The organism is Novosphingobium sediminicola (assembly GCF_014196525.1).
In the GTDB taxonomy this organism is placed as follows: domain Bacteria; phylum Pseudomonadota; class Alphaproteobacteria; order Sphingomonadales; family Sphingomonadaceae; genus Novosphingobium; species Novosphingobium sediminicola.
Map to the genome: position 1 here is coordinate 57,672 of NZ_JACIDX010000018.1, position 51,215 is coordinate 108,886.

The 51,215-nt window shown below is 62.2% G+C and carries 41 protein-coding genes and 2 pseudogenes (1 of these 43 only partly in view); 20 read left to right on the top strand and 23 right to left on the bottom strand.

Annotated elements, in window-relative coordinates:
- Positions 1-613, top strand: partial view of a right-handed parallel beta-helix repeat-containing protein gene (locus GGR38_RS19705; RefSeq protein WP_183627940.1) — the 3' portion only. Its footprint begins 332 nt before the window's first position; the window shows 613 of its 945 coding nt (coding positions 333-945); the start codon falls outside the window, past its left edge; it ends in the stop codon at positions 611-613.
- Here the strand turns inward: GGR38_RS19705 and GGR38_RS19710 are convergent.
- The 6 genes from GGR38_RS19710 to GGR38_RS19735 form a co-directional block, all read right to left on the bottom strand.
- Positions 610-1,935, bottom strand: a complete 1,326-nt coding sequence (locus GGR38_RS19710; RefSeq protein WP_183627941.1) for a GntP family permease — start codon at positions 1,933-1,935, stop codon at positions 610-612. The genes GGR38_RS19705 and GGR38_RS19710 overlap by 4 nt on opposite strands.
- Before the next feature lie 20 nt (positions 1,936-1,955).
- A complete protein-coding gene (locus tag GGR38_RS19715) occupies positions 1,956-3,914 on the bottom strand; it encodes a glycoside hydrolase family 3 protein (protein WP_221227166.1) in 1,959 nt (652 codons plus the stop codon).
- Positions 3,915-4,037: 123 nt separating this feature from the next.
- On the bottom strand, positions 4,038-6,329 hold the full coding sequence (locus GGR38_RS19720) for a TonB-dependent receptor (RefSeq protein WP_183627945.1): 2,292 nt from the start codon (positions 6,327-6,329) through the stop codon (positions 4,038-4,040).
- A 286-nt stretch (positions 6,330-6,615) separates the two neighbouring features.
- A complete protein-coding gene (locus GGR38_RS19725) occupies positions 6,616-7,644 on the bottom strand; it encodes a substrate-binding domain-containing protein (RefSeq protein WP_183627947.1) in 1,029 nt (342 codons plus the stop codon).
- 20 nt (positions 7,645-7,664) lie between these two features.
- Complete coding sequence (locus GGR38_RS19730) at positions 7,665-9,350, bottom strand: GMC oxidoreductase (protein ID WP_183627950.1); 1,686 nt, start codon at positions 9,348-9,350, stop codon at positions 7,665-7,667.
- A gap of 21 nt (positions 9,351-9,371) precedes the next feature.
- A complete protein-coding gene (locus GGR38_RS19735) occupies positions 9,372-9,914 on the bottom strand; it encodes a gluconate 2-dehydrogenase subunit 3 family protein (RefSeq protein ID WP_172340200.1) in 543 nt (180 codons plus the stop codon).
- A 92-nt stretch (positions 9,915-10,006) separates the two neighbouring features.
- Here GGR38_RS19735 and GGR38_RS19740 point away from each other — a divergent pair, with 92 nt between their 5' ends.
- The 7 genes from GGR38_RS19740 (at position 10,007) to GGR38_RS19770 (ending at position 17,758) form a co-directional block, all read left to right on the top strand.
- Positions 10,007-11,242 carry an MFS transporter gene (locus GGR38_RS19740; RefSeq protein WP_281379464.1) on the top strand — a complete coding sequence of 412 codons (1,236 nt, stop codon included), beginning with the start codon at positions 10,007-10,009 and terminating at the stop codon, positions 11,240-11,242.
- Positions 11,242-12,207, top strand: coding sequence for a sugar phosphate isomerase/epimerase family protein (locus GGR38_RS19745; RefSeq protein WP_183627953.1), 966 nt, complete (start codon positions 11,242-11,244; stop codon positions 12,205-12,207). Before GGR38_RS19740 ends, GGR38_RS19745 begins: the two co-directional genes overlap by 1 nt.
- Before the next feature lie 137 nt (positions 12,208-12,344).
- Positions 12,345-13,460, top strand: a complete 1,116-nt coding sequence (locus tag GGR38_RS19750; protein WP_183627955.1) for a Gfo/Idh/MocA family protein — start codon at positions 12,345-12,347, stop codon at positions 13,458-13,460.
- Between the two features lie 12 nt (positions 13,461-13,472).
- The gene (locus GGR38_RS19755) at positions 13,473-14,525 is read left to right on the top strand and encodes a sugar phosphate isomerase/epimerase family protein (protein WP_183627957.1); all 1,053 of its coding nucleotides are present in this window, start codon (positions 13,473-13,475) and stop codon (positions 14,523-14,525) included.
- Positions 14,526-14,668: 143 nt separating this feature from the next.
- Positions 14,669-15,664: an aldo/keto reductase gene (locus GGR38_RS19760; protein WP_183627959.1), complete on the top strand. Its 996-nt coding sequence runs from the start codon at positions 14,669-14,671 to the stop codon at positions 15,662-15,664.
- Positions 15,661-16,869, top strand: a complete 1,209-nt coding sequence (locus GGR38_RS19765) for a multidrug effflux MFS transporter (protein WP_343059180.1) — start codon at positions 15,661-15,663, stop codon at positions 16,867-16,869. Before GGR38_RS19760 ends, GGR38_RS19765 begins: the two co-directional genes overlap by 4 nt.
- Entirely contained in the window at positions 16,859-17,758 is a 900-nt protein-coding gene (locus GGR38_RS19770; RefSeq protein WP_183627961.1) for a LysR family transcriptional regulator, read from the top strand. Before GGR38_RS19765 ends, GGR38_RS19770 begins: the two co-directional genes overlap by 11 nt.
- On the opposite strand, the gene GGR38_RS19775 is transcribed toward GGR38_RS19770, so the two are convergent.
- From GGR38_RS19775 to GGR38_RS19815, 9 genes are all read right to left on the bottom strand, one after another.
- Positions 17,755-20,073, bottom strand: a complete 2,319-nt coding sequence (locus GGR38_RS19775; protein WP_183627962.1) for a molybdopterin cofactor-binding domain-containing protein — start codon at positions 20,071-20,073, stop codon at positions 17,755-17,757. The genes GGR38_RS19770 and GGR38_RS19775 overlap by 4 nt on opposite strands.
- Position 20,074: 1 nt before the next feature.
- Positions 20,075-20,590, bottom strand: a complete 516-nt coding sequence (locus GGR38_RS19780) for a (2Fe-2S)-binding protein (protein ID WP_183627964.1) — start codon at positions 20,588-20,590, stop codon at positions 20,075-20,077.
- A gap of 95 nt (positions 20,591-20,685) precedes the next feature.
- Positions 20,686-21,735 (bottom strand): GTP cyclohydrolase II, encoded by a 1,050-nt coding sequence (gene ribA, locus GGR38_RS19785; RefSeq protein ID WP_183627966.1) that lies wholly within the window; start codon positions 21,733-21,735, stop codon positions 20,686-20,688.
- Complete coding sequence (locus tag GGR38_RS19790; RefSeq protein WP_183627968.1) at positions 21,735-22,523, bottom strand: exodeoxyribonuclease III; 789 nt, start codon at positions 22,521-22,523, stop codon at positions 21,735-21,737. The genes ribA and GGR38_RS19790 overlap by 1 nt, the downstream gene beginning before the upstream one ends.
- Positions 22,524-22,806: 283 nt before the next feature.
- Complete coding sequence (locus GGR38_RS19795; RefSeq protein WP_183627970.1) at positions 22,807-23,448, bottom strand: LolA family protein; 642 nt, start codon at positions 23,446-23,448, stop codon at positions 22,807-22,809.
- A gap of 106 nt (positions 23,449-23,554) precedes the next feature.
- Positions 23,555-23,722: a 50S ribosomal protein L33 gene (gene rpmG / locus GGR38_RS19800; protein WP_168603399.1), complete on the bottom strand. Its 168-nt coding sequence runs from the start codon at positions 23,720-23,722 to the stop codon at positions 23,555-23,557.
- Between the two features lie 159 nt (positions 23,723-23,881).
- Positions 23,882-24,160 carry a hypothetical protein gene (locus GGR38_RS19805; protein WP_172340188.1) on the bottom strand — a complete coding sequence of 93 codons (279 nt, stop codon included), beginning with the start codon at positions 24,158-24,160 and terminating at the stop codon, positions 23,882-23,884.
- A gap of 104 nt (positions 24,161-24,264) precedes the next feature.
- The gene (locus tag GGR38_RS19810) at positions 24,265-25,080 is read right to left on the bottom strand and encodes an undecaprenyl-diphosphate phosphatase (RefSeq protein ID WP_183627972.1); all 816 of its coding nucleotides are present in this window, start codon (positions 25,078-25,080) and stop codon (positions 24,265-24,267) included.
- 34 nt (positions 25,081-25,114) lie between these two features.
- The gene (locus GGR38_RS19815) at positions 25,115-26,977 is read right to left on the bottom strand and encodes an ABC transporter transmembrane domain-containing protein (protein WP_183627980.1); all 1,863 of its coding nucleotides are present in this window, start codon (positions 26,975-26,977) and stop codon (positions 25,115-25,117) included.
- 200 nt (positions 26,978-27,177) lie between these two features.
- On the opposite strand from GGR38_RS19815, the gene GGR38_RS19820 reads away from it, so the two are divergent.
- Positions 27,178-28,404 (top strand): polyhydroxyalkanoate depolymerase, encoded by a 1,227-nt coding sequence (locus tag GGR38_RS19820; protein WP_183627982.1) that lies wholly within the window; start codon positions 27,178-27,180, stop codon positions 28,402-28,404.
- A gap of 130 nt (positions 28,405-28,534) precedes the next feature.
- On the top strand, positions 28,535-29,497 hold the full coding sequence (locus tag GGR38_RS19825) for an FkbM family methyltransferase (protein ID WP_183627984.1): 963 nt from the start codon (positions 28,535-28,537) through the stop codon (positions 29,495-29,497).
- Here the strand turns inward: GGR38_RS19825 and GGR38_RS19830 are convergent.
- From GGR38_RS19830 to GGR38_RS19840, 3 genes are read right to left on the bottom strand one after another with little or no spacing between them, the layout of a single operon-like run.
- A complete protein-coding gene (locus GGR38_RS19830; protein WP_183627986.1) occupies positions 29,486-30,598 on the bottom strand; it encodes an acyltransferase family protein in 1,113 nt (370 codons plus the stop codon). The genes GGR38_RS19825 and GGR38_RS19830 overlap by 12 nt on opposite strands.
- Positions 30,599-30,623: 25 nt before the next feature.
- A complete protein-coding gene (locus tag GGR38_RS19835; RefSeq protein WP_183627988.1) occupies positions 30,624-32,009 on the bottom strand; it encodes a DUF5935 domain-containing protein in 1,386 nt (461 codons plus the stop codon).
- A complete protein-coding gene (locus GGR38_RS19840; RefSeq protein ID WP_172340181.1) occupies positions 32,002-32,166 on the bottom strand; it encodes a hypothetical protein in 165 nt (54 codons plus the stop codon). Before GGR38_RS19840 ends, GGR38_RS19835 begins: the two co-directional genes overlap by 8 nt.
- A gap of 137 nt (positions 32,167-32,303) precedes the next feature.
- Between GGR38_RS19840 and GGR38_RS19845 the strand changes: the two genes are divergently transcribed.
- The 5 genes from GGR38_RS19845 to GGR38_RS19865 all read left to right on the top strand — a co-directional run bounded on the left by GGR38_RS19845 (position 32,304) and on the right by GGR38_RS19865 (position 41,482).
- The gene (locus tag GGR38_RS19845) at positions 32,304-33,533 is read left to right on the top strand and encodes a TIGR04063 family PEP-CTERM/XrtA system glycosyltransferase (protein ID WP_183627990.1); all 1,230 of its coding nucleotides are present in this window, start codon (positions 32,304-32,306) and stop codon (positions 33,531-33,533) included.
- A gap of 75 nt (positions 33,534-33,608) precedes the next feature.
- A complete protein-coding gene (locus tag GGR38_RS19850; protein WP_183627993.1) occupies positions 33,609-34,814 on the top strand; it encodes a hypothetical protein in 1,206 nt (401 codons plus the stop codon).
- Between the two features lie 256 nt (positions 34,815-35,070).
- Complete coding sequence (gltB, locus tag GGR38_RS19855; RefSeq protein ID WP_183627995.1) at positions 35,071-39,711, top strand: glutamate synthase large subunit; 4,641 nt, start codon at positions 35,071-35,073, stop codon at positions 39,709-39,711.
- 23 nt (positions 39,712-39,734) lie between these two features.
- Complete coding sequence (locus GGR38_RS19860; RefSeq protein ID WP_183627997.1) at positions 39,735-41,171, top strand: glutamate synthase subunit beta; 1,437 nt, start codon at positions 39,735-39,737, stop codon at positions 41,169-41,171.
- 119 nt (positions 41,172-41,290) lie between these two features.
- Positions 41,291-41,482 (top strand): hypothetical protein, encoded by a 192-nt coding sequence (locus GGR38_RS19865; protein WP_183627999.1) that lies wholly within the window; start codon positions 41,291-41,293, stop codon positions 41,480-41,482.
- A 10-nt stretch (positions 41,483-41,492) separates the two neighbouring features.
- Here the strand turns inward: GGR38_RS19865 and GGR38_RS19870 are convergent, their stop codons facing one another.
- Positions 41,493-42,146, bottom strand: coding sequence for an N-acetylmuramidase domain-containing protein (locus tag GGR38_RS19870; RefSeq protein ID WP_183628001.1), 654 nt, complete (start codon positions 42,144-42,146; stop codon positions 41,493-41,495).
- An 89-nt stretch (positions 42,147-42,235) separates the two neighbouring features.
- Positions 42,236-42,922 (bottom strand): uracil-DNA glycosylase, encoded by a 687-nt coding sequence (gene ung / locus GGR38_RS19875; RefSeq protein ID WP_183628003.1) that lies wholly within the window; start codon positions 42,920-42,922, stop codon positions 42,236-42,238.
- Positions 42,923-42,988: 66 nt separating this feature from the next.
- Between ung and GGR38_RS19880 the strand changes: the two genes are divergently transcribed.
- The 4 genes from GGR38_RS19880 (at position 42,989) to GGR38_RS19895 (ending at position 46,084) form a co-directional block, all read left to right on the top strand.
- A complete protein-coding gene (locus GGR38_RS19880; protein WP_183628005.1) occupies positions 42,989-43,612 on the top strand; it encodes a ribonuclease D in 624 nt (207 codons plus the stop codon).
- Between the two features lie 8 nt (positions 43,613-43,620).
- The gene (locus GGR38_RS19885; protein ID WP_183628007.1) at positions 43,621-44,268 is read left to right on the top strand and encodes an LPS export ABC transporter periplasmic protein LptC; all 648 of its coding nucleotides are present in this window, start codon (positions 43,621-43,623) and stop codon (positions 44,266-44,268) included.
- 63 nt (positions 44,269-44,331) lie between these two features.
- Positions 44,332-44,898, top strand: a complete 567-nt coding sequence (locus GGR38_RS19890) for an LptA/OstA family protein (RefSeq protein ID WP_183628009.1) — start codon at positions 44,332-44,334, stop codon at positions 44,896-44,898.
- Between the two features lie 106 nt (positions 44,899-45,004).
- Complete coding sequence (locus tag GGR38_RS19895) at positions 45,005-46,084, top strand: IS630 family transposase (RefSeq protein WP_183628011.1); 1,080 nt, start codon at positions 45,005-45,007, stop codon at positions 46,082-46,084.
- A 264-nt stretch (positions 46,085-46,348) separates the two neighbouring features.
- Here the strand turns inward: GGR38_RS19895 and GGR38_RS19900 are convergent, their stop codons facing one another.
- From GGR38_RS19900 to GGR38_RS24280, 3 genes and pseudogenes are all read right to left on the bottom strand, one after another.
- Positions 46,349-48,097, bottom strand: coding sequence for a hypothetical protein (locus tag GGR38_RS19900; protein ID WP_183628013.1), 1,749 nt, complete (start codon positions 48,095-48,097; stop codon positions 46,349-46,351).
- Between the two features lie 52 nt (positions 48,098-48,149).
- A complete protein-coding gene (locus GGR38_RS19905; protein WP_183628015.1) occupies positions 48,150-49,535 on the bottom strand; it encodes an O-antigen ligase family protein in 1,386 nt (461 codons plus the stop codon).
- Positions 49,536-50,115: 580 nt separating this feature from the next.
- Positions 50,116-50,316 (bottom strand): annotated as a pseudogene (locus tag GGR38_RS24280) (IS110 family transposase); the annotation flags it as partial.
- A gap of 136 nt (positions 50,317-50,452) precedes the next feature.
- Here GGR38_RS24280 and GGR38_RS19910 point away from each other — a divergent pair.
- Positions 50,453-51,121 (top strand): annotated as a pseudogene (locus GGR38_RS19910) (IS110 family transposase); the annotation flags it as partial.
- Positions 51,122-51,215 lie beyond the last annotated feature (94 nt).

Genomic DNA, 51,215 nt, shown 5'->3' on the forward strand with positions numbered 1-51,215 from the left:
CAATATGCGCCATCAGGACGGCAATGGTTCGGGCATCCGCCTCGAACATGGCAATCTGGCGGTCACGCAAAGCTGGTTCAAGGACAGCGACGAGGGCATTCTGGCCAACAATGACCCGCGCGGGACGATTGCCATCGACCATTCGACCTTCACCCATCTGGGCCGCTGCGACCGGGGCCTGTCCTGCGCGCATTCGGTCTATCTGAACTTTTACGACCGGGTGACGATCACCAATTCGCGTTTCGAAATGGGCGATGGCGGGCATTACATCAAGGCGCGCGCCCGCGTGGTCGACATCCGCGACAATGTGATCGATGACACGGGCGGGCGCAATTCGAACTATCTGATCGACCTGCCCGCGGGCAGCACCGGGCGGATTTCGGGCAACTGGATGGTGCAAGGGCCACGCAAGGAGAACCCCGGCACGATCATCGCCCTGTCCGCCGAGAGCCGCGACCACCCCACCGATGGGCTGGTGATCGAGGGTAACACGCTGAAAATGGCGCCGGGCGCGCCGCGCGGGCCTGCATTCGTGCGCGATTGGTCGGGCGGACGAATCGTGATCGGCGCGAACCAGATCGATCCGGGCGTGGTGAAATACGCTCGGCCTTAAACCACCTGCGCCAGCAGCAGCACACAGCCCAGCCCCACCACCGAGATCGCGCTTTCCAGCATCGACCATGTGCGGAACGTGTCGCGCGTGCTGGTGCCAAGATAGGCTTTGACCAGCCAGAAGCCCGGATCATTGACGTGGGAGAAGAACACCGATCCCGCGCCGATGGCCATGACGATCAGGCTGGGGTCGATCTGATGCCCGCCCACCACGCCCGCCATGATGGCCGAGGCGGTGATTGTCGCCACCGTGGCTGAACCTGTCGCCACGCGGATCGCGGCGGCCACCAGCCATGCCATCACCACCGGCCCGACGAAATTGGCCTGCGCCAAACGGCCAAACAGCGCGGGCAGGCCGATATCGACCAGCACCTGTTTCAACGCACCGCCCGCGCCGATGCCCAGCAGGATGCCCCCCGCAGGCAGCATCGCCTCGCGCCAGATCATGTCCTGAAGGGTGCGATCTGCCATGCGCGGCCCCAGCAGCAGCGCCAGCCCCGCCCCATTGGCGATCAGCAGCGCCACCACCGGATCGGACACCAGCGCGACGGCGGGCGGCAATTCGCCCCCGCCCATCCGCATCAAGGCCCCCGCCGCGATCAGCCCCACCGGCAGCAGCAGCACGATCAGCGCCCGCCATGCAGGCGTGGCCAGCCCCTCATCCGGCTCGATCAGCGGCAGATTTTCCGTCATCACCCCGCGCGTGGTGATCCGCGCCAGCAAAGGCCCGGCGATCAGCGCGGTGGGCACCGCCGCAATCAGGCCCAGCAGCATCGTGCGCGCCGGGTCCGCGCCCAGTTCGCGCACCGCGATCAACGGCCCCGGATGCGGCGGCATCAGCGCATGAAGTACCGACAGGCCCGCCAGCGTGGAGAGCATCACCCGTAGGCGCAGGCTGCCCGATTGGGCACGGTCGGCCATGCCCGCCGCGATGATCGGCAAGAGCAGCACCGTGCCGGTTTCAAAAAACAGCGGCATGCCGATCAGCAGCGCCGCCACCAATCCACCCAGCGTGGCGTAGCGATCGCCGGTGCGGTCCAGCACCGCCTTGGCCAGCGCCCGCGCCCCGCCCGAAATCTGCAGCATCGCGCCAAGGCCCAGCCCCAGCGCCACCACCATGCCCGTGCCGCGCAGGATGTCGCCAAAGCCCTTCTCGATGGTCTGGGCCAATTTGTCGGGCGGCAATTGCGCGGCAAGGCCCGTGGCCAAAGCCCCCGAGAGCAGGCCCAGAAACGGATGCAGCCCCAGCCGCGCAATCAGCAGGATCGCCAGAGCGATCCCGCCGATGCTGATGCCCAGCAGCCAGATGTCAGCCGCCAGCATGGATCAAAGGCCCGCCAGTATCAAAGACCGGCGCCATGCTTGAACAGCGGCTTCTCGCTGTCATTGGGAACGGCCGGGTCCTGCCTTTCCACCGCCGCCATGCTCGACGGCAGTTCGAAGGGCAGATGGCCCTTGGCCTTGGCCTTGCCCAGCACGATGTCGAGCACGGCCTCGTCGCTGGCGCCGAAATTGGCGAGGATGGCGTCGGCCTTGTCCACCACATTGGTCAGGATCGCCGGGCGGTCGAGGAAGATCGCAAAGACCGTGGGCTTGCCCGCCGCCTTGGCGGATTTCAGCGCGTCATAGGCGGCATCGCCATCGCGGAAGTCCAGGCGCCCTTCCTTCTGGCGGCTGCCGAAGAAATGGTTGGGGTGAAGCATTTCGGACGGGCTTTCGGCGCGCACCACGGCGAAATCGGCCTGCGCCGGATCGCTCACCACGGTCAGGCCGGCGGCCTGCGCGGCCTTGGGCTCAACGCCGAACAGCCAGACCTTCTTGCCTTTCGGCGCGACGGGCAGCAGGCCCTTGTTGGTCAGCAGGACCTGCGCCTCGCGCTGGGTCTGGGCGGCAAGGGCGTGGTTGGCCGGATTGGCGATCATGCGCGCGGCGGCGGCCGGATCGACATAGGGATTGTCGAAAAGCCCCTGCTCGAACTTGGCGACCAGAATGCGACGCACCGATTCGTCGACGCGCGCGGGGGTAATCAGCCCATCCTTGATCGCCGAAAGCAGCGGGGCCACGTCCTGCGTGCCGCCGAACTGGTCGATGCCTGCCTTGATGCCCAATGCATAGCGCTGTTCGACGGTCAGATCGTTCACGCCCCAAGCGGTGGAAATATCCTGCGGGCGCTGGGGGTTTTCGGCGGTGGGGTTGCTGCAACGCTCGTTGCAATCCACCGTGATCGCCCAGTCGGACAGGATGATGCCCTTATAGCCCAGCTTGCCGCGCAGCAGATCGTTGAGCAGCACGCGGCTGTAGCCCGCACCGTAAGGCTCCAGATCCTTGCCCAGCGGCTTAGGGCCGGTGATGATCGGATAGGTCGGCATGATCCCCGCCGAACCCGCCGCCAGCGCGCCCTTGAAGGCGGCAATATGCATGTCGAGCTGGGCAGTGGTCAGCTTGGCGATGCGGCCGTAATAATTGTGGCTGTCAAACCCTTCGGGCAGCGCGCCATAGCCGACCCAGTGCTTGACAACGGTCATCACGCCATTGCGGGCCAGCCCATTGGGGGCACCCTGAAAGCCTTGCACATAGGCCCCGCCCAGCACGCTGGCGACCTGCGGATCAGCGCCGAAAGTGCCGGTGATGCGGCTCCAGCGCGGCTCGCTGGCCAGGTCGACCTGCGGGCTCAGCGCCTCCTGAATGCCGACGGCGCGATATTCCATGCGCGCGATTTGCGCAAAACGCTTGACCCGCGCGGCATCGCCCAGCGCGCCAAGGCCCAGCAGTTCGGGCCATTGCGTCACGCCGGTCGCGCTCTCGCCCGCGCCCAGCACATGGTGGAAATGGTTGCGCGGATCGGCGCTGATGGTGACGGGAATGCCAAGGCGCGTGGCCTCGGCCAGCGCCTGCACCGCGTTCGATTGCTCCGCCATCGCGGCCGGGGCCAGCGGCAAACGGGTGATGAAACTGGAAATATGCTTTTCGCGCAGCATGGGCGCGGCCGCTTCAAGATCATAGCCCTTGTTCGACTGACCGATCGCGCCGCCAAGGCCCGGCAGTGTGCCATGCAGCATCTGGCCCGCCTTTTCCTCGATGCTCATGCGGGCCAGCAGATCGGCGGCGCGCACGGCAGGCGACAGACGCCAGTCCTCATAGGGGGTCAGCTTGCCATCGCCGTCAAGGTCGCGGAAACGCAGACCCTTGATCGTGATGATCGCCTTGCCGCGGCTTTCCACCGCAGGCTGACTGGGAGCGGGCTTTTTCGGCGCGGCGGCATGAACCGCCAGAGGGGCAGCAAGCGCAAGGAGAGATGACATCACAACGGTTTTGCGCAGCATAAGACATTCTCTCCCGAATTGAGCCAATAAAAGGGCTTCAGACATAAAGGTGGCCGAACCGCCCAAAGGACAGCCCGGCCACAGGTCAGGGTTAGGTTACTATCAGAACTTGAAGCCGGCGCGAACGCCATACATCAGAGGGTCCGAAACCTGGAGCGTACCGTTCACGCCCGCGCCAACGGCGGTGACGAGCAGGTTGTTTTCCAGGTTCTTGCCGTAGGCCTGAACGTAATAGACCTTGTTCGGCGAGTTATAGGTCACGTTGACTTCGGTCTGCGTATAGGAAGGCTGAACGAAGCGGCTGTAGATCGAGAGAGCCAGCATGTTGTAGCTCGACGAATACTTCGAACGCACACCGGCAATGATTTCGCCGCCATTGGCCAACGGCACCGTGTGGGTGTAACCAACCGTCAGCGTGGTGGTGGGCGAACGGTCCAGACGGGTGTTGGCCAGGTTCAGCGTCGGATAGGTCGCGGCATTGGGATAGAACGTGCCGTAACGCGCGTCGAGCAGCGAGAGCTGAACGTCGAGCTTGCCGTTCTTGACGATGTTATAAGCGGCTTCAGCTTCGATACCATCCACCTTGGCCGAAGCAGCGTTGGTGGTCTGGGTGCACTGGGTGCCGCCGGCGCAGAACGGACCGACCTGGGTCAGCTGCAGGTTGTTGTAGTTATAGTGGAAGGCCGAGAAGTTCAGACGCAGCTTGTTGTCGAGCAGACGGGCCTTGGCGCCGATTTCATAGGCGGTCAGCGTTTCGGGCTGATAGTACAGCGTGCTGGCGGGCAGCGTGCAACCCGTGCCGGTGCCGGCTTCGCAACCGTCGTTGAAACCGCCGGCCTTGTAGCCGGTCGAGATCGTGCCGAACAGCATGGTGGCCGCGTTCAGGTTGTAATCGACGCCGACCTTCCAGGTGGCCTTTTCATACGAACGCTTGGCAATGTTCGGGGTGACGATGTCGCCCGTGTTGTTGCAGGCGATGGTATAGGCGCACTGGACGGTGGCGCCGGTACGGGCCTTTTCATCCTTGGTGTAGCGACCGCCAGCCGTGATGTGCAGCTTTTCGTTGGGCGAATAGGTCACCTGACCGAAACCGGCCACCGACGAGGACATCACATAGTGCTGCGGGAAGGCGAAGACATAGCCGACATCCGAAGGCGCATAACGCAGGCCAGTGGCCCCGTTGGTGCGATCATAGATGGCCAGCTGGATGTCGGCGCGTTCCTTGAAGTAGTACACACCGGCCTGAGCGCGGAACGGACCCGTGCCGTTGGTCGACAGGCGCAGTTCCTGACTGTTCTGCCAGTACCAGCCGTCGAACTTGTTGGGAGCCAGACCGCCCACGTTGACCGCGCTGGCCGGGCCGTAATAGCTGTAGTTGCCTTCGTGACGCTTGAATTCGCGATACGAACCCAGATAGTTCAGCGTCACCGCGCCGAAGTCATACTTGAAGTCCACATCGACGCCATAGGTGGCGTTGTTGCGGCGCAGGTTGTCGGCCAAGACCCGCTGGGGCAGACCATCGGCGGTCGGCGCGTTCAGCGTCAGGAGCTGGGCGTTCGACTTGCCGTTGGCGGTATAGACCGGCATCACCGTGTTGGTGGTGTAGCCCGAATAGAAGTTGCTGGTGGGCAGCGCGTTCGAGCTGATGCCCTTCATCTGGTTATAGTCGCCGCGAACCAGCAGTTCACCGTGGTCGAACTTGAGCAGCGCCGACAGACGGCCCGAGAACACATCCTTGAACGGCGAGAGGTTCAGATCCGACAGGTTGGCACCGGCCTTGAGGAAGCTGTCGCGATGGTCATAGTTGACCGCCGCGCGGACCGCCAGGTTGTCGGTCACGGGCACGTTGATCGCGCCGCCCGCCTGGGTGTTGTTATAGTTGCCATAGGCGACGTTCACGTCGCCCTTCACCTTGTCGAAGGTGGGACGGTTGGTGATCAGGTTGACCGCGCCGGCCGTGGTGTTGCGGCCATAGAGCGTGCCCTGGGGACCACGCAGAACTTCGACGCGGCTGATGTCGTAGAAGCTGGTTTCCTGCGCCTGCTGACGGGCGATATAAACGCCGTCCATCATGAAGGCGGCCGAGGGATCGCCCTTTTCGGTGCCGTCCGAGCTGGTCACGCCGCGAATGGTGATCTGCAGACCGTTGTTACGGTTGATCATCACGCTGGGGACCTGATCGCCCAGATTGGTCGGGTTGGTGATGCCCGCGGTGCGCAGCGCATCGCCCGAAACGGCGGTCAGCGCGATCGGGGTCTTGGACGCCAGCGTTTCAAAACGGGTGGCGGTCACGATGATGTCGCCGTCGGGGCTGACCTTGGTTTCCTGCGCCATGGCAGGGCCGGCAATGGCCAGCGCGAGCACGGATGCTCCAAGAATGTGTGCGAACTTCATATTGCCTATCCCTCTCCTGTTTAAGCAATTCAATTTGCCGTCCCGCCGCCGCAAATACAGCGTCAGGGACAGCGGCCATCGGTTGAAAACGTTATCAATTGGACAATGACCTGCTGCGGATTGCCCCCTAGCTCTCGTCCGTCGCGACAAGAGTAAGGCTTGGTATCGTTTTCAAAACTTCGGGAAATAAATGCGGCGTAAAGCCGCAAACCCCTTTCCATCCTCTCCATTGGAGCCGGGCCAATCGATTGGCTCCGCGCTTTCTGTTCTGTATCCTCTAACCACTTCACTTATTCGATGCAAGACGCTCCTGGGCCCCGGAAGATCGACGGACGATCAACTGATGCGCCAATACAACACTTTGCTCTGTAAGGGGCTTATCATGCAACATGGCGTCGATCATCCGCATCGCCGTTTCGCCCAATTCATTGGTGGGCTGACGAATAGTCGTCAAAGGCGGCGAAGCATAGGCGCCAAAGCGCAGATCATCAAAGCCGACAATGGCTATATCGTCCGGAATCGTCAGGCCTTTTTCATGAATCGCCTGCTGCGCGCCGATCGCCATTTCGTCATTGGCACAAAACACCGCATCGGGCCGCGATTCCAGTTCGAGCAGGCGCAGCATCGCGGTATGGCCCGATTCGATCGAGAAATCGCCATCGACGATCCACCCGGCCTCCGGAGTCAATCCGGCCTCGACCATCGCCGAATGATAGCCGCGCAAACGGTCCGCACACAGCGAATTGACCATCGGCCCGGTGATCGTAGCGATTCTCTTGCGCTCCATCGCGATCAGATGCTGCACCGCCAGCTTGGCCGCGGCCACATTGTCGATCCCCACATGGGGGCAATTCAACCCGGCATAGCTTTCACATGCCAGCACCAACGGGATCGGCAAAGGCTTGCCCGCCTTGACCGTGGCGCGCACCACCGAGGGCAGCAGCGAGCCGAGCAGAATCAACCCGTCCGCCACCCGTGATGTGACCATTTCGGCATAATAATCAAGGCGTTCCTGCTTACCCTGCGTCTCGCCGATCAAGACTCGATAGCCCAGCTCATGCGCAACATTCTCGATGCTCTGCACGATCTCGGAAAAGAACGGGTTGGCGATTTCGGGCACGATCACAATGATCGCTTCATGACGTGGCCGCCGCAATTGCTGGGCAATTGCGTTGGGCACGTATTTCATTTCCTCAATCGCCTGATTGACCGCATCGCGCTTGGCCGGACGAACCGCCTCCGGCTCTCGCAATGTCCGCGAAACCGTGGCCACCGAAACGCCTGCACGCTTGGCAATATCGCGAATGGTGACCACGCTTTGCTGTATTCCTTCTATCAGATCGTGCCCGCTTTCAGAAGTTCCGAAGCGTAATTGGCGGCCCGAGCCGACATCGCCATATAGGTCAGCGAGGGGTTCTGGCAACCGCTCGACGTCATGGCCGCGCCGTCGGTGATGAACAGGTTGGGCACGTCATGGGCCTGATTGTGCTTGTTGAGCACGCTGGTCTTGGGATCGTGGCCCATACGCGCGGTGCCCATTTCGTGAATGCCAAGGCCCGGCGGGTGCAGCTTGCCGCTTTCCTTGATGATGCGGCCGCCTGCGGCCGTGACCATGGCCTTGGCGTCCTCCAGAATGCGGCGGCCCAGTTCCTTGTCATTCTCGCCATGCTCGCAATGAATGTTGAGCAGCGGCAGGCCCCATTCATCCTTCTTGGTCGCGTTCAGCGTGACGCGGTTTTCCGGATTGGGCAGCATTTCGCCAAAGCCCGACAGACCGACCATCCATGTGCCCGGATGACGAATGCGCTCCTTCAGCTCGGCGCCCACGCCCGGCGCGCCCATGGCTACGCCATGCCACCCCTGACGCATCACCCGGCCTTGATAGCCATAGCCGCGCAGATAGCTCTCGGTCTGACCATCAAGGTTACGATAGCGCGGAATGTAGATGCCATTGGGGCGGCGGCCGCGGTGGAAGGTTTCAGGGCCATCCATCACCGCCATCACGCTCGGACCATAAACGTGGTCCATCAGATTGCGGCCCACCTGATCGGAACTGTTGGCCAGACCGCGCGGGTTGGCTTCATTGCCCGATTGCAGCAGCACCTGCGCGCTGCCGATGGTCGAAGCGCACAGGAACACCACCTTGGCCTCATAGGTCGTGGCCTTCTTGGTGTTCTGGTCGATAACGCGAACACCGGTGGCCTTGCCGGTTTTCGGATCGGTGATGATCGAATGCACGATGGCATCCGTCACCAGCGTCAGATTGCCGGTCCGCGTTGCGGCGGGCAGCGAGGAGGACAGGCTGGAATGATAAGCGCCGAACGAGCAGCCGCGTTCGCACAGCGAGCGATACTGGCACGGATTGCGGCCCAGCTCGATATGGTGCGGCTGGGGCTGGGTCAGGTGGGCGCAGCGGCCCATGATGACCTTGCGGCCCGCAAAGCTCTTTTCCACCGCCGTCTTGAACAGCTTTTCGCCATCGGTCATCGGCATCACGGGCAGGAACTTGCCATCGGGCAATTGGGCCAGACCATCATTTTCGCCCGACACGCCGATGAAGGTTTCCACCTTGTCATACCACGGCGCCAGATCGGCATAACGGATCGGCCAGTCCACGCCGTGCCCGTCGCGCGCGTTCGAGCTGAGGTCCATTTCGGACAGGCGATAGGTCTGACGCCCCCACATGATCGAGCGCCCGCCCAGATGATAGCCGCGAATCCAGCTGAAGGGCTTGTTTTCAGGCGTTTCATAGGGGTGCTGGCTGTCCTTGACCCAATATTGCTGGGTCGCGGTGTTGACCGCATAGCACTGGCGCTGGATCGGATAGTCCTTTTCCAGCACTTCCTCAGGCACGCCCCCGCCATTGGGCAGGTCCCACGGCTGCATCCAGTCATTATAGGATGCGCCATGCTCAATCTTGCGGCCGCGCTCCAGCACGAGCGTCTTCAGGCCCAGTTCGCACAATTCCTTGGCGGCCATCCCGCCGCTCATCCCAGAGCCGATAACAATGGCGTCGAACATTTTACTCTCCCAGAATTCTTATCAGCCGACGTTGTGACCGGCCCATGCACGCGTGTCCTTGGTCAGGGGAATCGAAGGCTCCCACGCGCCGGGCACATGCTCGTAGCGCAATTCGACCGTGGCCCCCGGTTCGCTCATGTAATAGGCGGTGACCAGCAGGTCCTTGAGCTTGTAGTAATCGGGATTGGAGAAGTTCTCCAGATCATAGCCGGTCAGGAACGTCTTGCGCGCCGCCGGGGTCAGCAGGGCAAAGGGCTTGCCCGTCTTGGCGCGCGCGGCCGTGTCGATGGCCTTGAGCGCGGCCAGATGCGCGGCGCGATGGGCCGGATTGGCCCAATCGCGCAGCAGCGCGTCAACCGTGGCGGGCACCTTGACCTGAACCGCGCCGGGCGTGTCGGTGCGCGGGATAAATGTGTCGCTGACCGCGGCCAGCAGCGCGGTGGTGGGGGCGTCCAGCAGAGGAGGCTTTTTCGCAGCAGCCGCAAGGGCATCGGCGGGCAGCGCCGACAGGCCGATAAGCGCCGCAAGACCTTCAAGCATGTGACGGCGATCGAGTTCGATCATCCTCATCTTCTCCTCTTCCCGAAATTTGATTCTTGACCGATGCCATCGCGTTCTGGCAACGTTTACAAAAATATGGGACAGAGGACGAGGCCTTGTCAACAACCACTTCATCGCAGACCCGAAAAATAAGCCTTTTCATCATGATGGCATTGCAGCTTGCCATCTGGGGGGCTTGGGCGCCGAAATTGTTTCCTTACATGGGGATGCTCGGCTTTTCCGCAGGACAACAGGCACTTGTCGGCTCATGCTGGGGCATTGCCTCGGTCGTGGGCATCTTCTTTTCGAATCACTTTGCCGATCGCTACTTCGCCGCTGAACGCTTTCTGGCGGTCAGCCATGTGATCGGCGGCCTTTGCATGCTGGGCGCGGCCTATTCGACCGCCTTCATGCCGTTTTTCGCCTTTTATCTGGCCTATAGCCTTGTTTACGTGCCCACCCTGTCGGTGACCAACACGATCGCCTTCGCCAACCTGAAGGAAGGCAAGGATTTCGGCACGGTCCGCGCAGGCGGCACCGTGGGCTGGGTGATGGCTTCCTGGCCCTTCGTGTTCATTCTGGGCGCGCATTCGGGGCCGGAGGAAGTCCGCTCGATCTTTATCGTGTCGGGCGTGATCTCGCTGGTGCTGGCCGCTTTCTCGCTCACCCTGCCCCATACTCCGCCGAAAAAGGGCGGCGATGATGTCGACGCGCTGGCATGGCGCCGGGCGCTGGGCCTGCTCAAAAAGCCCTTCGTGGCGGTGCTGTTCTTCGTCACCTTCATCGATTCGGTCGTGCATAACGGCTATTTCGTGATGGCCGACGCGTTCCTGACCAACCGCGTGGGCATCGCGGGCAATCTGTCGATGGTCGTCCTCTCGCTGGGCCAGATCGCCGAAGTGCTGACCATGCTGGTGCTGGGCACGGTGCTGGGCAAGCTGGGCTGGCGCAAGACGATGATCGTGGGCATTCTGGGCCACGCGGCGCGTTTCCTCGCCTTCTCCTTCCTGTCGGACAGCGTCGCCTCGATTGTCGCGGTGCAATTGCTGCACGGCATCTGCTACGCCTTCTTTTTCGCAACGGTCTACATCTTCGTGGACGAAGCCTTCCCCAAGGACGTGCGTTCGAGCGCGCAGGGCCTGTTCAACCTGCTGATCCTTGGCGTCGGCAATATGGTGGCCAGTTCCTTCTTCCCCAACCTTGTCGCCAAACTGACCGGGGTTGATGGCGTGGTCGATTACCGCACGCTGTTCCTTGTGCCTGCCGGCCTCGCCACGCTTGGCGCGCTGGTTCTGGCCTTTGCTTTTCACCCGCCAACGGCCGCACCGGCCGGGGCTCTGGAGGACGCCTGATGACCATCAATCTTAATCGCCGCGGCCTGTTGGCCGCCATGGGCGCAACCGGCCTTGCGGCCGCTGTTCCCGCCTTTGGCGCCCCGCGCACGCCGCTGTTCAAGCGCATCAACAAGCCGCTGGGCGTCCAGCTCTATGCGCTGGGCGAGGCCGCGCAAAAGGATTTGGGCGGCACGCTCAAGCGCCTTGCCGCGATGGGCTACACCGACTTTGAACTGCCCGGCCTCTATGGTCGCAGCCCCAAAGACCTGCGCGCCGATGCCGATGCAGCGGGCGTCCGCTTCGGCTCGATCCACATGGGCATGCCCCAGCGCCTGCCCGCAGGCTCGCTCACGCTCATGAGCAGCCCGCAGGAAATCGCCGACGCGCTGGGTACTATGGGCATCCGCAAGGCGGTGCTGCCTATGCCGCTGCTGCCCGACGACTTCAAAATGCCCGCCGCCGGAGGCGACATGCGCGCCGCGCTGGTCGCGGCGGTCGATGCGGGCGGTCTGGACATGTGGAAGCGTCTGGGCGGGCTGCTCAACGAACGCGCCCATGCGCTCAAGCCCTATGGCATTGATCTGGGCTATCACAACCACAACATGGAATTCCGTCCGCAGGGCGGCACCACGGGCTGGAACGTGCTGCTGGGCGAGCTTGACCCCAAGCTTGTGTTCCTCGAACTCGATCTGGGCTGGGCGGCAGCGGGCGGTCTTGACCCGGCGGCCGAAATCCGTCGCCTCAAGGGGCGGATCAAGATGGTCCACCTCAAGGACATCAAGGCCTCGACCAAGACCAATTACGCGCTGAGCCAGGACCCCGCCGAAGTCGGCCTCGGCATGCTAAACTGGCACAAGATCCTGCCTGCCTGCGCGGAATCGGGAGTCGAGAATTTCTACGTCGAACAGGAAGCGCCCTTCACGCGCGACCGGTTCGATTCGATGAAGATCAGCCACGATTATCTGGCCAAATTCGTCGCTTAACAGGTCGATGGCGGCCACGGGCGCTTCATGCCTGCCCGTGGCCGTCGGACTTGACAGATTGGGCGAGGCGAGGAATAAATCAGAATAGCAATTCTGATTATTGACAGGCAGGATAGCCTGTCTCCAAGGAGAGTGAAATGCGCCGCTTGCGGATGGGAATGATCGGTGGTGGGCCGGGGGCGTTTATCGGCCCGGTGCATCGGATAGCGGCGGAAATGGACCGCGAGATCGAGCTGGTGGCGGGCGCCTTCAGCTCCAGCGCGGAAAAGTCGCGTGCGGCGGGGGAAGCGTACCGGATCGATCCGAGCCGCGCCTATGCCGACATCGCCACCATGCTGGCCGAAGAAGCCAAGCGCGCCGATCCGATTGATTTCGTGGCGATCACCACGCCCAACCATATGCACCTGCCCGCCGCCAAGGCCGCGCTGGAGGCCGGTTTCGCGGTGATCTGCGACAAGCCCGCGACCACCACGCTGGCGCAGGCCCATGAACTGGCCGCCATCGTTGAAAAGGCGGGCAAGCCCTTTGCGCTGACCTACACTTATTCCGGCTATCCGCTGGTGCGCGAGGCGCGTGCGCGCATTGCCGCAGGCGCTCTGGGGCCGATCCGCAAGGTCGTGGTCGAATATCCGCAGGGCTGGCTGTCCAAGCCCGACACCGGCAAGCAGGCCGAATGGCGCGGCGATCCGGCGCGCAGCGGCGTTGGCGGCTGCGTGGCCGATATTGGCGTCCATGCCTTCCATCTGGCCGAATTCATCACGGGCCTTCAGGTGAGCGAAATCCTTGCCGACCTTGGCACCGTCGTCCCGGGCCGCCGCGTCGATGACGATTGCCAGATCCTGCTGCGTTTTGCGAACGGTGCGCGCGGCGCGCTGCTGGCCAGCCAGATTTCGGTGGGCGAGCGCAATGGCCTCACCATCCGCATCTATGGCGAAAAAGCGGGCCTGCGCTGGCGTCAGGAAGATCCGAACATGCTCTGGATCTATCACGATGACGGCCGCAGCGAGTTGGTGCAGGCGGGCGATCCCGGCCTTGGCGCCGATGCCGTCCGCGCCAGCCGCACCCCCGGCGGCCACCCCGAAGGCTATCTCGAAGCCTTCGCCAATCTCTATCGCGACTTCGCCCGGCAAATCCGGGGCGAGGAAGGCTCGCTGGTCCCCGGCATCGCCGATGGCCTGCGCGGCATGGCGCTGATCGAACAGTCCGTTGCGCTTTCCAAAGCGGGCGCGGGCTGGACCAAGTTCACGGTTTAAAAGGACCGCTTTATGAAGACCATCAAAGGCCCCGGCATTTTCCTCGCGCAATTCGCGGGCGATGCTGCGCCGTTCAATTCGCTGCCCGCCATTGCCGATTATATGGCGGGGCTGGGCTATAAGGGCATCCAGATCCCGAGCTGGGACGGGCGCCTGTTCGATCTGGCCAAGGCGGCGGAAAGCCAGACCTATTGCGACGACATCAAGGGGATGCTCGCCGACAAGGGGCTGGAGATCACCGAGCTTTCGACCCATTTGCAGGGTCAGTTGGTTGCCGTTCACCCCGCCTATGACGCGCAATTCGACGGTTTCGCCGCCGAGCACGTGCGCGGCAACCCCGCCGCGCGTCAGGCTTGGGCGGTCGAGCAGATGCACTTTGCCGCCAAGGCTTCGCAGCGCCTCGGCCTGACCACCCATGCGTCCTTCCCCGGCGCGCTGGCATGGCCCTATGTGTACCCTTGGCCCCAGCGTCCCGCCGGCCTTGTCGAGGATGCGTTTGACGAACTGGCCCGCCGCTGGAAGCCGATCCTTGACGTGTTCGATGAAAACGGCGTCGATATCGGCTTCGAACTACATCCGGGCGAAGACCTGCACGATGGCGTGACCTTCGAGATGTTCCTTGAGCGCGTGAACAACCACCCGCGCGCCAACATCCTGTATGATCCGTCGCATTTCGTGCTGCAATGTCTGGATTATCTCCAGTTTATCGACATTTACCACGAACGCATCAAGTGCTTCCATGTGAAGGATGCCGAGTTCCGCCCGTCGGGCCGCAGCGGCGTCTATGGCGGCTATCAGAGCTGGGTCAACCGTCCGGGCCGTTTCCGCAGCCTTGGCGATGGTCAGGTCGATTTCGGCCAGATCTTCAGCAAGATGGCGCAGTATGACTATGCCGGCTGGGCCGTGCTGGAATGGGAATGCGCGTTGAAGCACCCCGAAGTGGGCGCGGCCGAAGGCGCTCCCTTCATCGCCAAGCACATCATCCCGGTCACCGAGCATGCCTTCGACGATTTCGCCGCGGGCGGCGAGGATCGCGATCTCAACCGGCGCCTGATGGGCCTTTGATTACCCAAGGCGGCATGTGGGAAAGGTTCCCTCACCTTTCATGAAACTTGTTCATAACCGCATGCCGCCATCCCCTGCTAATCCTCATAAGCCGTTTGGGCTAAATGCCCCGTCATACCCCACCCTTTCGGAGTGACCGGCTTATGAAAATCCGCCAGCTTGGCCTGAACGGCCCGCAAGTTTCCGCCCTTGGCTATGGCTGCATGGGGCTGGATTTCGGCTATGCCAACACGCTCTCACGCACGGACGGCGTCGCCATGATCCGCGCCGCGGTCGAGCGCGGCGTGACCTTCTTCGACACCGCCGAAGTCTATGGTCCATGGACCAATGAGGAAACCGTGGGCGAGGCGCTCGAACCCTTCAAGGGTCAGGTAACCATCGCCACCAAGTTCGGCTTCGACATCGACCCGGAAACCGGCGCAATGCGCGGTGTTTCCAGCCACCCCGACCGCATCCGCGCCGTGGCCGAAGCCTCGCTCAAGCGCCTGCGCGTCGATGCGCTGGATGTGTTTTACCAGCACCGCGTCGATCCCAATGTGCCGATCGAGGATGTCGCCGGAACCGTGCGCGACCTGATCGCGCAGGGAAAGGTCAAGCATTTCGGCATGAGTGAACCCTCTGCCGCTACCCTGCGCCGCGCCCATGCAGTGCAACCTGTCGCCATGCTGCAAAACGAATATTCGCTCTGGACGCGGCAGGTTGAGAGCAATGGCATTCTGGACGCCTGCGACGAACTGGGCATCGGGCTTGTCCCCTATTCGCCGCTGGGTAAAGGCTTCCTGACCGGCGCGATCACCAGCACCTCGGACGTGTCGCAGGGCGATTTCCGCGCCACCCTGCCGCGTTTTCAGGCCGATGCCATGGCCGCCAATCTGGCGCTGGTCGAGGGGCTGAAGGCCATCGCCGCCCAGCATGACGCCACCCCGGCCCAAATCGCGCTGGCATGGCTGCTGGCCCGCCGCCCTTATATCGTCCCCATCCCCGGCACGACCAAGCTGCACCGTCTGGAGGAAAACCTTGGCGCGGCGGACATCACCCTGTCCGACACCGATCTGGCCCAGATCGGCCTGCTGCTTGCCGGGATCGAGGTCCATGGCGCACGCTATACCCCGGCGGCCGAAGCGATGACCGGCCTGTGAGTCAACCGGTCGAGATCGAGCGCCAGAATCCGCTGCGACTGATGGCGGTGCTATGCGCGCTGATGGGCTTTGCCTCGATCTCGACCGATTTCTATCTGCCCGCGATGCCGACGATGGCGCGCGCGTTTCATGTCGGCCCCGGCGCGATGGAATGGACCATCGCGGCCTATCTGGTGGGCTTTTCCTCCGGCCAATTGTTCTGGGGTCCGGCGGGCGACCGCTTTGGCCGCAAGCGGCCGATTGCGATTGGCCTCGTGCTCTTCGTGATCGGCTCGGCGGGCTGCGCCATGGCCGGATCGGCGGCGGCGGTGATTGGCTGGCGCATGGTTCAGGCGGTCGGCGCCTGCGCCGGGGTGGTGCTGTCGCGCGCGATGGTGCGCGATCTTTATGGCCCGGAAAAATCGGGCCAGATGCTCTCCACGCTGATCACGGTGATGGCGATTGCCCCGCTGGTCGGGCCTTTGCTGGGCGGGCAAATCCTGCTCTGGGCGGGCTGGCGGGCGATTTTCTGGCTGCTGGTGGCGGTAGGCATTCTCACCGGGATCGGCCTTGCCACGATCCTCGAAACGCTGCCGGTAGAGCGGCGTTCACAGGCCGGGCTGATGCAGGCCTTTGGCGATTATCGCCGTCTGGCGGTGGACCGGCGGGTGCTGTCCTGCGCGCTGATCGGCGGATTCTATTACGTGGGCGTCTATGCCTATGTCGCGGGCAGCCCGCTGGCCTTCATCACCTATCACCATGTTCCCGCCCAAGGCTTTGGCGTGGTGTTCGGCCTTGGCATCCTGGGCATTATGGCTGCCAATATGGCCAATGTGCGGCTCCTGCCGCTTTATGGCGGCTGGGCGCTGATGCGCTGGGGCGTGGGGCTGGCGGCGGCCTCTGGGCTGGGCATGGCGATTGTGGCGGCCACAGACTGGGGCGGGATGGTCGCTCTGGCGCTATGCTGTTTCGTGTTTGTCGCCGCATCGGGCCTGATCGTCGCCAATTCGATGGCCCGCGCCATGGCCCAGCATCCCCGTCATGCCGGGTCCGTCTCGGCCATGATGGGCGCGGCCCAATATGGCAGCGGCATGGTCGGATCGGCCCTGATCAGCTTTTTCGCCGATGGCACCCCGCGCCCGATGGCCTTGACCATCGCCTTTGGCGGCATCGCGGCCTATGCCTGTCTGGGGTTGAACGGCAAGGAGAGGAAGCATGGCGGTTGATCGCACCGATCTGGCCGATCTGGCAGCCTTTCTGGTGGTGTCCGAGGAACGCAGCTTTACCCGCGCGGCGGCCAAGCTTGCCGTGTCGCAATCCGCGCTCAGCCACACGATGCGACGGCTGGAGGCCAAGATGGGGGTGCGCCTGCTGACGCGCACCACGCGCTCGGTCTCGCCCACCGAGGCGGGCGAGCGGCTGGTGGCTGTGATCGGCCCCGCGCTCGATCAGATCAGCGCCGGGATCGGCGAGATCACCCAGATGCGCGAGCGGCCTGCGGGCAATATCCGCATCACCGCCTCTGAACATGCAGCCAAAACGCTGCTCTGGCCCGCCCTGCGCCGCATCCTGCCGCAATATCCCGACATCCATGTCGAGGTCAGCATCAACAATGGCTTTGTCGATATTGTCGAGGAGCGTTTCGACGCGGGCATCCGCTTGGGCGAGGCGATTGCGCGCGACATGATCGCGGTGCGCATCGGGCCTTCGCTGCGCATGGCCTGTGTGGGGTCGCCCGACTATTTCGCCCGCCATCCCATCCCCCAGACCCCACAGGATCTGGCCCAGCACAATTGCATCAACCTGCGCATGGCCAGCAGCGGGGGCCTCTATGCGTGGGAATTTGAAAAAGAGGGCCGCGTGATGAATGTCCGGGTCGAGGGTCAATTGACCTTTGGCGGATCAAGCATGGTGCTGCAGGCCGCCGAGGCGGGCATGGGGCTGGCCATGACGGTGGACGACATCGTGCATGACAGCGTGGCATCGGGCCGTCTGGTGCGGGTGCTGGAGGACTGGTGCCCGCCCTTTGCCGGATACCACCTCTATTACCCCAGCCGCCGTCAGGCCTCGCCGGCTTTTGCCTTGCTGGTCGAGGCCCTTCGGTATCGGGATTAGGCGAGCATCGCCTTGACGTATTCCGGCCGCAGCGGGATGCGTCGCGCAGGCCGCCCGGTGGCATCCAGAAACGCCCCCGCCATCGCGGGCGCGGCCAGCGCATTGGCGCTTTCCGAACCCTGACCATAGACATCGGCCCCGGCATAGGGCGCAATCACGACTTTCAAATCGGGCATCTCGGCCGCCGTCAGGATCGGATAGGTTGACCAGTCGAGGCTGGTGACGGCGCCCGTGTCAAAGCTGACCTCTTCATGCAGCGCCTCGGAAATGCCCATCAGGCACCCGGCCTGCGCCTGACGCCGCAATTGCAGCGGGTTCACCACAATGCCCGGATCGGCCACCAGCACCATGCGCTCGACCTTGACCTCGCCCGTGGCCGGGGTGACGGCCAGAAACGCCGCGCAGGCCCAATAGCCATTGTCGCGCAGCATCATCGACACGCCGCGTCCGCGCAAAACCTTCGCGCCCTTGGCCTTGGCGGCGGGCGATGGGCGATTGTCCCAGCCTGATTCGACGCGCAGCCGCTCCAGCACGGCCCGGACGCGCGGGTCCTCGGTATGGTCGATGCGGAATTGCAGCGCGTCCTTGCCCGCCAGCATGGCCGCCTCGCTGATTGCCACCTCGCGGGGGAAATTCTGCTGGAACTGAATGGGCGTGCGCATCGAATGGTCGCGCAGGCCGACTTTCAAAGGCGATTCATGCTCGCCGATCTGGAATGTGCCGCGCCCGGTTTCCGACACATGGGGCACCGCGCCATAGATCCAGCGGTCGGCAATCCCCATCTTGGCCGTGTGGATCGGCGAGGGATTGTCGGGCGTGGGCGCCGAAATGGTCGGCAATCCGGCCAGCAGCGCGCCGATCGGGCGGTCATCCTGCATCGGCGGGCCGGAATGGGTGGCCTGATAGGTCAGCATCCGCCCGTCCGGCCCAAGGCCGATGGCGATATCGGCCACCATGGCCGAGCTTTGCGTGGACCAGCCCATATCATCGTGGCGCATCCATTGCACCCGCACCGGCACGCCCAGCGCGCGCGACAGCAGCACCGCCTCATCCTCGGACCCGGCATTGCCGCCATTGGAGCGCCCGAAATGACCCGGCCCCGGATAGGTGCGGATAACGACCTTATCCTCGCCGACAGAGAGCATTTTGGCGATGGCGGCGCGCAGGAACTGGGCGTTCTGCGTATGGGTGTGGAGCATGACCGAGCCATCGGGCCGCACATCGGCCAGCGAGACCGAGGGACCGATGGGGGCATGTTTGAGGAAGGGCATGAAATAGGCGCCGCTGTGGTGCCTGGCTGCCGGGGTCGCCGTGTCGCCCTTGCTGGCGCCCTTGGTGGGGGGCACGATGCTCCAGTCCACCTTGGTGCGCAGATGATTCGCCAGTTTTTCGGAGGTGGGCAATGCGGCCCAGTCGCTCCATTTGGTGTCAGCGGCGACCACCTGCGCGGCCTGCACCGCCTGCCATTCGTCGGGCGAGACGACCGCCAGCAGATTGCCGACCTGAACCAATCGCGCGCCGGGATATTGCGCGGGGTCCAGCTTGCCGGCAGCAACGAGCGTAGAACCAAGCGTGGCGGGATGGATCACGCGGGCGTGGAGCATATTGGGCAGCTTCACATCGCCCACCCATTGCGTCTTGCCCGAAACCTTGGGGGCGATGATCGGGTTGAGAATGGGTTTGCCGACCTCGGTATAATCCTTGGGATTTTTCATCGGCGGATTGCCCGTTACCACCAGCCCGCGAAAATCGGTCAGCGAGCCTTCGACCGGGATCGTCAGGCGCAGGGTCTGGCCGGAGATGAGTTCGCCATAGGTCGCGCTCTTGCCGCCGCCGGAAATCACGCCCTTGCTGATGGATAGAGCGCTGCGCGCCACGCCGAAACGCTGGGCGGCCAGTTCCAGCACCGCCTCGCGCGTATAGGCGGCGGCCTTGCGCATATTGACCGAGGCATTGCGCAACAGGCCGAAGGTGCCGCCGCCATCGGGGGTGCGGTCGGTGTCGCCCGCGATGACGGTTGTGATCGCCTCGACCCCCATGCCCAGTTCCTCGGCCACGATCTGGCGATAGGCGGTGTAGATCGAGCTTTGCCCGAAATCGCATTTGCCGGTGCGCATGGTCACGGTGGAGTCGGCGTGGATCTCGATCCAGCTTGCCGGTTTGGCGGCGTCGAGCGAGTTGGTTTGGGCGTTCGCTCGACCTGCAGGAAGGCCCAGCATGACCAGCAGCACGCCGCCCGCGCCGATAAAGCCACGGCGGGAGAGGGATGCACCGTGAATGTCGAAATCTCCGGGGGTTTCCATAATGTCGGCCATCTTACGCCTCCCCTGCCATGAGTTTGGCCGCGCGATGCGCCCCGTCCAGAATCGCCGCATAGGACGCGCAGCGGCATAGATGCGGCGAAGGGCCGGATGTGGTCAGCGCCGCCTTGATGTCCGCATCGCTGGGCTTGGGGTTATGCTCAAGCAGTTCGGTGACTTTGATCATCATGCCAAACTGGCAGATGCCGCATTGGGGTACCTGTTCATCGACCCATGCCTGCTGCACCGGATGCAGGCGGTCGGGGTTGTGCGCGAGGCCCTTCTGCTTGCTCCACCGCGCGGGCAGGCCATCGACCGTGGTGACTTCCTTGCCATCGAGCGACCCGATGGGCGTGATGCAGGCGCGCATCTCCTCGCCATCGACCAGTACCGAGCAGGCCCCGCATTGCGCCAGCCCGCAGCCGAATTTGGGCGTCATCACCTCCAGCTCGCCGCGCAGCACATAGAGCAGCGGCGTATCGGGTGAGGCCTTCACCTCGCGGCTTTGACCGTTCACGGTGAGCTTGGGCATGACTTATCCTCCCGGCATTGATTGCCCGGAGTTATACGCCATTCAAACCCGTTCGATAATCAGGGGACTTCGATAGAGCCTATGAACCGGCTTCATCAAAGGAAATGGCCCGAACGGTCCCTTTTGGTGGCCAGATAGCGCGCATTATGCGGATTGGCGGGCAAGGCATGGGCCACACGCTCGATCACATTGACGCCCACGGACTTAAGCGTTTCCACCTTGGCCGGATTGTTGGTCATCAACCTTATGCCATGCACGCCCAGCAATTCGAGCATCCGCGCCGCCACGGGAAAATCGCGCGCCTCATTGGGCAGGCCAAGCCGCTGGTTGGCATCCACCGTGTCAAAGCCCTGATCCTGAAGCTGATAGGCGCGCAGCTTGTTGACGAGGCCAATGCCCCGCCCTTCCTGACGCAGATAGAGCAGCACGCCCCAGCCGCCGTCATTGGCCTCATCCGCCATCGCCGCCAGCGCGGCGTCCAGTTGCGGCCCGCAATCGCATTTCAGACTGCCCAGCACATCGCCCGTCAGACATTCGGAATGGAGCCGCACCAGCGGCACCCGATCCGCGCTCTGCCGCCCCAGCACGAGGGCGACATGTTCGCGCAGATCATCGAGCGCACGGAAAGCGACGATTTCGGCGCTCTCGCACACCGAAACGGGCAGGCGCGCGCGGCTGGCGATGCTCAGATGGCGCGGGTCTTTCCAGTCCTCCAGATCGGCGGCGGACACCTCCTGCGCCTCCTCCACGCCCGTGGGATCGACGAGGAAGGCGGGCAGGACACCGGCCAGCCTGGCCAGCTCCATCGCGGCCACCGCGCTGTCATGATCGGCAATCGGCTCGGCCAAAAACGGACCCTTGAGCGGGTTGGCCAGATCGAGCGCCGGATCGCCCATCGCACGGGCCAGCGCCAGATCGAACCCTTCGGCCCCGCGAATCAGCACCGGGCTTTCCGGCTCTGCCGCATCGCGCTGGTTGGCCAGTTTAAGCGTGGTGGCCCGCGCGGCGGAGATCAGCATCCGGCGCGCGGACACATCGGCGCCAAAGCCGGTTTCCGCCGGCAGCAACACCCAAGGCCCCACCCGCACCGCCCAGCCATGGCGCAGCGCGTCCAGCGCCCGCGCAACCCGCCGCGTCGCGCTCATTACAGATCGAACTCGGTGATCAGCGGCACGTGGTCGGAGCATTGGGTCCAATCGCGCGCGTCCTCGAACACGCGGTGCGCGCGGGCCTGCGCAGCCACGCTGGGCGAACCCCAGATATGGTCGAGGCGGCGGCCCTTGTCATTCACGCGCCAGTCCTTGGCGCGGTAGGACCACCAGGAATAATAACGCTCGGGCGCGGCGATCAACTGGCGGCCGATATCGACGAAATCATGCGCGGCCTGAAAACGGGCCAGCGTCTCGACCTCGATCGGCGTATGGCTGACCACCTTGAGCAGCGCCTTGTGGCTCCACACATCGCTTTCCAAGGGCGCGATGTTGAAATCGCCAAGGATGAGCGTGGGATCGGCAATCCGGCCCGCCCACTCGGTCATGCGGGCAAGAAAATCGAGCTTCTGCCCGAACTTGGGGTTGATCGTGCGGTCCGGTTCATCGCCGCCCGCCGGAATATAGACATTTTCGACCACCACGCCGCTGTCGCTCAGCCGGACGCCGACATGGCGGGCCTCGCCATTGGCCTGCCAGTCATAGCGCGAGACTTCGGTAAAAGGGATGCGGGCAACCGTTGCCACGCCGTGATAGCCCTTTTGCCCATGCACCGCCTGATAGGTGTAGCCCAGATCGGCAAAGGCCTGCGCGGGGAACAATTCCGCCACCGTCTTGATTTCCTGAAGGCACAGGACATCGGGCCCATGCTCTTTCAGATAGCGTTCGACCAGCGGCATACGCAGCCGCACCGAGTTGATGTTCCAAGTGGCGATAGAGATCATGGCGCAGGGCTTTAGAACATCAGACGGAACCGAGGCAAAGGCTTAATGCCCGGTTGCGATAAAAAGAAAACCCTCGCTCCCCGGGGGCATGGGGAGCGAGGGTCCGTGTGTGCGTTCGTCACGCTGACAGGCGGATCTCATTGAGAGGGGTGGGCAACAGGGGGGAAAACCCACCGGCTCGTCCGTCTTGTCGAAAACCGGTATAGGCCCGCTTGCCTTGCTGCCCTATGAACGAGATCGCCAGCATTGTCGCAGATTGTCACAACAATGAAATTTAAGCGTATCAGCGGCGGGAATTGGGCCTGATGTCGAGATATTTGAATAGGTCGTCGCCCAGATCCACGCCATATTGATGACCTGACAGGATAATCGTGGTCCGCCGATTCTGAGCGTCCATCGTCTGCCAGCCCACCAGCTCCAGCCCGCCCGGCACACCGGCCTTATGGGCAAAGCTGAGCGTCATCACGCCATATTCGGGGTGCATGCGGTCGGTCACGCGGATATTGGTGACATTGGGATCGAGGCTGGGCATCAGCGTGCCATATTGCGCCACGTCCTTGGCCGGGTTCAGCAGCGCGCCCATCGGGCTCTTGCCGATCGGCCAGCGCTGGGTCTGCTTGACCTCCGAATCGACAATGGTCAGCGCCTTGCCGTCCGAAATGATCAGCACCGGATAGCCGCGCTGATATTGGAAGCGGATCTTGCCGGGCCGTTTCAGGCTCAGCACGCCGGTCACCTGCTGGCCGGTGGAATCGGACCGCTGCACGAAATTGGCGCGCAGCGTCTCGATCCCGCGCAGGGCGGCAACGGCCTGATCGACCTGCGCCGAGCCATTGGCCCCGGCATTGGCCATCGCGGGGGTTGGGGCCACAAGCGAAAGGGCCGCCGGTCCCGCAACCAGCAGCCCCATGGCCAGGCACAGCATCTTGCGACGCGGCGCCAAGTGATTCGATAAGATCTGAGCTTTGTTCATGCCCGCACTTATAGCGAGGCCGGCTTGAACCGCCCGTGAATCTTATATCGCTCGAATCTTACTTGATCTTGGCTTCCTTGAATTCCACGTGCTTGCGGGCAACGGGATCATACTTGCGGAAGCTGAACTTTTCCGTGGTGTTGCGCGGGTTCTTCTTGGTCACATAGAAGAAGCCGGTGTTGGCGCTGGAAACCAGACGGATCTTGACGGTTGCGGGCTTTGCCATGACACTTTCCTAATTGTTCCAGACCCGGTCCTTGCATCGCTGAAACAGCGGCGCGCCAACCAGGGCAAAATTCACATGAGCCAAGCGGCACCTTATGCGCCGCCCAACAAGAGGGTGGCCCCATGCTTTAGCCGGGGCGCAGAGTCAAGCGCGACTTGCCTATCGGCGCTTGTAATATTTGGCGTGAACCGGCCGAAGCAGCGCCGAGGCGACATGAATCAGCACAACCAGCCCTGCGGCCCCTGCGGCGGCAAAGGCGGCATAGGTGGGGTCGAGCCCCTGCAACAGCGCGCCGGAGCCCATGGCCCCCACCACAAAGGCCCCAATCAGGCCAAAACCCATATCGGCCAGCCGGGTGATCAAACCCACGCGGCGCAGCAAGGCTCCGGTCAACAGGCCGACAACAGCACCGATCAGCAAAAGGGCAAGCAGGGTCATCGCGCGAATCCTTTCCGGCTCAGGATACTACAAACCTGCTGAAACACTTATGCGTCTTTTTGTCAGTTGGGAAATCGCATCCACGATTTCCCCCGGCACCAACATCACCCCACATGACCCAGCGCATAGATCGCCACCGCGCCCGCGATGATGCGATAGATCGCAAAAGGCGTAAAACCACGGCGGCTGATATAGGTGACAAAACCCTTGATGACGGCCAGCGCCACCACAAAGGACACGCCAAAGCCCACCGCGATCTCGGTAAAGCCCACAGCCGAGGTTCCGGCGGCCAGTTCATGGCGATGGCTGGCCAATTGCAGCACGGTCGCGCCCAGCATGGTGGGAATGGCAAGGAAGAAGCTGAATTCGGCCGCCGTCGAACGGTTGATGCCCATGCACAGCGCGCCCATGATCGTCGCGCCCGAACGCGACACGCCCGGCACCATGGCCAGACATTGCATCAGCCCCACGCCAAAGCACTTGGACACCGGCAATTGGCCGATGCCGACATAATCGCCGCCCTTGGCAAAGCGTTCGATGGCGATGATCGCCACGCCGCCCACCACCAGCGCCCATGCCACCACCAGCGGGCTTTCGAGCAGGATGTCGATCTTCTTCTTGAAGATCAGCCCCAGCACCACCGCCGGGATAAAGGCCACCAGCAGGTTGATGACGAACTGGATCGCGGTCTTTTCGCCGCGAATCAGCCCCAGACCCACCGCCCAGAACGTGCGCCAATACAGCACCACCACGGCCAGAATCGCGCCCAGCTGGATCACGATGTTGAACACCGACCATTGCGCATCGTCATAGCCGAACAGCTTGGCGGCAAGGATCAGGTGGCCCGTGGAGGACACAGGCAGAAATTCCGTCAGACCTTCGACAATGCCGAGCAGGATGGCGGTGACTAGCAAGGGCATGAGATGTCCTTAAAATTCGCGAGAGAGGAGGAAATTACGCTTCGCCTGCAAAGGCGCGTTCGTCAAATTGCAAACTTGCAAGGCGGGCATAAAGTCCGCCCGCCTGCGTCAGTTCCTCGTGGCGGCCCAGCTCGACGATGCGCCCGCCCTCCATCACCACGATGCGGTCGGCCTGACGCACGGTGGCCAGACGATGGGCGATGACCAGGGTGGTGCGGCCCTGCATCAGATGGTCGAGCGCATCCTGCACCAGACGCTCGCTTTCGGCGTCCAGAGCCGATGTGGCCTCGTCCAGCAACAGGATCGGCGCATCGCGCAGCACCGCGCGGGCAATGGCAATCCGCTGACGCTGGCCGCCCGACAGGCGCGCACCGTTTTCGCCAAGGAACGTGTCCAGCCCCTCCGGCAGATCGCGCAGGAAGGTCTCGGCATTGGCCGCGCGGGCAGCCTCCCAGATCGCTTCGTCAGACGCGCCCCAATTGCCATAGCGCAGATTGTCGCGCGCGCTGGCGGCAAACAACACGCCTTCCTGCGGCACAAGCGCCATGCGCTGGCGGATTTCCGCCGGATCGGCGCCGGTCAAGGGCACGCCATCCAGCTTGATCGCCCCGCCCTGCGGATCATAGAACCGTTCGGCCAGTTGGAAGATTGTCGATTTGCCAGCCCCGGAAGGGCCGACAATCGCCACCGTCTCGCCCGGCTCGACCTTGAGATCGAAATTGGCCAGCGCCGCCACTTCAGGGCGGGTGGGATAGCGGAAGGTCACATTCTCAAAACTGATCTGGCCGCGCGCAGGGCTCGGCAGTGCAATCGGCTTGGCAGGCGGCGCAATCGCCGGGCGTTCATTCAGCAATTCCGACAGGCGGCTCGCAGCCCCCGCCGCACGCACCAGATCGCCATACACCTCGGTCAGCGAGCCAAAGGCCCCCGCCACCAGCGCGCCGGTCAGCACGAATTGGGCGATGATCCCGCCCGAAATCTCGCCGCTGGCCACGCCCGCCGCCCCGCGCCACATCAGCAGCACCAGCGAACCCAGCACCAACAGCGTCACCACGCTGGTCATGGTCGAGCGGATCTTGATCCGGCGCAGCGCCGTGCCAAAGCTGCGCTCAACGGCGGCGGCGAACCGGTCGCTCTCGCGCACTTCCTGATTAAACGCCTGCACGATGCGCGCCGCACCCAGCACCTCGGTCACCATCGCGCCGATGTCGGCGATGCGGTCCTGGCTGGATCGCGATTCGCGGCGCAGGCGGCGGCCAAACCACACGATCGGCCCCACCACCACCGGAATGGCGATCACCAGCATCCCGGTCAGCTTGGGCGCGAGGAAGAAAAGGATCGCAATGCCGACAATCGCCGTGATCGCATTGCGCAGCGCCACCGACACCGTCGTGCCCACCACCTGTTCGATCAGCGCGGTATCGGCGGTCATGCGGCTGGAAATTTCCTTGGGGCTGTTTTCCTCAAAGAAGCTGGGGGGCTGGCGCAGCAGGTTGCGCTGAACCGCGAGGCGCACATCGGCCACCACGCGCTCGCCCAGCCACGAGACGTTGAAGAAGCGCACCGCCGTGCCGATGGCCAGCACCACCACCATGGCCAGCAGGGTTTCAAACCAGCGGTCGATGGTGGCCGGATCGCTGCCGCGCGAAAAGCCCTTGTCCACCACCTGCCGGAAGCCCCAGGGCACGCTGGCCGTGGTGGCCGAGGTGACGATCAGCGCCGCCCCCGCCATCGCCAGCCGCCCCGGATAGGCCACCGCCGCGCGCCACACCATGCGCAGCGGGCCCAGATCCTTCGACGGCTTGGGGGAAACGGCCTCCTCGCCAGAAGCGCCATCTGGCGCGCCAGATGCCATGGGGGCGGGGGAAACGGGGGCTTCAGCTTGGCTCGCAGACATGGGCCAGCGCCCTATAGGATTTTTAGGCGGTTTGGAACCGGGCAAGCGAAGAATGGTTAGCAAGAAGAGGCCGTCATATTGCTCCGACTACTGAATAGTAAGCCATGGTCGGATTGCAACATTGAAGGAATATGGCGATATGTATGACAACAAGACGTTGGCGTATTCCCCCTCTATGACGCCGCGCAAAGGATAAGTTGATGTTATACAACGCTTATGAAATGCAACGCAGCCTTCTTTCAGGCGCCAGCGCCTGGGCCTCGGTGATGGCCGAAACGTTGACGAATCCGGCCAATCCGATGGCGGCGCTGGGTCTGGGACAGGTGATGGCGTCGGCTTTGGATGTTTTTTCCCACGCCGCCATGCCGCGGGGCAAACCCAATTTCGACATTGAGACCGTGACCGTCGATGGCGTCTCGCATGGCGTGACCGAGGCCATTGTGCAGCACCGCCCCTTTGGCAATCTCCTGCGCTTCAGCCATGACGGCCTGCCCGCCGATGCGCCCAAACTGCTGATCGTCGCGCCGATGAGCGGGCACTATGCCACGCTGCTGCGCGGGACGGTGGCGCGGATGATGGAACGCGCGGTGGTTTACATCACCGACTGGGCCGATGCGAAGATGGTGCCGATGGAGGCCGGGCGCTTCGATCTGGACGATTATATCGACTATCTGATCGGCTATCTCGAATTCATCGGTCCGAACACCCATATGCTGGCCGTGTGCCAGCCCTCGGTGCCCGCCTATGCGGCAACGGCAATCATGGGCGCCAACAAGCACCCCTGCCGCCCGCTGAGCTTGACCTTGATGGGCGGCCCGGTGGACACGCGCGAGGCGCCCACCAGCGTCAATGACGTGGCCGTCACCCGGCCGCTCAGCTGGTTCGAGCATCATGTGATTGCGCAGGTTCCGCTGCATTACCCCGGCGCGGGGCGCAAGGTTTACCCCGGCTTCCTGCAGCTGGCCGGGTTCATCAGCATGAACCTGCATTCGCACATGATGAGCCATTGGCAGATGTTCAAGCATCTGGTCGAAGGCGATGGCGACAGCGCGGATTCGACCAAGGGTTTCTATGAGGAATATCGCAGCGTTTGCGACATGACCTCGGATTTCTATCTGCAGACCATCGAGCATGTGTTCCAGAAGCATTCGCTGCCCAAGGGCGAATTTGTCCATCGCGGCAAGCCGATCGATCTGGGCGCGATCACCGACACCGCGCTGCTGGCGGTCGAGGGCGAGCGCGACGACATTTCCGGCATCGGCCAGACTCGCGCCGCGCTGACGCTGGCGCATAACCTGCCCGAGGCCAACAAGCGCTATCTGCTGGCCGAAAGCGTGGGCCATTACGGCATATTTAACGGCAGCAAATGGCGTGGAAGAATTGCTCCGGTGGTCGAGGAATGGATGGCCGCGCACGCATCGCGTTGATTCGACACCATTCCAAGTAAAAAGGCCCGTGTTACGATTCGGCACAGTAAAAATGCGGGATGGTTAACGAGTCTACACCAGTAAATACACCCATGATAGCCACGTCCTCACCTAAGAACAGGAGAGTGACGTGGCTGTTTCCTTGGCAATGGGCGGCACCAGCATCGCCGCGAAAGAATTAAAACCCAATCCGGGCCTTGTGCTCAAAGCCATTGCCAGCGTGCCTTGGGGCGAGCGCACCTTGCTGCGTTTTTACAAGCGCGTGTACAACCGCTTCTTTCCGCGCAGCCGCGCCACCACCGTGTTTGGCGCCAGTTTCGATTGCGAGGCGGGCGATCTCATTCAGGCCAGCATCCTGCATTTCGGCTTGTGGGAACCGCATATGACGGCGCTGATGAAACATCTGATCGAGCCGGGGACGGTGATCGTCGATATTGGCGCGAATATCGGCTATTATACGTTGATGTTCAGCCAGTTGGCCGGACCTGACGGGCGGGTGATCGCGGTCGAGGCGCTGCCGCGTCTGGCCGAATATGGGCGGGCCAACAGCGCCCGCAACGGTGCCACCAATGTGGATGTGCGCGGCTGCGCCGTGGCCGCGCAGGCGGGCGAGCTGACCATTTACGAAGGACCGCAAAGCAACATCGGCATGACCAGCCTGTTGCCCGGCGCGCATCGCACCGGCGGGGCCAAGGTCCGGGCCATGCCGCTCGATCAGGTGCTGAGCGCGCAGGAATGCGCCGATTGCTCGTTCATCAAGATCGACATCGAGGGCGCCGAAGTGCCGGTGCTGAACCAGTTCCTCGACCAGATCGACCGCTTTTCCCGCCGCCCGACGCTGGCGGTCGAGGCCACGCCGGCCGAGGATGGCGCATGGCCCGCGCTCTTCGACCGCTTCGTGGCCGCCGGTTATGTGCCGATCCGCATGTTCAACAGCTATGACTGGCTCGACGCGCTGCATTACGAGGACAAGCCGCTGGAAATCGTCCACAGCCTGCCGCGCGAACAGAGCGACCTGTTGATGGTTCACCCCGACAATGCGCGGGCCTTTGCCACGGCCATGGATCTGGTGCTGGGCCGCTCAGGCCGCTAAACGCGCTTCTCCCCGGCGCAGCAGCCAACGCTGCGCCGGTTTTTCCACCAGCCGGTAGAGCGCCGCCGAGGCCGCCAGCACGATCATCAGAAACAGGCCCAGCTTGCCCAGCCCCACCGTCAGATCGGGGCCGACGAAGAGCATCTTGAAGACGATAAACAGCAGGAAATGCGACAGATAGGTCGAATAGCTGATCTCGCCCAGCCAGTGCAGCGGGCCTGAACGCAGCAGGCGCGCAGGCGTGCGATCCTCCAGCGAGAGCGCCAGAATGAGCGCGGCAAAGACGCCCGGCACATAGGACGCCTCGGGCAGATGCAGCACCACGCCCCCTTCGAGCAGCGCGATCATCGCCGCCCAGGCCCCGGTGCAGATATCGGGCACATCGCGCCAGCGCGCCCACAACATCCGCAGCACATTGCCGGTCCAGAACTCAAGCAGACAACGCATCAGGCCCGTGCGCTGGATTTCAAAGCCCAGATAATCGTCCGAGCCATGCAGCGCGAAATAGGCCCACAGCCCCGCCAGCAAGCCGCAGCCCAGCAGCACCAGCGCGCCGGTTGACCAATTCCGCCATGGCGCGGCCATCACCGTAAAAGGAAACAGCAGATAGGCGGCCCATTCGCAGGAAATCGACCATGCCGGTTCATTCCACATCAGCCCGATGGTCATGCCCCAATTCTGCATCAGCAACACATGAAGCGGCAATTCACCCCAGCGATAGAAGGCAATATCGCGCCCCGTGGCCGCCAGCATCCCCACCAGCGCGACAAAGCCGCCCAGCAGAACCATATGCAAAGGCCAGATCCGCGCGATCCGCCGCAGCCAGAAACGCGCCATGCCCCGCGCGCCCCGATAGGCCGGATTATCCGCGCAGGAATGCCACAGCACAAAGCCCGACAGGATGAAGAACAGATCGACCGCCAGATAGCCATGGCTGAGAAAACCATAGACCATCGGTCCCACCGTGGCCTTCAGCGTGACGCGGGTGTGGAACAGCACGACATACCATGCCGCCAGCCCGCGCAGCCCCGTCAGCGCATCAAGCTGGGGCGCCAGCGCCCGCGCGCCGGGCAGGGCGGCGGCCTGCTGCGTCCTGTCCATCAACGCCGCCCCCATGTTCCGGCGTTCAGTTGGCGCCGGCCGGGGCGCCGGGAGTCGTCGAAGAGCCGGCCGTCATTTTGCCCGGCACCTGCATCTGGCGATGGGCCACGGCCACGGGCGCAGTCTTGCGCCGCACCTGTTGCACCAGCGCGATCTGAAGCGCGATCAGCATGTAAACGAAGGGCTGGAAGGCAATGCCCACAAACGCCGCGCCCAACAGATAGACGAAGTGCCCTTGCTGAAGCGCCAGCGCCAGATCGGCATAGCGACGGTCCGACGGAGCCTCGCTCTTGCGCAGGCGGCGGCGCACGCCTTCCAACTGGATCAAACCGCTGATCTGCAGCGTCAGCCACAGCGCCAGACCCGGCCAGCCCTGCTCGCCCAGCATTTCGAAATAGGCCGAGTGGAAAGCGCGCCCCTGATCCATGATCTTGGTTGAATTGCTGCCGAAACCATCGTCCTCGCTGGTCACGATCTCCAGCTTGTTGCCGCGGAAGGCGTCGAAACCGCCGCCAAAGGGATGTTCGGCGGCATAATTGATCGTCCATTTCCACACCGCCAGACGGGTTGCCGCCGACTGGTCGGACTGGTTGTTCTGGATCGTGCCCATGCGGTTGGAGAAGCTGTTGGGCAGCAAAGGTTGAACCAGCAAGGCCGCCAGCACCAGACCGCCGACATAGAGCCAGCGATATTTCACCGCCCGCATCATCAGCACCGCCAGCAAACCCGCGCAGAGCAGGCCCGTGCGCGCCTCGGTGCCGATGGGGATCAGCAGACCGGCAAAGGCCAGCCCATAGGCGAACAGGCGCGTCCGGCTGTTGGCGGGAAAGATCGTGCCGTCACGCGCCAGCCAGAGCGCCAGCGGAATGATCGCGATCGCCACGCAGGAAATGGTCGAGCCTTCATAAAGGCCGTTATTATCATTGATGAACAGCTTGAGCGTGCCATAGCCGCCACCGCCCGCCATGGTTTTCAGCGCGCCGTCAAGGATCAGCGCGGCGGCCGACAGGACCATCACCAGCGCGGCGGCCTCGATGCGCAATTGCGTGCGCAGAGCCAGTGGCAGGAACATCGCCCAGACCAGCGACTTCCACACCCACGACCATTTATCCGCCGCCTCGACCGGGAAATCGGCCGATTGCGTGGTGAAATAGCAATAGATCAGCAAAAGCAGCATCAGCACCTGACGGCCGCTGACCCGCGCGCCCTGTTTGTTGTCGAAAAACAGCCAGCCGACCACCGCAAGAAAGAACACCACCAGCGAAAGCTGAACATTGGTGAGCAGCGCATAGGAGATTTTTTGCGGCGCGACGATATCGACATAGAGGAACGCCAGCACCCAGATAAACGGGCGGCGCAGCCCCATCAGCAGGATCAGACCGACAAAGCCGGTGAGGAAAAGATCAAGCACGGCGCACCCTCCACTTGGCCTTCTTCTCGGGCTCGGCTTCCAACGGCACTTCTTCCTCGGGCGCGGGGTCACGGTCGAGATCGGCGCGCATCAACAGGCGCAGACAGACCAGCACCAGAAGTCCATGAGTCAAGGCGATCGAGAAATAGTCAATCATCGAAGAGATGCCCTCTTTGCCTTTACTTCGCCCTTCATGGATTCAGCCAAGAATCGGCGGCGTCGAGGCCTTATTGCAAAGCCATAGCAAGCAGCAGTTGACGGGACGTTAAGCCTTTATCACCTAGGAAATGCGCCATGACACGCATCCTGCACCTGCTTGACCATTCGCTGCCGCTGCACAGCGGCTATACGTTCCGCACCCGCGCCATTCTCAAGGCGCAGGAGGGACTTGGGCTGGAGGTGCGCGGCGTCACGGGGCTGCGCCATTATGCCGATGGCCCGGATTGCGAAGAAGCCGAGGGGCTGACCTTTTACCGCACTCGCGGCGAGGCCAAAGGCCCGGCGGGCCTGCGCGAATGGCGCGAAATCGGCGCTTTTTCCCGCGCGGTGGAGCAGGTTTGCCGCGAATGGCGGCCCGATGTGCTGCATGCTCACTCGCCCGCATTGTGCGGGATGGCGGGGCTGCGCGTGGCAAAGAAACTGGGCATTCCACTGGTCTATGAAATCCGCGCCTTTTGGGAGGATGCGGCCGTAGGCAATGGCACCGGGCGCGCGGGCGACATCAAATACAGGCTGACCCGCACTCTGGAAAATCACGTAGTGAGCGGCGCGGACGCGGTAGTCACGATCTGTCAGGGGCTGAAGGACGATCTGATCGCGCGGGGCAATGATCCGGCGCGAATCACCATCATGCCCAATGGCGTCGATCTGGCCATGTTTGGCCAGCCGGTGGCGCGCGAATCCGCGCTGGCCGACGAACTGGGGCTGGGCGACGGGCCGGTGATCGGCTTTATCGGCAGCTTTTATGATTACGAAGGCATTGACGATCTGATCGACGCGATGCCGGGCCTGATCGCGGTCCATCCGGACGCGCGCCTGCTGCTGGTGGGCGGCGGGCCGATGGAAGCGGCGCTGCGCGAGCGCGCCGCAGGGTCGAGCGCGGCCCATGCGATCCGCTTCATGGGCCGCGTGCCCCATTCACAGGTCGAGCGTTACTATGCGCTGTGCGACATCATGGCTTATCCCCGCAAAAAGAGCAGGTTGACCGATCTGGTCACGCCTTTGAAGCCGTTGGAAGCGATGGCGCAGGGCAAGCTGGTGGCGGCCAGCGATGTGGGTGGCCACCGCGAATTGATGAGCGACGGCGTAACGGGCACCCTGTTCACACCCGACGATCCGGCCGCCTGCGCAAAAGCGTTGGCCGGGCTGCTTTCGGATCGCTCAAACTGGCCGCAAAGGCTTGCGGCGGGGCGCTCTCATGTGGAAAATGCGCATGACTGGGCAACCAATGCCAAGCGTTATCTCAATGTTTACCAAATGCTGGCACCCGTTAATGGTGTAAATTCGGCAAGCGAGGCGGCATGATACCCCGATTCGCCCCGGAATACGCGGGGAAAGCAAACTCCGGACACGCAACGGGCAGGACGTAAGGGCGCGACTTTGGCAACGAAGCACACTTCTGCGGGACAGGGCTGGCAAGGCATCACCCAACATCCGTTGTTCGCCACGGTTGTGCCGGTGTGGCTGGCGGCTACCTTCGCGCTTTCGACGCTGGCAGTTCGCGGAGAGCTGATCGAGCGCATCGTGCTTTCCGCTCAGCTTGACCTGATCCTGCCAATGGCGACGCCCCCCTTGGGGACAACGGCCCGGCTGTTGCTGGCGGTGGCTTTTGGCTTGGTGGGCGCTTTGCTGGGCTGGGCGGCGGTACGGCTGTTGGCCCCGCGCAAGGCCTTTTCGCAGACCGCGTGGCAGCAGGCCCGCCGCGAAAAGACTCGCGATTCGGCTCCGCTGCGCCGCCGCAGCGCCGATTCTCACCCCGATTTCCCCGCGCGCCAGCCGATTCAGGCCCATGCCGAATTGGGCGCGCATGGTTTCGACAATGAGCCGTCCGAACAGGACGTCGCCGAAACCGCCGCCTCCGGGCCGCAGATGGCCGAAACGGTCTCGGGCCCCAGCTATGCACCGCCCCCGCCGGTGGCCGAAACGTGGCAGGTGCTGCATGACGTGCCCCCGCCCCCGCCCCCGGCCGAAGAACCCTCGTGGGACTGGAAGCCCCAAAAGGCGGTTATCGAGCAGGCGGTAGTGGAAACCGAGCAGACGGCCATCGACGCGCCGCAGGAAGCCGCGCCGGCTAAGATCGAGTCGGCCAGGATCGAGCCTGAGGCCGAAGCGCCGGTCATTCAGCCCTTCCGCTTTTTCAAGATCGACGCCGCACCGGTGGAGCCGGTGACCGAATCGATCACCGCTTTTGACGCCCCCATGGCGGCCCCCGTAGCCGAGCGGGCTCCGGTGGAGCTGGCTGTGCTGGAAATGGTGGGCGCCGGAGTCGCCGCTCTCGAGGCGGCTCCTATCGCAGCGGAGCCCATCGCAGCAACGCCCGTCATGCCGCCCGCATCCAAGACCTGCGCGGGTTTCCCTTCGCTGACGCTCGAAGGGCCCAGCGCTGCTGAACATATTGCCTCGGCCTCGCTCGATTCGCTCAGCCATGTTGAGCTGCTCGAACGGCTCGCGCGCGCCTTGCAGCGCCATCAGAACGCCTCGCAGGAAACCAAAACAACCACTTGCGAGCCTGTTCTGGCCTCTGCCCCCGATGGTACGGGCGATGCGCTGCGTGCCGCGCTGGCCTCGCTGCGCGACGTTAAATAATTTCCCCACCCCTTGCCGCAGCGCATGATTACACCGACAAATGGCGCGTAAACGGCAAATCCTTTCGTCAGAAACGCGCCAAATACGCCATTTGTGACCTTTCGCGGTTGCAAAAGCTGCGTTCTGACGCCATGGGGCATGATGCGTCATCTCCCCCGCGCCTGCGCGGGCAGGGGATTCGCGCTCCAGATACACGGGTTCAGGTTGCGCCCTGCCAGAGAGACGGCAGAGGGCGCGAGATTGGGATAGATAATCGATGGGATTTCCAGAGCCCCAGGGCCTCTATGATTCGCGTAACGAGCACGATGCGTGCGGCGTAGGTTTTGTTGCCCATATCAAAGGCGAGAAAAGCCACGCCATTATTACGCAGGCACTGGAAATTCTGAAAAACATTGACCACCGCGGCGCGGTGGGCGCCGACCCGTTGCTGGGCGACGGTGCGGGCATCCTGATTCAGATCCCCGATGCGCTGCTGCGCGACTGGGCCAAGGGCGCAGGTCTGACCCTGCCCCAGCCCGGCGATTATGCGGTGGCCATGTGCTTCCTGCCCCGTGATGAGGGCAGCCGCAATTTCGTGGTCGAATATTTCGAAAAGTTCATCGCCAAGGAAGGCCAGACCCTGATCGGCTGGCGCGATGTGCCGGTGAACATCGATGGTCTGGGCAAGGCTGTGCTCGAATCGATGCCGGTGATTCGCCAGTGCATCATCGGCCGGGGCGAACATTGCGCTGATCAGGACGCCTTCGAGCGCAAGCTGCTGGCGATCCGCAAGCAGACGCAGAACCCGCTGGCCGCTCTGGCCGAAAAGCATGGTCTGCCGGGTCTGACCGAACTGTATATGCCCAGCATCTCGACCCGTACCATCGTGTACAAGGGTCTGCTGCTGGCAACACAGGTCGGCAGCTTTTACCCCGACCTGACCGATCCGCTCTGTGTTTCGGCGCTGGGTCTGGTTCACCAGCGTTTTTCGACCAACACTTTCCCTAGCTGGAAGCTGGCGCATCCGTTCCGCTTCATCGCGCATAACGGCGAAATCAACACGGTTCGCGGCAATGTGAACTGGATCAATGCGCGCCGCCGCTCGATGCAGTCGGAACTGCTTGGCCCCGACCTCGACAAGATGTGGCCGATCATTCCGCATGGTCAGTCCGACACGGCCAGCCTCGACAATGCGCTCGAACTGCTGGTGGCGGGCGGCTATCCGCTGGTCCATGCGATGATGATGCTCATCCCCGAAGCATGGGCAGGCAATCCGCTGATGGATGCCAAGCGCCGCGCGTTCTATGAATATCACGCCGCGCTGATGGAGCCCTGGGACGGGCCGGCCGCCGTGGCCTTTACCGATGGCCGCCAGATCGGCGCGACGCTGGACCGCAATGGTCTGCGCCCCGCCCGCTTCCTCGTCACCGATGACGATATGGTGGTGATGGCTTCGGAAAGCGGCGTGCTGCCGATTCCTGAAGAGAAGATCGTGCGCAAGTGGCGTCTGCAGCCGGGCCGCATGCTGCTGATCGACTTTGAACAGGGCCGCATCATCGAGGACGAGGAAATCAAGGCCAGCCTCGCCAATGCCGAGCCTTATGAAGAGTGGCTGGAATCGGCCCAGTACAACATCAAGGACCTTGATGTTGTGGAGCCCGAACTGGCCCAGTTGCCGGTGGAAACCACCACGCTGCTCGACCGTCAGCAGGCCTTTGGCTATACGCAGGAGGACGTGTCCAAGTTCCTCGAACCGATGGGCCGCAATGGCGATGATCCCATCGGCTCGATGGGCACCGACACGCCGATTGCCGTGCTGTCGCGCAAGTCGCGTCTGCTCTATGATTATTTCAAGCAGAACTTTGCGCAGGTGACCAACCCGCCGATCGACCCGATCCGCGAGGAACTGGTGATGTCGCTGGTCTCGATGATCGGTCCGCGTCCCAACCTGCTGGGCAAGGAAGCGGGCAGCCACAAGCGTCTGGAAATCGACCAGCCGATCCTGACCAACGAAGACGTGGCCAAGATCCGCAGCGTGGAAGCCGCCCTTGACGGCGCGTTCCGCACCGCCACGGTCGATACGACTTGGGACGCCAAGGCTGGCGCCGAGGGTCTGGAGCAGGCGATCAAGGAAATGTGCTGGGCCGCGACCGAAGCGGTGCTGGCCGATCACAACATCCTGATCCTGTCCGACCGTGCGCAGGGTCCGGATCGCATTCCGATGCCCGCTCTGCTGGCCACCGCCGCGATCCACCACCATCTGGTGCGTCAGGGTCTGCGTATGCAGGCGGGCCTTGTCGTGGAAACGGGCGAAGCGCGCGAAGTGCATCACTTCTGCGTTCTGGCCGGTTTCGGCGCCGAAGCGATCAACCCCTATGTGGCCTTTGAAACGCTGGAAGATATCCGCGTGAAGAAGGAGTTCCCCCTCGACCGTTATCAGGTCAAGAAGAACTACATCAAGGCGGTGGGCAAGGGCATCCTGAAGGTCATGTCCAAGATGGGCATCAGCACCTATCAGTCCTATTGCGGCGCGCAGATCTTTGACGCCATCGGTCTGTCGAGCAGCTTCATCAACGCTTACTTCACCGGTACGGCCACGACCATCGAGGGCGCGGGCCTGAAGGAGATCGCGGAAGAAACCGTTCGTCGTCACGCGGCGGCCTATGGCGACAACCCGATCTACAAGAACATGCTCGATGTGGGCGGCATCTACGGCTATCGTATCCGCGGCGAAGAGCATGCGTGGACGCCGGCCAATATTGCCAGCCTGCAGCATGCGGTTCGCGGCAATGTTCCTGAAAAGTACAAGGAATTTGCCGAGACGATCAACGATCAGGCCCAGCGCAACCTGACCATCCGTGGGCTGCTGGACTTCCGCCGCGCCGACAAGCCGCTGGACATCAGCGAGGTTGAACCGGCCAGCGAAATCGTCAAGCGTTTCGCCACCGGCGCGATGAGCTATGGCTCGATCAGCTGGGAAGCGCATACCACGCTGGCGATCGCCATGAACCGGATCGGCGGCAAGTCGAACACCGGCGAAGGCGGCGAGGATCCGATCCGCTTCAAGCCGCTGGATAATGGCGACTCACTGCGTTCGTCGATCAAGCAGGTGGCCTCGGGTCGTTTTGGCGTGACCAGCGAATATCTGGTCAATGCCGATGACATCCAGATCAAGATGGCTCAGGGCGCCAAGCCCGGCGAAGGCGGCCAGTTGCCCGGCGACAAGGTCGACAAGACCATCGGCAAGACCCGTCACTCGACCCCGGGTGTCGGCCTGATCTCGCCGCCGCCGCACCATGACATCTATTCGATCGAAGACCTTGCGCAGCTCATTCACGATCTCAAGAACGTGAACACCGGCGCGCGTATCTCGGTCAAGCTGGTGTCGGAAGTGGGCGTGGGCACCGTGGCTGCTGGCGTTTCCAAGGCGCGCGCCGATCACGTCACGATCTCGGGCTATGAAGGCGGGACCGGCGCTTCGCCGCTGACCTCGCTGACGCATGCCGGTTCGCCGTGGGAAATCGGTCTGGCCGAGACGCAGCAGACGCTGATGCTCAACAACCTGCGTTCGCGCATCTGTGTTCAGGCCGACGGCGGCCTGCGCACGGGCCGCGACGTGGCGGTGGCTGCGCTGCTGGGCGCCGACGAGTTCGGTTTCGCCACCGCTCCGCTGATCGCGGCTGGCTGCATCATGATGCGCAAGTGCCATCTCAACACCTGCCCGGTGGGCGTGGCAACGCAGGACCCCGTGCTGCGCGCGCGCTTCACCGGCCAGCCTGAGCATGTCATCAACTACTTCTTCTTCGTGGCCGAAGAGCTGCGCGCCATCATGGCGGAGATGGGCTTCAAGACCCTCGCCGAAATGGTGGGCCGCGTGGACCGTCTGGAACCCAAGCGTGCGATCCAGCACTGGAAGGCCGAGGGCATCGACCTGTCGCGCCTGCTGCACAAGGTTCCCGACGGCATCTCGCCCAGCCTGAACTGGAGCGAAACGCAGGATCACGGTCTGGCCGGCGCGCTGGACAATGACCTGATCGTCGCGGCCAGCGATGCGCTGATCGAGGGCAAGGCCGTGCGCATCGAGCGCAAGGTCATCAACGTCAACCGCACGGTCGGCGCGATGCTCTCGGGCGAAGTGGCCAAGCGCTATGGTCATGCGGGCCTGCCCGACAACACGATCCATATCGCGCTGACCGGCACGGCGGGTCAGTCCTTCGGCGCCTTCCTCGCGCATGGCGTGACGCTGGAGCTGACGGGCGATGGCAATGACTATGTGGGCAAGGGCCTGTCGGGCGGTCGCGTGATCGTCAAGCAGCCGGACTACGTCAACCGCGAGCCGACCCAGAACATCATCGTGGGCAACACGGTGCTGTATGGCGCGATCAGCGGCGAGGCCTTCTTCTCGGGCGTGGCGGGCGAACGTTTCGCGGTCCGCAATTCGGGCGCGATCGCCGTTGTCGAAGGCACGGGCGATCACGGCTGCGAATATATGACCGGCGGCGTGGTGGTCGTGCTGGGCAAGACCGGGCGCAACTTTGCCGCCGGGATGTCGGGCGGCGTGGCCTATGTCTATGATGAGGCGGGCAACTTTGCCGATCTGGTCAATCCGGCTCAGGTCGACCTGTTCCCGATCAGCGCCGAAGCCGATGCTGATGAAGGCACAGGCCGTCCGCAGCAGCGCACCGTCTCGGTCCACGATCTGGGCATGGGCGACATGCTGCGCCACGATGCGGAACGTCTGCGTATTCTGCTCGAACGTCACAAGCTCCACAGCGGCAGCAAGCGCGCCGCCGAACTGCTGGAGGACTGGGACAACGCGCTGGCCAAGTTCGTCAAGGTCATGCCGCGTGATTATGCCAAGGCGCTGCGCAGCTTTGAAGCTGAGCGTCTGGCCGCAGAAACTGTGGCCGCAGAATAAGTTCGAGAAGGAAGGAATTACACATGGGCAAGGAAACCGGCTTTCTCGAGCTTGACCGTCAGGATCGCACCTATGCGGACCCGAAGGAGCGCGTGAAGCATTACAAGGAATTCGTGATCCCGCATGCCGAGCCTGCGCTGAAAGCACAGGCCTCGCGCTGCATGAATTGCGGCATTCCCTATTGTCACAATGGCTGTCCGGTGAACAACATCATCCCGGACTGGAACCATCTGGTCTATGAAGGCGATTGGCAGAATGCGCTTGAAGTGCTGCATTCGACCAACAACTTCCCCGAGTTCACCGGCCGCATCTGCCCCGCGCCTTGCGAGGCGGCCTGCACGCTGAACATCGTGGACCAGCCGGTGACGATCAAGTCGATCGAATGCTCGATCGTCGACAAGGGCTGGGAAAATGGCTGGATCACCGCGCAGGTGGCCGCCAAAAAGACCGGCAAGTCGGTGGCCGTGGTGGGTTCTGGCCCGGCGGGTCTGGCAGCGGCCCAGCAATTGGCGCGCGCGGGCCATTCGGTCACGGTGTTTGAAAAGAACGACCGCGTGGGCGGGCTGATGCGTTACGGCATCCCCGACTTCAAAATGGAAAAGCACCTCATCAACCGCCGCATGGTGCAGATGGAAGCCGAAGGTGTGGCCTTCCGCACCTCGGTCGAGGTGGGCGTGCATGTTTCGGTCGAATCGCTGAAGGAAAACTTCGACGCCATCGTGCTGGCGGGCGGTGCGGAAGATCCGCGTCCCCTGAACATTCCGGGCTATGAAATGCAGGGCGTGCGCTTTGCCATGGAATTCCTGACCCAGCAGAACAAGCGCGTGGCGGGCGACGATGAAATCCGCGCCGCGCCGCGCGGCTCGCTGACCGCCACGGGCAAGCATGTCGTGGTGATCGGCGGCGGCGACACGGGCAGCGACTGCGTCGGCACGTCGAACCGTCAGGGCGCCCTGTCCGTCACCCAGCTGGAAATCATGCCCCAGCCGCCGGTGAAGGAAAACAAGGCTCTGAGCTGGCCGAACTGGCCGCTCAAGCTGCGCACGTCGAGCAGCCATGAAGAAGGCGTGGCGCGCGAATTCGCCGTGCTGACCAAGCGCGTCGTGGGCGAAAACGGGGTTGTCACCGGCCTCGAATGCGTCCGCGTCGAATGGGAAGGCGGCAAGATGGTCGAAGTGGCCGGCAGCGAGTTCACGCTCAAGGCCGACCTGATCTTCCTCGCCATGGGCTTTGTCGGCCCGCGCAAGCAGGGTCTGCTCGATCAGGCCGGTGTTGCTCTGGACGCGCGCGGCAATGTGAAGGCCGACACCAACAATTATCGCACCAGCGATGACAAGATCTTTGCCTGTGGCGACATGCGCCGTGGCCAGAGCCTTGTCGTCTGGGCCATCCGCGAAGGCCGTCAGGCCGCGCGTGCGGTGGACGAGGCGCTGATGGGCGTGACCGAACTGCCGCGCTGATCGGGCGCGGAAAACGGGCATAAAGAAGCGCCGGCGGGATTTCCTGCCGGCGCTTTTTTCTATGGAGCATCGGGCAGACCGTGGCGTAGAATACCGGCAACAAACCGGAGTCGATGCCCATGTTCCTCGACACACGCGATCCCTGGCCTCCGCCCGACCCGTGGAGCCCCCCACCCCGCCGCGATCCCAACCGGCGACGCGAAGGGCTGGTCATGTCGCTGGTCGGGATCAATCTCCTGCTGCTGTTTATCGCGCCGATTGCCGGGATCACCTTTTTCGATATCGCGCTGGCACTTTGGCACCGGTTCTAGGCTGCGCGCCTCACTTCATCGCGGCGGCCAGCTTGTTGTGATAATCGAATTGCGTATAGCCGGGGCCGTTATAGGCTCTGGCAAAGGCGCGGCAGGTTTCCGGATTGGTGGAAAGCGCGGCCATTTCGTCCTGCAGCTTGTTGGCCTCGACATAGTGGACCAGCAGGAGGTAATGCCCGGCCTCGGACGCCACGGTGGACAGGGCCAGAGCATAGGGCGAGGCATAATCGAAATCGTCCCAATATTCGCCCAGCACCTGAAACTTGCCCCATGAGCAGGCCATGAAGGCGGCGTCGACCTCTCCGGTGACGATCGCGCCCAGCAATTTGTCCCAACTGTTTTCGTTATAACCGCCCGACTGCGGGTTGCTGAAACTACACACCGAATATTTGCCGCCGGTGTATTTATGGAATTTATGCCGTTCGAACAGGATCTTGGGGCGGCCATCCTTGTCGAACCCACTGCCTGCGGCCTCGACCTTGGCCACGGCGGCCAATTGTTTGACCGACACGCCCAGCCGCGCGGCCAAAGTCTTGATCCTGTCGGCATCGAGCGGGGCAGTGTTCGCGCTGGTAAAAGTACTGAGCAAGGCTTTGCGAGACAAGTCACCCCAGACGCCATCGGGTTTCGCACCAATAGCTTTCTGCAAATCGATGATGTTCATGGCCATCCCTTTCAGAAGCGGATGGCCATATTTTGAATAATCATTCCTTTGTAGGCAATGATTCATTGCCTACTGTTGGGAATACGATTTTACAGGTTCCAATCAACCGGTTGACGGCCAACCGATTCAAGAAATTCATTGGCTTTTGAAAAATGCCGACTGCCGAACCAGCCGTTATAGGCCGAGAGCGGGCTGGGATGCGGGGCCTTGAGCACCAGATGCCGCCCATCGTTCAACCCCGGCACGCGCGCGGCCTTCTTCTGCGCATGGCTGCCCCAGAGCATGAAAACACAAGGATGCGGCCCGGCCGCCACCGCCGCCACGCAGGCGTCCGTAATCGCCTCCCAGCCCCGGTTCTGATGCGATCCGGCCTGCCCCTGCTCCACGGTCAGCGCATTGTTGAGCAACAGCACCCCCTGACGCGCCCAGGCGGACAGATCGCCATGCGCGGGCGGGGCAAAGCCGATGTCGGTTTTCAGCTCCTTGTAGATATTGACCAGACTGGGCGGGATGCGCACCCCTTGCTGCACTGAAAAGCTGAGCCCATGGGCCTGTCCCGGCCCGTGATAGGGGTCCTGCCCCAGAATCACCACCTTGACCGCATCCAGCGGCGTCAGCTCCAGTGCGGCCAGCCTTTGCCCGCGCGGAGGGAAGATCACCTTGCCCGCCGCCTCCTCGGCTTTCAGGAAACCGCCCAGCCGCCGCGCCTCGGGTGTGGAGAGCGCGCCATCCAACGCTTCGCGCCAACTTGTGGGAACTGCGTCACTTGCCGTCATAATCTGCCTTCCCGCCGCTTTCAGGGCTTTTCAGTTTGCCCGCTTCGTCCTAAGCATTTTGGCACAATGGCTGTCTATCTCCACGAAGAAGATCTCCCCGAAGGCGTGCTGGCTCCCGGCCCGATTGCGGTGGATACCGAAACCATGGGCCTTATCACGGCCCGCGACCGGCTGTGCGTCGTGCAAATTGCCGACGGGCGGGGCGACGAACATCTCGTCCGCTTCAAGCCCGGCAGCACCTATGCCGCGCCCAACCTGAAAGCGGTGCTGGCCGATCCGGAGCGGGTGAAGATCTATCACTTCGCCCGTTTCGACATTGCCGCAATCCAGCATTATCTGGGCGTGACGGCAGCGCCGGTGTTCTGCACCAAGATCGCCAGCAAGCTGGTGCGCACCTATACCGACCGCCATGGCCTCAAGGATCTGGTGCGCGAATTGCTGGGCAAGGAATTGAGCAAGCAGCAGCAGTCGAGCGACTGGGGCGGCGTTGATCTGTCCGATGCCCAGCGCGAATATGCGGCCAGCGACGTGCGCTATCTGCATGCCGCCCATGCGATTCTGGTCACCCGGCTTGAGCGCGAAGGGCGCACCGCATTGGCGCAGGCCTGTTTCGACTTCCTGCCCGCGCGCGCGCAGCTCGATCTGGCCGGTTGGCCCGATCACGACATCTTCAGCCATATGTCGGCCTGAGGCACCTCGTGACCATCGGTGCCGATCTGCTGCGCAACCGCCGCCGCGCGAAAGCCGCGCCCGGCGGGGCGCAGGATCGCATGATCCGCTTTTTGTTCACCGCCCTGCCCGTCGGCCTTGGCATGGTCACCGCCGTCATGGTGGTCAGCCCGATCTTTCCCCATGGCGAAGTGTCCTTCCTGCTCGACCGCAACAAGGTGGCCGTGGCCAAGGAGCGCCTTGCCGTGACCAGCGCGACCTATCGCGGGGCCGATGACAAGGGCCGCCCCTTCGCTCTGAACGCGGGACAGGCGGTGCAGCATTCGGCGCAGGTGCCGATCGTGGAAATGCGCGGATTGAACGCCACGCTGGCGATGGAAAGCGGCGCGGCGCGGGTCGAGGCTCCCTCGGCGCGCTATGACATCAACCGCGAGGTCATGCAGGTGGCGGGCCCCGTCCGCTTTTCCGAAGGCGACGGCTATCGCATGCAGACCAGCGACGTGGCGATCAACCTGAAAACCCGGCAGGCCACCGCCAGCGGCGGGGTCACGGGCATCGTGCCGGCCGGAACCTTTGCCGCCGACCATATGGCCGCCGATATTTCCGCGCGGACGGTGGTGCTGCAAGGGCGGGCGCGGCTGCGCATGACGCCCAGCAAGATGAAAGCCCCCCGATAGGGGATTCCCATTCCCCACAAACGCCCCTTCACCCGAGCCAAGGCTTGGGCTAAGAGCCAGGTCATGTCTATCATGTCAAAGATTGCCCCTTCCCGCCGCTTTGCCGCCCTTAGCGCAATGGCACTTGTTCTTGGCGGATCGGCCGGGGCCCTGCTGGCGCAGGGGCTGGGCAATCATGACAGCGACAAGCCGGTCGATTATGCCGCCGACCGCATCGAGGTGCAGGACAAGGCCAAGCGCGTGCTGCTGACGGGCAATGTCGATATTACCCAGCAGGACCTGCGCATGAAAGCCGCCCGCACGATCGTGGCCTATGCCAATGAAGGCGGCGACAACAACAATATCAAGATCCAGCGCATCGACGCGACCGGCAATGTCGAAATCAATCAGGGTGACGACCGGGTCTGGGGCGATATGGCCACCTATGATTTCACCCGGCGGGTGATCACCGTGGTCGGCCATGTGCGTTTGCAGAACGCGCGCGGCAGCGGCAAGGGCGAGCGGCTGGTGATCGATCTTGACCGCCATGTCTCGAACTTTGTCGGCGCCTCCTCGGGCACGGGCGACAAGAGCGAATCCGGCCGCGTGACGGGCAGCTTCACCGTCGCCAAGCGGAGCACTACGCCCTGATTCCACCAGCAGCGACTGGCTTCGGTGGCCGCCCTAGTGGATTGATCGGAACGAATGAGTCCGATTGAGGGTTTCCCTCGCTGTCGGCGGCATGCCAGAATATAGCATGCGAACAGGTATCCAGATTGATGTCACGGCAGGGGACAGGAAGCGGCTTGAGGCGATTGTTGCGGCACGAGGTTCACCGCAGAAGCATGTCTGGCGCGCAAAGATCATTTTGCTGACCGCTCAGGGTGAAGGCACCCAGGCGGTCATGGCGGCGACGGGCAAATCCAAAACCTGCGTCTGGCGCTGGCAGGAGCGGTTCATGGCTGAAGGCGTGGATGGTTTGCTGCGCGACAAGACCCGGCCTCCCGGCATCGCGCCACTGGAAACCGGGGTGGTTGACAAGGTCGTGGCGCTGACGCTGGAACCACCGGCCCAGGAGGCCACGCATTGGACGGTCCGCGCGATGGCCAAGGCTGTTGGTATCGCGGCCTCCTCTGTTGTGAAGATTTGGCATGATCACGGCCTGGCGCCGCACAGGTGGCGCAGCTTCAAACTGTCGAACGACAAGGCCTTTGCCGAAAAGCTGCGCGATGTTGTTGGGCTTTATGTTGCGCCGCCCGCCCACGCCATCGTGCTGTCGGTCGATGAAAAGAGCCAGATTCAGGCGCTTGATCGCACGCAGCCAGGCCTGCCTCTCAAGCGCGGGCGCGGCGCCACCATGACCCATGATTACAAGCGCAACGGGACAACCACGCTGTTTGCCGCGCTCAATGTGCTGGATGGATCTGTGATTGGCCGCAACATGCAACGCCACCGACATCAGGAGTTTATCCGCTTTCTCAATACCATCGAGGCGCAGATGCCCGCCGATAAGGCGATCCATGTCATTCTCGACAATTATGCCGCTCACAAGCAGCCCAAAGTCCGCGCCTGGCTGTCCAGGCATCCGCGCTGGACCTTCCACTTCGTGCCCACCTCATGCTCTTGGCTGAATGCTGTCGAGGGGTTCTTTGCCACGCTCACCAGGCGGCGCTTGAAAAACGGTGTTTTCCATTCCGTGGTTGATCTTCAGGCTGCCATCAACCGCTTCATCAAAGAGCATAATCAGGAACCGCGCCCCTTCGTCTGGAAAGCCGATCCCGAGGAGATCATCGCCGCTGTCAGGCGCGGGCACCAAACGTTGGAATCAATCCACTAGGTCCAAGGTACCTAGCACTTAGAATCGTGAAGCCCTCTTTACCTTGTGTATTACAACGGTGCAAACGTACAGACTGCACCATTCAACGGCGAATTATGCAGCATACTCATTGCCAACCAAGTATCTTCGCGATGTTTCGCATGTCTCTCCACGCCCTTCCGTAGTAAGCTGGACGCAATTTGAATTCCATATGTGTCAATCGAATAAAATTAAAAGTAAATCCAATCAAAAATTCCACCCATGCCACATAGGAAAAGCGTCACATTAAATAATACCACCTTCACTTTCCTGACGATGCCGCATAATATGCAAAATGATATTTTGGCAGAGCATGATGAACAACACCACCGAGGAAGCGAAGCCCAGCCAAAGGCCAAGACGCTCCGGCATAGTCATAGTAAGTCGCGCCTCCAGTCGATGGGTGCCCCCAGGAATAGCGCAGACTGGAACCGTCCCTGATCTCGGCGAAGAGCCGAAACGATACAGCCTCGCATCCGTCCACTCGCCACGGTCAATTCTGCATTGCCAGCCTGTGAAGCCGAATTGCCTTAACGCCAGCGCCGCGCCGCGTGATGCATGGTATGACACCGATAACCGCCGTCCAGCCCCCTCCATCCGACCAAGCGTAATGCCGGCGATGCCGCCACCATCAACAACCAGGGCACGTTGTGTGCTAAACCTTTGTACCACCTCGTTCAGATCACCTAGAATATATTCGGATGTATCGTGATTGCTGGCCATAACCTGATGAATAGTTAGCGGAAATATAACTCGTGGCCGCAAACGCTGATAAGCAAAAGCCGTCAGATCGCCAAGTATCATAGCTGCCAATAGCCAACATAAGAGGCTGGCTCGCCGCGTCTCTCCTGCCGCCCTGAAGTGATCATAAGCCAAAGCGGCCAGAATGCTAACAGCCAAACTAGATGCGCCTAGTAGACGAAAAGGAAACTGAATCCGACTGACCGGTGTTTGCAACTCCCAAAACGGCATAGAAATCGACGTATTGAGCACCGCCACCACGCCAACTGTTGCCAGCATCGCCCATGCCACGGCTCTGGACCGCGCCGAATGAACTAAAACCGCCGCCGGCGCCATCAGCACCGCGATAAGTACCGTCACCACCACCAGCCCCAGCGTCATAATCCAAGCTACATGGTCGATCCAGGGGATAGACGAAAAGAGGAGCCAGTTGTGCGGCTGGTTGCGTTCACCAGAAATAGCTGTGGCATCAACAATATGATCTAGTAGCCCGAGCGCGGGCAACAACATCGGGGCGGCCAGAGCCAGTCCGAGCAAAGCGGAGGAACTCAGCGCGGCCGCCACCTCAAAGCGCGCCCTTAGCCCGTTCTCGGCCATTATCAGCGCAAGCGCATGACCTGTTACGAATAAATAACCGATTACCATACCGGGCATATGGGCATACGCCAGAGCGCCAATCGATAGACCGTGCAACGCCCAGCTACCCGGCACTCTTCGACTGACCCGCACGGCACAATAGCCAAGCCAAGGCAACAAGCAAAGACTGGCACATTCGGCCAGAGCACTGCGCTGATAGGTATCTACAAAGGCTCGATAGGGCGCGGCGAGCCAGAGCATAGCGCCAAGTAAAGCTGCCCGAGGCGTTGCACCAAGGATCCGGAGCCATGCCTGACACCCTAATGCGCCCATCCATGATAATAGCCACAATGCCAGAGCTAAGCGCCGAATCGCCTGATCGTCTCTCGGTAAAAGAGGAGTAAACAAGGCCCCTACCCATTGCAGCAGGGGCGGATAGAAGAAAAAGGCTGGCGAACCGAAACCGTCATTCATCCCTGGCAACCAGCGCGGAAAAAGATGACCATCCATAATTTCATGCGCAAAGGCTATCTGCCAACGGATATGGACCGGGCCGTCGGTCCCGAATGGCGCAGCGAGCAACAATCCCGGAATAAGCAACAGTAGCGCCAGTCCCGCAAGAAGCGAAACACAATACGTCTTAGAAGCAAAAAATGGCGCCGGGATCGAGTGTTTCACATCACCCTCCTTTTTGCTCTGCCATAGCCGATGGAAACGCCCGAGATTGCTGTTAAGTCTTGTTCATACGGACGTTCATTTCCGCCATGATGTCATTGCCAGCTCGGGCAGCACGGCTGCGCCTGCGACGACCTTTGCCGGGTTTGGGCAAGGTGTAGCTGGCGAATGCAGCCGCAAATATTGCAAAGACACCGGTAAATGCATCGCGTTCGAAAAGACTACTTTCGGTCACATTGTGCCCAGCGCAGAAAAGTATCAACGCACACAAAAGCGTACCTTTGGCCGCGTCGATCCGCTCGTTAGAAATAACTCTCAGTAGAGGCCATAACAGTGTGCCCCAAACAATGAGCAGGAGACCAGGAATCCCAACGGTAATCAAAAGATCGAGATAACCGTTATGCCCCACGGTCACTGTTGTTTCGTAGCCGTGTCCGTAAATAAAAATTGGGCTGCTGAAACCGATATTCCAGAACGATTCAAAGCCCGCCCCCAGAAAGGGATGATCCTTGGCATAAAGCATAAGGGCGGACCAGATCTTGCCACGCCCGGTAAAAGACGTCGGCGCCATGTAAAGGCGATTAATTACATCGAGGTAAGCGCTCGAATAGGTGGCAAGCGCGCAGATTATCAGCAGCCCTATGGGCAGCAAAAACTGCCGCAGTTTACGATCTATCGAATTATAAGAAAAGCCGATCACCGCCGACAGGCCAACCATGCCCATTGATGTCTTGGACATGCTATTATAAAGAAAGATGCTAGCAGCCAGCAACACGGCGACACGAATACGAAAATCTATATGCTTAGCATCAAAAAGAAAAAGCAGGAGGCAAAGCGCGCTTGCTGCGCCTGCGAAGTTCTTGTGCGTGGTCAGTCCACGCCAGTTCCCCGCCAGCGCCGTCCCCACCCAGCTATCCAGGCCGAGATGCATTCCAATCTCCGGTGCAAGCCAGACTGTCAGATAGTTGATTATCAGGATAATCAGCATGGCGATCCGCAAGGCATCCACGCTCTTGCGATAGCCATTGCCATGAACGAGAATACATACAGACCAGATCACGCTGGTGGTCAATAACAGACGCCGGAGCGCGATTTCCGGTTCGATCGCCCAAATCACGCTGAGCCAACACCAGACTAGAGCAGCCAGCAACGGCAAGGGCACCGCGATCACGCGTACTCCTTTCCGCCAGGGTGCAGCCCATATCAGCACCGCCGCTAGCAAAACCAGATAGCTGAACTGCCTTACAGAGCTGCCTTCACTCGCGCCTTCAGATGTCATCATCGCAATATAGGGGCCAAGAACCGAAAGACAGACCAGCCCTACACACAGGATCATCCCGGTCAATGTCCGCCGGTCGGACAGGGACAATGGGGAAGAGGTGTCGGCCTCCCGCTCACCAAGCTGGCTTAGCAGCGAACTGGGCAAAAGCGTTTGCGACATATTAAGCGCGGGCCTCCATCAACACGGTCTTTTTCGCTGGTCGCATATTTTGGAGCTTCCAGAAACCTTTTAGTTGCCTACATCGGAATTGCAGAGCCAACTGCCAGACATTTTTGCGCCCAAACGAGGCCACGTAACGGAAATCAGAGCTTACTTTCCAATTTTTGAAAATCAGGAGGCTCGCAGTAGATGCTCTCAAACCGTTGAGTAGCCCGAAGAACTGACTAAAAGGGGCTGGACACCAACTGTCATTGCGTGTCCAGGAGCAAGATAGATCAGCCTGGGGATCATACTTGTGTCCGCTATCGTGCCAGATCTCCACCTCCGAGGACACTACGCGATGCCGAGGACCTTGGCCATCGCACCCACCTGGACACCTTCTGTAATCGGTCAAGGTGCCGTGACGGGTAGACGGGCCTCATGCTTCTGTACGCGGTCCTGGTTGGCCGCTGGCTGAGAGAGGCGAAAGGTGGGTCGGGTGCCGCAAGCTCGAAGCCGTGATCGATGATCACAAGTCGTCCAACGCGGTCATCCACCTCCACACGATCCCGTATTCCACGGCAGGTCGTATCCGATCAGGTCATGCTGGCCTCAGGGCTGAGAACGGTGTGTGATTGATCCACATGCGATGCATGACGACGGCGAGCCTGCGAGCGAGAGCGACGCGTGCCTTGCGCATCCCGCGCCGCCGCGCGACATTGAGGGCCCAGTCTCTGAGCCAATTCTGGCTTTTGCAGCGGGTAAGGACCGAGTTGGCGGCTTCATAGAGCAACCAGCGAACCATGGTAATTACATAGGGTAATCGCGGGGTTGGAAACATCGGCGCGGTTGTGATGCGTTGGAAGGGTGGTTGCCCCCCGATAGGATGAAAACGGGCTCACGATTGTGACCGGGCCCAGCATCAACGGAGAACAACCATGGGTCAGTTTATAGGCCTCGACGTGTCTTTGAAAGACACATTTCTCTCGGTACGCGAAGGCGGTCAGCGGATATGGCGGGGCAAGTGCCCATCCGATCCCAAATTGATAGCAGAGGTCATCCGCAAGCGAGTTCCGAACGTGGAACGAGTTGTGTTCGAGACAGGGCCGCTTTCGATCTGGTTCTATCATGCACTGAAGCAAGAAGGACTGCCGGCGATCTGCATTGACGCCCGCCATGCCAAGGCCGCCCTCGATATGGCGCGCAACAAGACCGATGCGAACGACGCGGACGGCCTGGCACATCTGGCCGAGGTCGGCTTTTACCGCGAGGTGCGCGTCAAGGCCTTCGACAGCATGCTGACCCGGACGCTGATTGCGGCGCGCAACCAGATGCTCAAAGCGACGATCCAACTGTCGAACCAGATCCGCGGTCTGATGAAGACATTCGGTCTGGTGGTTCCGAAGGGCGCCGGGCGTGTATTCGAGGAACATGTGCGTAGCCTTCTGGCGGGCAACGCGGGTCTCGAACGGATCATGCTGCCAGTGCTGGAGGCTTGGCGCGGCATGCGTGCCCGTGTTGCGGAGTTGAGCAAGCAACTCGTCGTTTCGGCACGCGCGAGCGAGCAGTGCCAGTTGCTTTCCACGATCCCTGGCGTCGGTGCGGTGTAACGGCCCGATTGAGGCCGCCTGACGATGTTAAGCGACGTCGTTATTGACGTCGTTATGTACGTCGTATGCGGTGGAGGCTGTTTTGGTGGTT

What these genes read in the sequence shown, in the direction of transcription:
- GGR38_RS19760 (WP_183627959.1), top strand. Translation starts at nt 14,669, where the DNA reads ATGAAAATCCGCCAGCTTGGCCTGAACGGCCCGCAAGTTTCCGCCCTT.
- GGR38_RS19770 (WP_183627961.1), top strand. Translation starts at nt 16,859, where the DNA reads ATGGCGGTTGATCGCACCGATCTGGCCGATCTGGCAGCCTTTCTGGTG.
- GGR38_RS19730 (WP_183627950.1), bottom strand. Translation starts at nt 9,350, where the DNA reads ATGTTCGACGCCATTGTTATCGGCTCTGGGATGAGCGGCGGGATGGCC.
- GGR38_RS19715 (WP_221227166.1), bottom strand. Translation starts at nt 3,914, where the DNA reads ATGTCATCTCTCCTTGCGCTTGCTGCCCCTCTGGCGGTTCATGCCGCC.
- GGR38_RS19810 (WP_183627972.1), bottom strand. Translation starts at nt 25,080, where the DNA reads ATGCCCTTGCTAGTCACCGCCATCCTGCTCGGCATTGTCGAAGGTCTG.
- gltB (WP_183627995.1), top strand. Translation starts at nt 35,071, where the DNA reads ATGGGATTTCCAGAGCCCCAGGGCCTCTATGATTCGCGTAACGAGCAC.
- GGR38_RS19775 (WP_183627962.1), bottom strand. Translation starts at nt 20,073, where the DNA reads ATGGCCGACATTATGGAAACCCCCGGAGATTTCGACATTCACGGTGCA.
- GGR38_RS19890 (WP_183628009.1), top strand. Translation starts at nt 44,332, where the DNA reads ATGTCTATCATGTCAAAGATTGCCCCTTCCCGCCGCTTTGCCGCCCTT.
- GGR38_RS19820 (WP_183627982.1), top strand. Translation starts at nt 27,178, where the DNA reads ATGTTATACAACGCTTATGAAATGCAACGCAGCCTTCTTTCAGGCGCC.
- GGR38_RS19865 (WP_183627999.1), top strand. Translation starts at nt 41,291, where the DNA reads ATGTTCCTCGACACACGCGATCCCTGGCCTCCGCCCGACCCGTGGAGC.
- GGR38_RS19710 (WP_183627941.1), bottom strand. Translation starts at nt 1,935, where the DNA reads ATGCTGGCGGCTGACATCTGGCTGCTGGGCATCAGCATCGGCGGGATC.
- ung (WP_183628003.1), bottom strand. Translation starts at nt 42,922, where the DNA reads ATGACGGCAAGTGACGCAGTTCCCACAAGTTGGCGCGAAGCGTTGGAT.
- GGR38_RS19845 (WP_183627990.1), top strand. Translation starts at nt 32,304, where the DNA reads ATGACACGCATCCTGCACCTGCTTGACCATTCGCTGCCGCTGCACAGC.
- GGR38_RS19840 (WP_172340181.1), bottom strand. Translation starts at nt 32,166, where the DNA reads ATGATTGACTATTTCTCGATCGCCTTGACTCATGGACTTCTGGTGCTG.
- GGR38_RS19805 (WP_172340188.1), bottom strand. Translation starts at nt 24,160, where the DNA reads ATGACCCTGCTTGCCCTTTTGCTGATCGGTGCTGTTGTCGGCCTGTTG.
- GGR38_RS19860 (WP_183627997.1), top strand. Translation starts at nt 39,735, where the DNA reads ATGGGCAAGGAAACCGGCTTTCTCGAGCTTGACCGTCAGGATCGCACC.
- GGR38_RS19790 (WP_183627968.1), bottom strand. Translation starts at nt 22,523, where the DNA reads ATGATCTCTATCGCCACTTGGAACATCAACTCGGTGCGGCTGCGTATG.
- GGR38_RS19895 (WP_183628011.1), top strand. Translation starts at nt 45,005, where the DNA reads ATGCGAACAGGTATCCAGATTGATGTCACGGCAGGGGACAGGAAGCGG.
- GGR38_RS19815 (WP_183627980.1), bottom strand. Translation starts at nt 26,977, where the DNA reads ATGTCTGCGAGCCAAGCTGAAGCCCCCGTTTCCCCCGCCCCCATGGCA.
- GGR38_RS19780 (WP_183627964.1), bottom strand. Translation starts at nt 20,590, where the DNA reads ATGCCCAAGCTCACCGTGAACGGTCAAAGCCGCGAGGTGAAGGCCTCA.
- GGR38_RS19745 (WP_183627953.1), top strand. Translation starts at nt 11,242, where the DNA reads ATGACCATCAATCTTAATCGCCGCGGCCTGTTGGCCGCCATGGGCGCA.
- rpmG (WP_168603399.1), bottom strand. Translation starts at nt 23,722, where the DNA reads ATGGCAAAGCCCGCAACCGTCAAGATCCGTCTGGTTTCCAGCGCCAAC.
- ribA (WP_183627966.1), bottom strand. Translation starts at nt 21,735, where the DNA reads ATGAGCGCGACGCGGCGGGTTGCGCGGGCGCTGGACGCGCTGCGCCAT.
- GGR38_RS19795 (WP_183627970.1), bottom strand. Translation starts at nt 23,448, where the DNA reads ATGCTGTGCCTGGCCATGGGGCTGCTGGTTGCGGGACCGGCGGCCCTT.
- GGR38_RS19905 (WP_183628015.1), bottom strand. Translation starts at nt 49,535, where the DNA reads ATGTCGCAAACGCTTTTGCCCAGTTCGCTGCTAAGCCAGCTTGGTGAG.
- GGR38_RS19720 (WP_183627945.1), bottom strand. Translation starts at nt 6,329, where the DNA reads ATGAAGTTCGCACACATTCTTGGAGCATCCGTGCTCGCGCTGGCCATT.
- GGR38_RS19830 (WP_183627986.1), bottom strand. Translation starts at nt 30,598, where the DNA reads ATGGACAGGACGCAGCAGGCCGCCGCCCTGCCCGGCGCGCGGGCGCTG.
- GGR38_RS19735 (WP_172340200.1), bottom strand. Translation starts at nt 9,914, where the DNA reads ATGATCGAACTCGATCGCCGTCACATGCTTGAAGGTCTTGCGGCGCTT.
- GGR38_RS19755 (WP_183627957.1), top strand. Translation starts at nt 13,473, where the DNA reads ATGAAGACCATCAAAGGCCCCGGCATTTTCCTCGCGCAATTCGCGGGC.
- GGR38_RS19870 (WP_183628001.1), bottom strand. Translation starts at nt 42,146, where the DNA reads ATGAACATCATCGATTTGCAGAAAGCTATTGGTGCGAAACCCGATGGC.
- GGR38_RS19750 (WP_183627955.1), top strand. Translation starts at nt 12,345, where the DNA reads ATGCGCCGCTTGCGGATGGGAATGATCGGTGGTGGGCCGGGGGCGTTT.
- GGR38_RS19880 (WP_183628005.1), top strand. Translation starts at nt 42,989, where the DNA reads ATGGCTGTCTATCTCCACGAAGAAGATCTCCCCGAAGGCGTGCTGGCT.